We start from the raw sequence: 55,186 nt of genomic DNA on the forward strand, positions 1-55,186 counted from the left end.
GACTCAGCACCCCGCCATCCTGCCTCCCCTCCGGTGACGGCCGGCACTCCCCGGTCGGCGGGGTCGCCGGGCTCACCAGGCCTGGAGCGCCGCCGTGCGTCGGGAGGCCTCGGCGGCCTCCGCGGCCGAGAGGGCGGCCTCGTCCAGGTTGCCGTGCTCGGCCCACCAGCGCTGCCCCGCCTCGGGCAGGGTGTGGATCGGGTCGTGGTAGGTGTACGTGCGGCCCAGCGCCTCGGCGTCGTCGCCCTCGATCGAGGTGCGGTAGTTCTTGGTCCAGTAGGACACCCCGCGCTCCTCGTCGTAGTCCGCGAGCTGGTGGACCCAGCGCTTGCCGACGAAGGGCACGTCGCACACGATGCGCGGCGTCGCGAAGCCCGGCAGGTAGCCCATGATGTGGTGCTGGAGCCGCTGCGCGTCCTTGACCGAGACCCGCCAGTGCTCGCTGAACGGGATCATGTCGCACATGTAGAAGTAGTAGGGCATGATCTGGGCACCGTCGAGCAGCGCGAAGCACAGGTCGAGCAGCGCGTGCGGGTCGGCGTTGACGCCGTTGAGCAGGACGCCCTGGTTGCGCACGTCGCGCAGGCCGGCGTCCAGCATCGCGCGGGACGCCTCGGCGACCAGCGGCGTCACCGACTGGGCGTGGTTGGCGTGGGTGTGGATCGCGAGCGAGACGCCGTTGGCGCGGGCCAGGTCGGCGACCCGGCCGACACCGTCGACGACGTCCGGCTGGAGCCAGTGCTGCGGCATGCCGATCAACGCCTTGGTGGCGAGGCGGACGTCGCGGACGTTCTCGATCGCCAGCAGCTCGGTCAGGAACGCCTCCAGGCGCGGCCACGGCATGTTGGCCACGTCCCCGCCGGAGACGACGACGTCGCGCACGGTCGGGGTGGCGCGCAGGTAGTCGAGCATCGCGGTGAGCCGGTCGTTCGGCTTGCCGACGAGCTTGAGCTTCTCGACGGTCGGGGTGGAGTTGCCGACCAGGTCCATGCGGGTGCAGTGGCCGCAGTACTGCGGGCACGTCGGCAGGAGCTCGGCGAGCACCTTGGTGGGGTAGCGGTGCGTGAGGCCTTCGACGGCCCACATGTCGTGCTCGTGGAGGCTGTCGCGCGTGGCGTGGGGGTGGCTGGGCCAGTCGGTGCGGCGGTCGGAGAACACCGGCAGCATGTAGCGACGGATCGGGTCCACGTAGAAGGCGTCCGTGAGGCTGCCCGGCCCACGCGGGGTGGTGTGCGGCGCCATCGTGTTCATCATCTGCGGCGGCACGAGCATCGACATCGTCGCGCGCTCGGCCTGGTCGCGCTCGAGGTCGGCGTAGAACCGCTCGTCGACCAGGTCGCCGAGCAGCTCGCGCAGCTGCCGGAGGTTCTTGATGCAGTGCGAGCGCTGCCACTGGACGCTGCGCCACTCCGCGTCGGTGACGTCCTTCCACCCGGGGAAGCGCGTCCAGTCCGGCTCCACCAGCTCGGGCGCGCGGTACTGGTAGGGCTGGCCCGTCTCCTGCTCGACCAGGGAGGCGATGGACGTCTCGATGCTCATACCGGCGACGGTGACAGAAAAGATTGCTGTTGTCGATCCACCGGGCCGCAGATTCTCCGGGTTCTTTACCGTCTCGCGCCAGGGCGGCCGTTCACTCCTCCAGCGTCGCCAGGGGCGCCAGGACGGCGGGGTGGTCGACGCCCAGCTCGTAGCGCAGCGTCATCACGCCCACCAGGAGGTCGCGGACGGCGGGCAGGCCGGCGTCGGTGAGCGGGAGCGCCATCAGCCGCAGCGACGGCGCGTGCCCGTCGAGCTCGTCGCCGTGCGGGGGTGCGTACTCGCGCACCGGCAGCAGCACCCCGCCAGCGCGCTCGTAGAAGACGATGCGGCGCCGGTGCTCCTCCACGGCCTCCGGGCCGATCCCGGGCTCGTCGGGGTCCTCGACGTCCCACACGAGCACCCTGCGCCCCTCCGCGGCCAGCAGCGCGGCCAGGGCTGCCACCAGCCGGGACCCGTGGCCGCCGCCGCGGGGCCCGATCGCCAGGTAGCGCAGGAACGTCCAGTCGGTGCTCCCCAGGTCGCGCACGAGCGCGAGCCCCACGGGGTCCGCCCCGTGGTCGGCGCCCTCAGGCACGGGCACCGCGACGAGCAGGCGGTCCACCAGGAGGTCCTCGAACGGCGCCCGCAGCTCGGGCGGGAAGGCGTCCTCGTAGATCTGGCGGACGCGGTCACGGTGCGGGGCGTCCAGCCCGGCCCAGTCGCGCAGCACCAGGTCGCTCATGCCGTGTGCACCACCTCTCCACCGAGCAGCGTCGCCAGCACCGCGACGTCCCGGATCGCGCCGGGGTCGCAGGTGGCCGGGTCGTCCGAGAGCACGGCGAGGTCGGCCAGGTAGCCGGGCGCGACGAGGCCGCGGGAGCCCTCCTGGTGCGAGGCGTAGGCGGACCCGTGGGTGTAGGCCACGAGCGCCTCGAGCCCGGTGACCGCCTCCTCGGGGCCGAGCGGGGCACCCGCGTCCGTGCGCCGGTTGACCAGGTCGTGCATGCCCAGCAGCGGCGCGCCGGCCACGACGGGACGGTCGGAGGACCCGACCAGCGGCAGGCCGGCGTCCAGCAGCGAGCGCCCCCGGTAGGCCCAGCCGGCCCGCTCGGGCCCCAGCGCCCGCAGCATGCCGTCGCCGATCTCGCCGACGAACCGGCCCTGCGGCACGGGCACCACCCCCAGCGCGGCGGCACGCTGCACCTGGTCGGGGCGTGCCACGCCGAAGTGCTCGATCCGGTGCCGGGCGTCGGGCCGAGGCACGCTCGCCTGGGCCCGCTCCACCGCGTCCAGGACGAGGTCGATCGCGGCGTCCCCGATCGCGTGCGTGGCCACCCGCCACCCGGCTCGGTGGGCGGTGACGATCCGCTCGGTGATGGCCTCGGCGTCGGCCTGGAGGTAGCCGCGCACGCCCGGGGTGTCGGCGAAGTCCTCGGTCATGGCGCAGGTGTGGCCGATGAGCGAGCCGTCGCTGAAGACCTTCACCGGCCCCAGGCGCAAGCGGTCGTCGCCCAGGCCGGTGCGGATGCCGAGGTCGAGCCCGCGGCCCAGACCGGGGCCGAAGCCGTCGTCCGCGTGCGCGGCCACGTCGTGCAGCACGTCGGAGGTCACCATCAGCTCGGTGCGCACCGGCAGGCGCCCGGCGTCCAGGGCCGCCTGGTACGCGGCGACCTCGACGGGCGACTTGCCGATCCAGCCCCCGCCGACGCCCGCCTCGACCACCGAGGTCAGGCCCTCGGCCAGGTAGGCCCGCCCCGCTCGCTCGACCGCGTCGACGAGCGTGGCGGTGGGGTAGGGGAGCACCAGGTCCGAGAGCAGCGACTGCGCCGTCTCCTGCAGCAGCCCGGTCGGCCGACCGGAGGCGTCGGTGACGACCAGGCCGCCCGACACCTCGCGGGCGGCCGACGCCAGCCCCAGGTCCTCCAGCAGCGCCGAGGAGACCACGCACATGTGCCCACTGGTGTGCTTGAGCCACACCCGCCGACCGCCGGAGGCCCGGTCCAGGGCGTCGCGGTCGGGGTGGGCGCCGATCTTGTTCTCGTCGTAGCCCTCGCCGATGACCCACGCCCCGGGCGGCAGCGTGGCGGCGCGGGCGGCCACGGCGTCGTAGACCGCCTCGAGCGAGCCCAGCCGCAGGTCGACCTCGGCGAGCGCCAGCCCGTACCAGGCCATGTGGTTGTGGGCGTCGTGGAAGCCGGGCACCACGACGGCGCCGCCCACGTCCAGCACCTCGCGCGCCGGCACGTCCTCGTCGACGGCCAGCACGCGCCCGCCCCAGATCGCCACGGACGAGGCCGTGCCGGTGTGGCCGGGCCCGGTGAGGGTCCGCACCCGGGCGTTGGTGACCAGGAGGTCGGCCTGGAAGCTCACGCGCCCACCTCCACGCCCTCGGCCGCCAGGACGCCGGCGGACACCTCGGCCCGCAGCGTCCCCTTCTCCACGCGGTGCGAGGCGGTCAGCGGCAGGTCCTCGCGCAGCACCCAGTAGCGCGGCACCTTGAAGCCGGCCAGCCGCTCGGCGCACCAGGAGCGCAGGTCCTCGACCGACGCCCCGGGCGCCACGACGAACGCACCGACCTCCTCGCCGCGCACCTCGTCCGGCACCGCCACGACCCCGGCGAGCCGGACCGCGGGGTGGGCGAGCAGCGTCTCCTCGACCTCCACCGCCGCCACGTTCTCCCCGGAGCGACGGATCATGTCCTTGAGCCGCCCGGCCAGGTACAGCCGCCCGGCGTCGTCGGTGCGGGCCAGGTCCCCGGTGGGGAACCAGCCGTCGGCGTCGAAGGGGGAGGCCAGCCCGAGGTAGCCGAGCATCATGCCGGGCCCGCGCAGCCAGAGCTGGCCCGCCTCGTCCAGCCGTGCCTCGCGGTGCGCAGCCGGGCGTCCGAGGCATCCGGTGCCGACGAGTGCGTCGTGCTCGGACGCGCCGACGCGAATGTCGGCGCCCGTCTCGGTCATCCCGAACGCCTCGAACCAGCCGACGCCCCACCGCTCCTCGAGGTCGGCGTGCAGCGCCGGGGGGATCGCCGAGCACTGCACCGCCCGCACGCGGTGCGCACGGTCGAGCGGGTCGGCGGGCATCTTCAGGAGCAGCGTGGGCATCGAGGCCAGGCAGTAGAAGTAGGTGACCTCGTGCTCGCGCACCTTCGCCCAGAAGGACGAGGGGTGGAAGCCGTCGAGGGCCACGAGCGTCGCACGGGCCAGGAGGGCGGCCACCACGTTCCACTGCGGGTCGACGTAGTGGAAGGGCTGCGCGGTGAGCAGCACGTCGTCCTCGCCCAGGTGCGGGAACTCGGTGAGCATCGAGCCGCCCAGGGTCGTCCAGTACTCGTGGGTGAGGACGCAGCCCTTGGGGCGTCCGGTGGTGCCGGAGGTGTACTGCACGTTGACCACCGCCGTGGGCGCGGTCGCCCCCTGCTCCCAGGACGCCGGGTCCAGCGTCAGCCCCGCGGGGTCCAGGACGTCGGCGGCGCCGGCCTCGCGCAGCAGGCCGACGTGCTCGGGCGCGGCGAGCACGAGGTGCACCCCGGCGTCCGCGAGCACGTGGGCGGCGTCGCCCGGCCGGTAGCGGACGTTGAGGGGCACCGCCGCGGCCCCGACGCGCTGGAGCGCGAGCCAGGCGGCCGGCATCCAGGGGGAGTTGCCGAGCATCAGCCCGACGTGGTCGCCGGGCCGCACGCCGCGCGCGACGAGCGCGACCGCCAGGCCGGCGGAGACGTCCGCGACACGGGCGTAGGTCCACCGCTGCACCGGCTGCCCCGGCAGGTCGAAGACCCACGCGACCTTGTCGGGGTGGGTGCCCGCGGCGTCGAGGAGGTGGTCGACGAGGGTGGGCTGCTCAGGCACCGGTGAACTCCTCGCGCGGGGCCTCGTCCTCGCCCGAGAGGGAGGTGAGCAGCGCGTGCTCGACCTCCGTGGCCAGCGAGCGCTCGACCTGGGAGTCGACCGCGGCGTCCAGCACCCGCTTGGCCAGCGAGGTGGACAGTCGCGGACGGGCGGCCATCCGGTGGGCGAGGTCGAGGGCGACCTCCTCGTGCGTGCCGGTGGGCACCGCCCGGGCGACCAGGCCCATGGCGGCGGCCTCGGTGCCGGTGACGTGCTCGCCGAGCAGCAGCAGCTCCTTGGCGCGGGCCCAGCCGACGAGGGCCGGCAGCAGCGTGGAGATGCCGCCGGTGACCGACAGCCCGACGCCCACCTCGGGGAACCCGAACCGGGCGTCCTCGGCGGCGACGACGACGTCGCAGCACAGGGCGAACTCGGCACCCGCGCCCAGGGCGTAGCCGTGCACCGCGGCCACCACCGGGCCGGGGAAGCGGCGGACGAGGCGGGTGACCTCCTGGATCTCCTCCAGGCGGGCCCGGGTCTGCAGCGGGGTCTCGACCGCGGGCTCCTCCTTGAGGTCGTGGCCGGCGCAGAAGGCACGGCCGCGACCTGCGAGCACGACGGCGCCGACCTCCTCGGCGTGGGCCCGGCGCAGCGCCGCGACCAGCGCGGGCGTGAGGGTGCCGTCCACGGCGTTGAGCCGGTGCGGTCGGTTGAGGCGGACGACGGCCACCTCGCCGTCGCGCTCGTACTCGACGACGCCCGGCTCCGTGCCGCCTGCCGGCGCCGTGCCCTCTGCTGGGTGCTGCATCCCGCTGCTCCGCTCCTCTGCTCGCGGCGGGCTCGTCGCTCCGCCTCGTCCGAGCGTAGGCGATCGATCGATCGATTGGATACGCTCGGGTCGTGACCGCCACGAGCCCCACCACCAACGAGCGTGTGGAGCAGGCCGCGACCAGGCTCTTCGCCCAGCGCGGGTTCCACGGCACCGGCATCCGCCGGCTGGCGCAGGAGTCCGGGCTGACCTCGGCCTCCCTCTACCACTGGATGGGCACCAAGGAGGAGCTCCTCGCTCGCCTGATGCGCAGCGCGCTCGAGCGGCTGACCGCGGAGGCCCGGGCGGCGCTGGCCGGGGCGGGGGAGGACCCCCGTGACCGGCTCGACGCCCTGGTCCGCGTGCACGTGCGCGCGCACGCGGAGCGCCCGGAGCAGACCCGGGTGGTCGACGGCGAGCTGGGAGCGCTGACTCCCGACGCCCGGGCCGGCGTGGTGGCGCTGCGCGACGAGTACGAGGACCTCTGGCGCACGGTCATCGAGGACGGCGTGGACCAGGGCCTCCTCGTGGTCGCGCAGCCGGACCTGGCACGGCGGGCGGTGCTGGAGATGTGCAGCAGCGTGGCTCGGTGGTTCCGCAGCGACGGCGACCTCGGCGTCGCAGAGGTCGCCGAGGAGCACGTGTCCCTGGCCCGCGGGGCGCTCGGAGCGCGTTGATTACCCGAAACGGGTGATTGCTCACCCGGAGGGATGAGACAGGATCGACGGTGTCACTGGGGCGCGTGCGACGCACGATGCCGCGTGTGACGGACGGGGCGATCAGCCCTGGGGTCGTCGGTCGGTGGTCCAGACAGAACATCGGCACCAATCTCGTCCGAGCACACCCCCCGCCACCTGCGGTGACATGCATCGGTGCTGGTCACGGGGGCGTTGACACTCGCCGCGCCCACCCACCAAGGTGAAGCCTCCGCTCACCACAGATCGAGGTGGGTGGACCGACGTCCGAGTGGTCGTGTCGGAGGGTGTGCACCGCCAGCCACCTGTCCGACCCGCTCCGCGGTGGTCGGTCCACGCCCCGAGGAGCGGACTCGGACCGGGTCCTGACCCCCTAGACAACGTCCTGCCCCGGCAGCCCGCCTGGACATCAGGTCGGACCGAAGGCGCCATGACCCGCCCGTGACTCCTGTGGACCCCGGCTGTCCGGCCGGGGTGGCCTTGGACCGACGCCCTGGCGTCGGCCCCGGCGCCACCCCGGCTGGGGCCCGCCCGTTACCGTGGAGGGGTGCGACGACTCCTCGCCGCGGCCGCCGCCGGTCTCGCCCTCTCGCTGGCCTTCGACCCCGTGGGTCTCGCCCTCGTCGTGCCCCTGGCCGTGGCGGCCTTCGTGCTCACCTGTCGCGGCGTCCGACTGCGCCGCGGGTTCCTCACCGGCCTCGTCTTCGGCGCTTGCTTCTACTTCACCCACATCTTCTGGATGACCGCGGTGGCGGTGCCTGCGTGGCTCGGCCTGGCCGCCCTGGAGACCTTCTTCATCGGGCTCACGGGCGCGGCGGCCGCTGCGCTGACCCGGCACCGCTGGTGGCCCCTGACCGTGGCCCTGGCCTGGGTGGCGCTGGAGAACCTCCGCTCCACCTGGCCGTTCTCCGGCATGCCCTGGGGTCGGCTCGCCTTCGCCTCCGTCGACACCCCGCTCGAGCGGCTCCTGCCGTGGATCGGGATGGTGGGCGTCTCGCTGGTCTGGGCCCTGGCAGCCACGGCTCTGGCCGCCGCGGTGGTCTCCTGGCAGGCGCGCTCCCGGGCCGGCGTCCGCGGGGCCCGGCGGGTGCGGGAGGCCCTGGTGCGGCCCGCCGCCGGACTGGCCTCGCTGGCCGTCCTCACGACGCTCGCCGTCCTCGTGCCGTGGCAGGGCGACGTGGTGGACACCGCCGAGGTCGCCGTCGTCCAGGGTGACGTGCCGGGCGACGGCACCAACGTGCTCAACGACTTCCGCCAGGTGACCCGGAACCAGGCCGACGAGACGGTGGCCCTGGCCGCCCAGGTCGCCGCCGGCGAGGCCGAGCAGCCCGACCTGGTCGTGTGGCCGGAGAACTCCACCGCCGTCGACCCCTTCTACGACACGCAGACCCACGCCCAGATCGAGCGCGCGGTGGCCGCGATCGGCGCGCCCGTCCTGGTCGGTGCGATGGTCGACGACGGTGACGACTACGTGCTGAACCAGGGCATCGTGTGGGACCCCGAGACCGGCGCAGGCGACCGGTACACCAAGTGGCACCCGGTGCCCTACGGCGAGTACATCCCGCTGCGCCGCTACGCCGACTTCACCTTCGGCGAGCTGCGCACCATCACCCGCGACATGCGCCCCGGCACGCGCACCGACCCCCTGGACGCCGACGGCCTGCTGGTGGCGGACCTGATCTGCTTCGACGTCGCCTACGACGACACCCTCCAGGCCCAGGTGAGCAACGGGGCCCAGCTGATCACGGTGCAGACCTCGAACGCGATGTTCATCAACACCCACCAGCTCGAGCAGCAGTTCGCCATCACGCGCCTGCGCGCCATCGAGGCCGGTCGCTGGCTGGCCGTGGCGTCCGTGAACGGCATCTCGGGCATCGTCGCCCCTGACGGCTCGGTGGTGGCCACCACGCCCAAGCGCACCAAGGCGGTCATGACCGCCCAGGTGGGGCTGGTCGACGACGTCTCGCCCGGCATCCGCGTCGGCCCGTGGCTCACCCGCGGCGCCGCCGCCGCCACCGTGCTCGCGCTCCTGCTCGCCCTCGGCACCGACCTGCGCCGGCGGCGGGGCAGCTCGCCGGTGCCGCAGGAGACCACCGACGGCCCGGGCGACGGCCTGACCGACGCGGCCGAGCCTCGCAGCGGGGACGCGCGCACCAGGCTGACCAGGAGCCCGCGATGAGCAGCCCGACGCCGGCCCGCACCGTCATGGTCGTGCCGACCTACAACGAGGCCGAGAACCTGGCCTGGATCGTGGGCCGGCTCCGTGCCGCCGCGCCGCAGGTGGACGTCCTCGTCGTCGACGACGCCTCCCCGGACGGCACCGGCGCCCTGGCCGACGACCTCGCCGCCGCCGACCCGCAGGTACACGTGCTGCACCGCGCCGGCAAGGAGGGCCTGGGGGCGGCCTACCTGGCCGGCTTCGCCCACGCGCTGGACGCGGGCTTCGACCTCGTCGGGGAGATGGACGCGGACGGCTCCCACCAGCCCGAGCAGCTGCCGCGGCTGCTGGCGGCCGTCACCGACGGTGAGAATCCGGCCGACCTCGTCATCGGCTCGCGGTGGGTCCGCGGTGGCTCGGTGCAGAACTGGCCGTGGCACCGGCGCCTGCTCTCGGTGGGCGGCAACCTCTACGTGCGCCTGCTGCTGGGCATCTCGGTCCGCGACGCCACGGCCGGGTTCCGCTTGTACCGGCGCGCCACGCTGGAGGCGATCGACCTGCCGGGGGTCCGCTCCACCGGCTACGTCTTCCAGACCGACCTCGTCGTGCGGACGCTGCACGCCGGGCTCACGGTGCGCGAGGTGCCGATCGACTTCGTGGAGCGGGAACGGGGGGACTCGAAGATGACCGGATCGGTGGCGCTGGAGTCGCTGTGGCGGATCACCGGCTGGGGGCTCCAGGACCGCTGGGCCCGGGCCCGCGGCGCGCACCGCCCGCTGCCGGAGCAGGTGGGCCGATGAGCGCCCCCGGACCCGCCTCCGGCCCCACCCCCGGACCACGCCGTCGCCGCAGCGGCTGGGGCTGGGTGCTCGGCCTCGCGTTCATCGGCGTGCCCCTGATCGAGCTGTGGGCCGTCATCCAGGTCGGCCAGGTCATCGGTGCCGGCTGGACGATCCTGCTGCTCGTGGCCGACAGCGTCCTGGGCGCCTACCTGGTGCGGCGGGAGTTCGGGCACGCCTGGGCCGCCCTGCGCGAGGCGCTGGGCAGTGCGCGGATGCCGGCGCGCGAGCTCGCCGACGGCGCGCTGGTGCTGATCGGCGCCACCCTGCTGCTCACGCCGGGGTTCGTCACCGACGCCCTGGGGCTGGCGATGGTGCTGCCGGTGACCCGCCCGCTGTTCCGGGTGCTCCTGGCGCGCTTCGTCACGACCCGGGCGGTCGGTGGCGGGGCCACGTCCTTCGGCTTCACCGGCGGGTTCCCAGGGGGCTTCCCGGGTGCGCCGGGCAGCGGTCCGGACGCACGTCGCCCCGGACCCGGCCAGGGGCCGGTCGTCCGGGGCGACGTGGTGGAGCCTGACGAGGAGGACGGGCCTCCCCGAGGCTGAGGCGCAGGGAGAACCGCTCAGGCGGAGGTGCGCTTCTTGTTCTCGCGGTGCAGGTGCGCGGGGCCGATCTCGCCGCCGCGAAGCAGCTCCAGGCGCTCCTTGAGGATGTCCTCGAGTTCCTTCTCGGAGCGACGCTCGAGCAGCATGTCCCAGTGGGTACGAGCAGGCTTCTCGGCCTTGTCCTCGGGCTTGATGCCCGCCACGCTCAGCGCCTCGGAGCCGCAGCGCGGGCACTCCCAGACGGCCGGAACCTCGGCCTCGATCGACATGGTGATCTCGAACTCGTGGTTCTGCGGGCACTTGTAGCCGACCTGCTGCCGGGCCGCGAACTCGATGCCGCGCTCGTCCTCGAAGCTCTGGCCTCCGAGTCGTGCGCCACGCAGTGTGCGCTCTGCCATGTGTGGCCTCCCGTGTGATCCTCGACGTCGCCCACCACCAGCCTCAGGGGCCCGGCCGGAGTGCCGGGGGGCGCAGTGGGTCCTTCGTCGATATCTCACAACGGTACAGACCGGGCGCGTGTTCCCACAAACGGCCGCAGGGGTGTGGCCGACGCCGGCGAGCAGCGCCCGGAGCACCTCGCACACAGCCCGTCACCGGCCGCCTGACCTGCGGCTTCGCGCCTCAGGCGAGATGGGCCGGCAGGCGGTTGCCGGCGTCGGCGATCCCGCGGCGGGTGTCCACCCGGGTGAGGAGGAACCCACCGACGAGGAAGAACACGACGAGCGCGAACACGGCCGGCCGGTACGAGCCGGTGACCTGGTAGACGAGGCCGAAGACGAGGGTGCCGAACCAGGAGGTGCCACGGTCCATCGCGTGGTAGAGGCTGAAGAACTCCGCCTCCTTGCCGGCCGGGATGAGCAGCGAGAAGTAGGAACGCGCCAGCGCCTGCGTGCCGCCGAGGACGACACCGATCGCGACGGCCAGCAGCAGGAACAAAGGGAACTGGCCGGCGGGCAGCACGAGGGCGACGGTGACGATGACCATCCAGATCACCAGGCCGAACAGGATGACCGGCTTGGCGCCGAACCGCACCGCCGCCCGGCCGAAGGCGAGGGCACCGCCGACGGCGACCAGCTGCACCACCAGGTAGGCGACCAGGACCGTGCCGAGCTCGAAGCCCAGGGTCTCGGTGCCGTAGATGGAGGCCTGGCCGATGACGGTCTGGATGCCGTCGTTGAAGAACAGGTAGGCGGCCAGGAACGTCAGGGCGACCGGGTAGCGCCGCAGCTCCTTGAGCGTCGTCCAGAGCTGGCCGAAGCTGCGCTGCACGACCCCGCCGGCGACCGGCTCGACGTCGCGCGGGGGCCGGTTGCGGATGCCGAGCCACGGGATGACGGTGAACGCCGCCCACCAGATCGCCGCCGACAGCAGGCTGATGCGGGTCGCGCCTGCCACGTCGGTGCCGATCAGCTCCGGGAACGAGACCAGCACGAAGTTGATCGCCAGCAGCAGGCCGCCGCCGGCGTAGCCGAGCGCCCACCCGCGGCTGGAGACGCCGTCGCGCTCGGACTCGGTCGAGATCAGCGGCAGCATCGAGTCGTAGAAGACCGCAGCCGCCGCGAAGCACAGGTTGGCCACCAGGAAGGAGACGACGCCCAGCTGCCAGTTGTCGTCGGTCATGAGGAACAGGCCCGCCGCGGCCGCCGCGCCCACCCACGCGAACCCCGCCATGAGGTCCTTCTTGCGGGCCGTGCGGTCGGCGACCGCGCCCAGCATGGGCAGCAGGACGGCCGAGAGCAGGGTCGAGGCCGTGATGACGAACGCGGGCAGCGCGCCCGGCGCCACGGCCACCCCGAGGACCGAGACCCGGTCGTCGACCGCCGCCTGCTCGGCCACCGCGATCAGGTACGGGCCGAACAGCACGCCCGCCACCGTGGTGGAGAAGGCGGAGTTGGCGAAGTCGTAGAAGTACCAGGAGCGCTGCTCCCGGCGACGCTCGGCGGGGCTCAGCACGGGCTGGTCGGACGAGGCGGTGCTCATGAGTCGCTCCGGTGCTGGGTCTCGGGCTGGGTCTCGGGCTGGGTCTGGGGGACGGGCTGGGTCTCGGGCCCGCTGGCGGCGCCGAGCCAGACGCCGCGCTCGGTGAGCGTGTCACGCAGCACGTCGGTGCGGTCGGTGATCAGCCCGTCGACCCCGAGGCCGAGCAGCCACGCCATCTCGGCCGGCTCGTCGACGGTCCACACGTGCACGTGCACGCCGACCTCGTGGGCCCGGTGCACCAGCCGCTCGGTCACCACCGGCAGGTGCTCCGTGCGGCCCGGCACCGGCACCCGCTGGGCGACGGGCACCTGGAGGGCGGCGACGTGGCGGGCCACCCGACGGCGCAGGGCCCGGGGGCTGGTGGGGGAGACGAAGGCCGCCACCTCGGCGGGGGCGGCCGAGGTGGGCACGCGGCCCTGGGCCAGCGCTCGGAAGCGGCGCAGCCGGCCGAGGCCGAAGGAGCCGACCAGCACCCGGTCCCACGCGCGGTGGGCGGCGATGGTCTCCACGAGCGGCTGCACCGCCGCGTCCGCCTTGATGTCGATGTTGAAGGCGACGCCGGGGAAGGACTCGAGCAGCTCGTCGAGGGTGGGCACCGGCTCACGCCCGGCGACGCGCGCGGCCCGCACGGCCGAGGCGGGCAGGTCGGCGACGAGGCCGGTGCTGTCGGTGACCCGGTCCAGGCGGTCGTCGTGGAACGCCAGCAGCACCCCGTCCCGCGTGGCGTGCACGTCGGTCTCCAGGTAGGAGTAGCCGAGGTCGACGGCGTGCGCGAACGCGGTGCGGGTGTTCTCCAGGCCGGCGAGGTCGAGGTGCCGGGCACCGCCGCGGTGCGCCATGGCCAGGACCGAGCCCGGCAGGTCATGGACCCGGTCGAGGTAGGCGTGACCGGTGACCGGTGAGGCGCTGCTGCTGGTGCTCACCGGCGCAGTATGGCCGTTCGCGGCCCGGGATGGGGTGGACCCCCGCCGTCCGTCCGGTGAAGGAGGGTCGACGGGGGTCCGGGTCGTGCTCGCCGGGGGTGCCGGCTCAGATGTCGCGGAAGGACTCGATGCTCGCGCCCAGCTCGTTGAGACGCTCGGCGAGGTCCTCGTAGCCGCGGGCGATCACGTAGGTCGAGCGCAGCACCGACGTCCCCTTGGCCGCGAGCATCGCCAGCAGCAGGACGACGGAGGGGCGCAGTGCCGGCGGGCACACGATCTCGGTGCCGCTGAAGTGCGTCGGGCCCTCGATCATCACGCGGTGCGGGTCGAGCAGCTTCACGTTGCCGCCGAGCTTGGAGAGCTCGGTCAGGTAGATCGCCCGGTTCTCGTAGACCCAGTCGTGCAGCAGCGTCTGGCCGGTGGCCACGGCGGCGATGACCGCGAAGAACGGCAGGTTGTCGATGTTGAGGCCCGGGAACGGCAGCGGGTGGATCTTGTCCCGTGGGGCCGTGAGCTCGCTGGGGTACGTGGTGAGGTCGACCAGGCGCGTGTGGCCGTTGCGGGCCGCGTACTCCTCGCTGCGCTCGTACTCGAAGCCCATCGTCTCCAGGGTGGCCAGCTCGATCTCGAGGAACTCGATCGGCACCCGCTTGATGGTGATCTCAGACTTGGTGACGATCGCCGCGGCGAGGAGGCTCATCGCCTCGATCGGGTCCTCGGAGGGGGCGTAGTCGACGTCGACGTCGATGTTCTCCACGCCCGTCACGGTCAGCGTCGTGGTGCCGATGCCCTCCACCTCGACGCCCAGCTTCTGCAGGTAGAAGCACAGGTCCTGGACCATGTAGTTGGACGAGGCGTTGCGGATGATCGTCGTGCCCGGGTGGAGCGCGGCGGCCATCAGCGCGTTCTCGGTGACGGTGTCGCCGCGCTCGCTGAGCACGATCGGGCGGCCCGGGACGACGCTGGCGTCGACCTTGGCGTGGTACTGGCGCTCGGTGGCGACCACGTCGAGACCGAAGGGACGCAGCGCGGCCATGTGCGGCTCGACCGTGCGCGTGCCGAGGTTGCAGCCGCCCGCGTAGGGCAGGGCGAACGAGTCGGCGCGGTGCAGCAGCGGCCCGAGGAACATGATCACCGAGCGGGTGCGCCGGGCCGCCTCCTCGTCGATGTCGTCCAGCTTGAGCTGCTTGGGCGGGATGATCTCGAGGTCGTTCTCGTCGTTGAGCCAGCGGGTCTGCACGCCGAGGCTGCCGAGCACCTCCAGGAGACGGTTGACCTCCTCGATGCGCGCCACGCGGCGCAGGACGGTGCGGCCCTTGTTCAGCAGGGAGCCGCACAGCAGCGCGACACCGGCGTTCTTGGAGGTCTTGACCTCGATCTCGCCCGACAGCGTGGTCGGGCCGGTGATCCGCAGGTGCACCGGGCCGGCGCCCAGCGCGACGATCTCGGAGTCCAGCGCGGTGCCGATCCGGGCGATCATCTCCAGGCTCAGGTTCTGCTGGCCCCGCTCGATGCGGTTCACCGCGCTCTGGCTCGTGCCCAGGCGCTCGGCGAGCTGCTGCTGGGTCAGGCCGCGGTGCTTGCGGGCGTCCCGGATCAGGAGACCGATCCGGTCCTTGTAGCCCTCGCTCATCGCTTCCCCTTCTCTCGTCCTCCGGCCGGCGCGGGTGGGTCACCCGCCCTCGGCCGACGTCGTCGACGACGGTAACTCACATGTGAGATAAGACTGCAAACCCACCGGGGTGGTGCGTGTCGGCGCCGGTGGCACGTGTGGTCCCCAACCGCGTCCCGCACCGACTCTGACACCGGGTTGGTGACCACACGTGGGTCACGCAGTGGCCCGCACCGAACCGGACCGACGCGATCCCCACCCGGGCCGTGACGTCGCGTCCGTCACGCCCGACGGCGTCCCACCGGGGAAGATGCCAGGGGCAACCACCTGTGCGAGTGCGCGGAGCACCGGGCGGCTGCCATGCTCGGGCTCATGCGCGCCACCATGATCCACGCTCCCCGCGACATCCGCTTCGAGACCGACGTCCCCGACCCGGTCGTCTCCCGCCCCACCGACGCGATCGTCCGCGTCACCACCGCCTGCGTCTGCGGCTCCGACCTCTGGCCCTACCGCGGCGAGAACCCGACCACCGAGCCGCACACCATCGGCCACGAGTGCATCGGCTTCGTCGAGGCGGTCGGCTCCGAGGTCAGCACCGTGAAGCCGGGCGACTTCGTCATCGTCCCGTTCGACCACTGCGACAACACCTGCGCCCACTGCCGCGCCGGCATGCAGTCGGCCTGCGTGAACGTGGGCATGACGGTCTCCGGCCAGGGCGAGCTGGCCAAGGTCAACCAGGCCGACGGCTCCCTGGTGAAGGTCCCGGGCGTCGGCGCCGCGGGCCCCGACGCCGCCCTGGTGCCCAGCCTGATGGCCCTCTCCGACGTGATGCCGACCGGCTGGCACGCCGCGGTCGCCGCCGGCGTCCGCGAGGGCGGCACGGCCGTGGTGGTCGGGGACGGCGCCGTGGGCCTGTGCGGCGTCATCGCCGCCAGCCAGATGGGCGCCGAGAAGGTCGTCCTGATGTCGCGCCACGAGTCGCGCCAGAAGCTGGGCACCGCCTTCGGCGCCACCCACCTGGTCGCCGCTCGCGGCGAGGAGGGCGAGGCCGCCGTCATGGAGATCACCGGCGGCGTCGGCGCCGACGCGGTCCTCGAGTGCGTCGGCACCGGCCAGGCCATGACCACCGCGTTCAACGTCGCCCGCCCCGGCTCCCGCGTCGGCTTCGTCGGCGTGCCCCACGGCGCCGAGCCCCCGATGCGCACCATGTTCAGCAAGAACGTCGGCCTCGCCGGCGGCATGGCTCCGGTGCGCGAGTACCTCCCGCACCTGCTCGACCTGGTGCTCGCCGGCACGATCGACCCCGGCCAGGTCTTCGACCTGCGCCTGCCGGTGGAGCAGGTCGCCGAGGCGTACGCGGCCATGGACGAGCGTCGCGCGATCAAGACGCTGCTCGACGTCTCCTGACCTGCGAGGACGCGGCGCGACGCCGCGTCCTGCCCGTCACGAGGCCCCGCTCCCGGTCCGTCCGGGGGCGGGGCCTCGTCGCGTCCGCGACGCCCACCACGACACCCACGACGACACCACCCGCGACGTGCCGCCGCCGCGCTGCGTGGTTGACGCTCGATGTGACGCCGGTTACGTTCCGTTCTGAGACCTGACTCACCTGTCATGTTTGCCAACGGACGAGAGGGACCACGTCGATGAGGACGATCCTGCAGAAGGTGGCGGCGCCGACGCGCCGGGCCACCGCCCTGGCCGCCGCGGCCACGCTGGGCCTGGCGCTGAGCGCCTGCGCCCCCTCCAGCGACGGTGACGACTCGGCCGAGGGCTCCTCCGCCGTCGACGTCGCGGTCATCTACTCCGAGACCGGCCCGCTGGCCGCCTACGGCGCCGCCTACCGGGCGGGGCTCGAGGCCGGCCTCGACTACGCCACCGACGGCACCGGTGAGGTCGACGGCCAGGCCATCGAGCTCAGCTTCTCCGACGACGCCGGCGACTCCGCCAAGGCCGTCAGCCTGGCCAAGGACGCGATCGGCTCCGGCACCCAGATCGTCGTGGGCACCGTCTCCTCCGGCGTCGCGCTGCCCCTCGCCGAGCAGGCCGAGCAGAACAAGATCCTCTACATCTCGGGCCCGGCGGCCGCCGACGCGATCACCGGCATCAACGACTACACCTTCCGCTCCGGCCGCCAGACCTACCAGGACGTGGCCACGGCCGGCGCCCTGCTCGGGGACCCGAGCGGACAGAAGGTCGTCGTGTTCGGCCAGGACAACGCCTTCGGCCAGGGCAACGCCGCCGCGGTCGACGCGGTGCTCGGTGCCGCCGGTGCCGACGTGCAGAGCGTGCTCGTGCCCGAGGACGCCACCGAGTTCACGCCGTTCGCCCGCCGCATCCTCGACGCGAAGCCCGACCTGGTCTTCGTGGCCTGGGCCGGCGACACCACCGCCGCCATGTGGCAGAGCCTCTCCCAGCAGCAAGTCTTCGACGCCGCCCCGGTGACCACGGGCCTCGCCGACGTCGCCAGCTACAACGCCTACGGCGCGGCCAGCGACCAGATCACCTTCCTCAGCCACTACTTCGCCGACGGCCCCGACAACGAGGTCAACGACGCGATGGTCGCGAGCCTCGAGGAGGCCGGGGAGACCCCGGACCTGTTCTCGCCCGACGGCTTCGTGGCCGGCCAGATGATCGCCCACGCGGTCGCCGAGGGCGGGGGAGACGTGGACGCCATGGTCGCCGCGCTCGAGGGCTGGACCTTCGACGGGCCGAAGGGCGAGACCACGGTCCGCGCCGAGGACCACGCGCTGATCCAGCCGATGTACGCCGCCTCGCTCGTCGCCGACGGCGACGGCTGGACGCCCGAGCTGGTCGAGGAGATCGACGCCGACACCGTCGCCCCTCCGGTCGCGGGGGAGTGACGCAGGAGTGAGCACGACCGAGCCCGGCGCGACGCACGCGCACGCCCGGCCCACCGGCGGGGAGGACGTGGTCCTCTCCGCCACCGGCCTGGGCCTGCGCATCGGCGGCGCCACCATCATCGACGACGTCTCGCTGGCCGTGCCGCGCGGGGAGCTGCTGGGGGTGATCGGCCCCAACGGCGCCGGCAAGACCACCCTGTTCAACCTGCTCTCCGGCGTGGCCCGACCGACGGCCGGCCGGGTCCACCTGGCCGGACGCGACGTGACCTCGTCCTCGGTGGACGCCCGCGCCCGCGCCGGGCTCGGTCGCACCTTCCAGACCTCCAACCTCTTCGTGGGCCTCACGGTCCGGGAGAACGTCCGGCTGGCGGCCCAGGCCGCCCGGGGCGGAGCCGTCTCGCTGCTCCGCTTCCCCCGCCGCCAGGACGCGGCCACGGTCGACGCCCTGGCCAGGTTGGAGCAGGTGGGACTGGCCCACCACGCCGAGACGCTCGCCGGGGGACTGAGCCACGGCGACAAGCGCAAGCTGGAGATCGCCATGCTGCTGGCCGCCGGCCCGGAGGTCATCCTCCTGGACGAGCCGATGGCCGGTGTCGGGTCCGCCGACGTGCCCGGGCTCGTCGAGGTCATCCGCAGCCTGCAGCGCGAGCACGGCGCCACCGTCCTGCTCGTCGAGCACCACATGGACGTCGTGCTCGACCTCTCCGACCGGCTCGCCGTCATGCACCACGGCAGCCTGCTGGCCTGTGCGGACCCGGAGACCGTCATGGCCGACCCGACCGTCCAGAGCGCCTACCTGGGAGAGAGCGCATGAGCACCCGTCCCGTCCTCGTCGTCCGCGGCCTCACCGCGCGGATCGCCGGCCAGCAGGTGCTGGAGGACGTCTCGCTGGAGGTGCCCGCCCGCGGCGTCACCGCGCTGCTCGGGCGCAACGGCGTGGGCAAGACCTCCACCCTCAAGGCCCTCATGGGGCTGATCGAGCGCAGCGGCACCATCGAGCTCGACGGCGAGCCCGTCGACCGCCTGGCCACCCACAAGGTCGTCCAGCGCGGCGTCGGCTACGTCCCCGAGGACCGCGAGGTCTTCGGGTCCCTGACGGTCGCGGAGAACCTCAGGCTCGCGGAGCGCTCCGGCGGCCGCGGCGGACGGCACGGGGTGAGCCCCGAGCGGCGTGAGCTCGTGGGGGACCTGTTCCCCGACATCATCGACCGCTCCTCCCAGCGCGCCGGCACCCTCTCGGGCGGCCAGCAGCAGATGGTCGCCCTCGCCCGTGCGCTGCTGAACGAGAACCGTCTCCTGCTCGTCGACGAGCCGACCAAGGGGCTCTCGCCGCGCCTGGTCGGCGAGGTCACCGACGCGCTGGAGAAGGCCGCCCAGGTCGTCCCCGTGCTCCTGGTCGAGCAGAACCTCACCGTCGCCCGGCGCCTGGCCGGCGACGCCGTCGTCCTGGACGGCGGCAGGGTGGTGCACGCCGGCCCCGCCGCCGACCTGCTCGACGACGAGTCGCGCGTGGTCGCCCTCCTGGGCGTGGGCGGGGAGCCGGGCCAGAGCCAGTCCCAGCACCAGTCCCAGCACCAGTCCCAGGACCAGTCCCAGGACCAGAGCCAGCACCAGTCCCAGCAGCACGACACCGCGGAGGCCACCTCGTGAGCACCCTCGTCCTGCTCCTCGTCACCGGTGTCGGTCTCGGGGCGCTCTACTTCCTCGTCGCCTCCGGGCTCTCCCTCATCTACGGCCTCATGGGCGTGCTCAACTTCGCGCACGGCTCGTTCCTGACCCTCGGCGCGTACGCCGGGTGGGAGGTCTCGCGCCGGATGTCGGACGGCTCCTGGCTCTCGCTGGTGCTGTCGCTGGTCGTCGGCGCCGCGGTCGGCGCCCTGGTGGCGATCGCCACCGAGCTGCTGCTGATCCGCCGCCTCTACGAGCGGCACGTCGAGCAGGTGCTCGTGACGGTCGGCCTCGCGCTGGCCACCGTGGCCCTGTTCGACGGGATCTGGGGCACCGACGCGGTCTACGTCTCCGGGCCCGCCTGGCTCGACGAGACCTCCGGTGTCCTGGGGGCGCAGATCCCGCACGACCGCTTCCTGCTCATCGGCGTCGCGGTCGCCGTGCTCCTCGGCATCGTCGCCTTCCTCCGGTTCACCCGCTTCGGCCTGGTGATCCGCGCCGGCGTGGAGAACCGCTCCATGGTGACCGCGCTGGGCATCGACGTCCGCATGGCCTTCACGGTGGTCTTCGCCATCGGCGGCGCGGCCGCCGGCATCGGGGGAGTGCTCGCCTCGCAGTACTTCGGCTACGTCTCCCCGCAGCTGGGCGCGTCGCTGCTGATCTTCGCCTTCATCGTCACCGTCATCGGCGGCCTCGGCTCGCTGCTCGGTGCCGCGATCGCGTCGCTGGCCGTCGCGGTCCTCCAGCAGCTGGCCAACTTCTACGCCTCGGGCACCGGCGACCTCGTCGTCGTCCTGCTGCTCGCCGCCGTCCTGCTGGTCCGTCCCTCCGGCCTGATGGGAGCCCGCGCATGAGCACCAGCACCACTCCTCCCACGTCCCGCGAGGACGACCGCCCCGCGACCACCCGCGGGCAGCACGGCGACTCCCACCGCGCCGCCACCCCCGGCGGCGACGGCGCCTCGCGCACCCGTCGACGCCTCGTCGAGCCGGTGGCGGGCCTCGTCCTGCTGGTGGTGCTGGCGGTGCTGCCGCTGCTGAACCTCAGCATCCCGGGCGTGCTGCCGGGCGCGACCTACACGCCCGGCACCCTCCAGCTGCTGGCGCTGTGCCTGCTGTTCGCCTCGCTCGCGCTGACCTACCACGTGCTGTTCGGCATCACCGGCCTGCTCTCGTTCGGCCACGCCCTCTACCTCGCGGTGGGCGCCTACGGCCTGGGCATCGTGCTCGAGCGCACCGGGCTGGGCCTCCTGCCCGCCATGGTCGTGACCCTCGTGCTCGGCATCGCCGTGGCGACGCTCCTGGGCGCGGTCAGCCTGCGCGTCTCCGGCATCTCCTTCGCGATGGTCACCCTGGCCTTCGCCCAGGCCGGGTCGGTGCTGATCCGCCGCAACCCGTCGATCACCGGCGGCGAGGAGAGCCTCCCGCTCACCACCGACCACGTGCCGGCGGCGCTGGTCGGCGTGATCCACACCCGCAACCTGTACTGGGTCGCCCTGGCCCTGCTGGTGCTGGTGCTCGTGCTGGTCACCTGGTTCGAGCGCAGCCGCGCGGGCCACGTGGCGGCCGCCACCCGCGAGAACGAGCTGCGGGTCCGGGTGCTCGGGATGCGCCCGTACCCGGTGCAGCTGCTGGCCTTCGTCGTCGGCGCCGGCCTGGCCGTCGTGGTCGGCATGGTCTACCTGCTGCTCAACAGCGGCGTCACCCCGCGCGTGGCGTCGGCGGACTTCACCCTCACCATCCTGGTGGTCGTCGTGCTCGGCGGCCTGGGCTCGCGGTGGGGCGCGGTGGTGGGCGGCATCGTCTACACCCTGCTCGACCACCGGCTGACCGCCCTGGCCTCCTCCGACACCGTCGAGCAGCTGCCCGCGCTGCTGCGGGTGCCGCTCTCGGAGCCGCTGTTCCTGCTCGGCACGCTGTTCGTCCTGGTCGTCCTCTTCGTCCCCGGCGGCCTCGTCGGCCTCGGCACCCGCCTCGCCGACGGCGTGCGCGGACGACGGGGAAGCACCGCGGACGGGGCGGCGTGATCACCCCCGTGCGCGACCGGGACGGTCTGCACACCCTCGGCCGGTGGACCACCGACCGGGCCAAGGCGACCCCGGCCCGGCCCGCGATCGACGACCGTGGCGTGGTGCTGACCTACGCCGAGCTGGACGCGCGCGCCGGCCACCTCGCGGAGGCCCTGGTCGCCGCCGGGTACGCACCCGGTCAGCGGATCGCCACGCTCAGCGGCAACTCCGCCGACCAGGTGGTGCTCTTCTTCGCCTGCGCCAAGGCCGGGCTGGTGCTCGTGCCGCTGTCGTGGCGGCTGGCCCCGCCGGAGATCGCCGCACAGGTCGCCGACTGCGACCCGGCGGTGCTGGTGGTCGAGGACGAGTTCTCCTCGCTGGCTGCCGCCGCGCTCGAGGACCCGGCGGTGGCGGGCGCGATCGGCCTCGAGCCGACCGGGCTGCCCGTGGTGCGCTTCGGGCGGCAGGGGATCGAGCACGGGGTGCCCGCCCCGCGTCCCACGCTGGACGCACCGGACCCGGGCTCGCCCACCGCCGGGGGGCCGAGCGCCACGCCTCGTCCGCCCGTGGCCGACGACGACCCGCTGCTGATCATCTTCACCAGCGGCACGCAGAGCCGCGCCCGCGGCGCCGTGCTCACCCACGCCAACTGCTTCTGGACCAACCTCTCCCTCTCCCGCACCGCCGAGGTCACCAGCCGCGACGTGGTGCTGGCCGTGATGCCGCAGTTCCACGTGGGCGGCTGGAACATCCAGCCGCTGCTGGCCTGGTGGATGGGCGCGACGGTGGTGCTCGAGCGCACCTTCGACGCCGGCCGGGTGCTGCACCTGATCGAGGAGCGGCGGATCACCACCACGATGGGTGTGCCCGCCACCTACCTGATGCTCTCCCAGCACCCCGGCTTCGAGGCCGCGGACCTCTCCAGCCTGCGGCACGCGATCGTCGGGGGCGCCCCGATGCCGGAGCCGCTGCTGCGCACCTGGCACCGCCGTGGGGTGGCGCTGACCCAGGGCTACGGGCTCACGGAGGCGGCACCCAACGTGCTGTGCCTGCCGCCCGAGGAGGCCACCGCGCGGGTCGGCATGGCGGGCACGCCCTACCCGCACGTCGAGGTCGACCTGGTCGACCCGGTCACCGACGAGGTGCTCGTCGGGCCGGGGCGTGGCGAGCTGGTGGTGCGCGGCCCCAACGTGTTCGCCGGCTACTTCCGCCAGCCCGCGACCCGACCCGGCTGCCGGCACGGACTGCACACCGGCGACCTGGCCGAGCGGGACGCCGACGGCTACTACCGGATCGTCGACCGTCTCACCGACCTGTTCATCTCCGGCGGCGAGCAGGTCTCGCCCGCCGAGGTCGAGGCCGTGCTCCTGGCTCATGCCGGCGTCGCGGACGCCGCCGTCATCGGCGTCCCGTCGGCGCGGTGGGGCGAGGTCGGCGTGGCCTTCGTGGTGCTGCGCGACGGCGTGCCCACCGACGCCGAGGACCTCCTCGAGCACTGCCGCGGCCGGCTGGCCCGGTTCAAGGTCCCGTCCCAGGTGGAGGTCGTCACCCAGGTGCCGCGGACCTCCAGTGACAAGATCCTGCGGCGCGCGCTCGCCCAGGAGTGGCGGGAGCGGACCCCGACGCAGGAAGGCCCCCGATGAGCACGTCCTCCACCGGCAGCACCACCGGCACCACCACCGGGCGGCCCGCCACCACGCGCCGGGCGCCGAGCACCGAGCGCGGCACCGCGAAGCGCAAGGCGATCATCGACGCGGCCGAGCAGGTCTTCGCCGAGCTCGGCTACACCGACGCCTCGGTCTCCCGGATCACCGACCGCGCAGGCTGCGCCCAGGGCACCTTCTACCTCTACTTCGACTCCAAGCTCGCGGTGTTCGAGGAGCTCGTCGAGGACCTCAACCGCCGGGTGCGTCACGCCATGACCGAGGCGGCCGCCGGCGCCACGACGCGGATGGAGGGGGAGCGGGCCGGATTCCGGGCGTTCTTCGCCTTCACCGCCGAGCACCCCGCCCTCTACCGGGTGGTGCGGGAGGCCGAGTTCGTCTCCCCGCGCGCCCTGCGCCAGCACTACACCCGCATCGTCGAGGGCTACGTCGCCAACCTGACGAAGGCACGCGCCGACGGGGACGTCGGGGACATCGACCCGACCGTCGCCGCGTGGTGCCTCATGGGCATCGGCGAGATGATCGGCATGCGCTGGGTCCTCTGGGGCTCCGACGAGCCCGACCCCGACCTGCCCGACCAGCCCGTCACGCCCGCCGCCGTCCCGGACCACGTCCTCGACGAGGTGATGGCCCTGGTCGAGCGCGCCCTCGACGCGCGCCCCCGCGCCACGGACGCGGCACCCACCGACCACGCCTCCATCCACCAGGCCCCCACCCACCAGGCCCCCACCCACCAGGCCCCCACCCACCAGGCCCCCACCCACCAGGCACCCACCCCAGAGAAGGAGCCACCAGCATGAGCACCGACCTGACCGGCCGTACCGCGGTCGTCACCGGAGCGGCCTCCGGCATCGGCCGCGCCGTCGCCGAGACGTTCGCCCGGGCCGGCGCGGACGTGATCTGTGCCGACGTCGACGGCGACCGGGCCCAGGCCGTCGCCGAGGACGTCGGCGGCAAGGCCTGGACCGTCGACCTCTCCGACCTCGACGCCCTGGCCGAGCTGAGCCTCGACGCCGACGTGCTGGTCAACAACGCCGGCATCCAGACCGTCGCCCCGATCCACGAGTTCGACCCCGCCCGGTTCCGGCTCATCGTCGACCTCATGCTCAACGCGCCGTTCCTGCTGACCCGCGCGGTGCTGCCCGGCATGTACGAGCGCGGCTTCGGCCGGATCGTGAACATCTCCAGCGTGCACGGCCTGCGCGCCTCGGCCTACAAGTCCGCCTACGTCTCGGCCAAGCACGGCCTCGAGGGCCTGAGCAAGGTCACCGCCCTCGAGGGCGGCCCGCACGGCGTCACCAGCAACTGCCTCAACCCCGCCTACGTGCGCACGCCGCTGGTGGAGAAGCAGATCGCCGACCAGGCGCGTCAGCACGGGATCGAGGAGTCCGAGGTGGTCGAGAAGATCATGCTCACCGAGTCGGCCGTGAAGCGACTGATCGAGCCGAGCGAGGTCGCCGACCTCGCCCTGTGGCTCTGCTCGCCCGCGGCCGCGATGGTCACCGGCGCCTCGTACACGATGGACGGCGGGTGGACCGCGTCATGAGCCAGCTGCTCGACGGCCAGGCCGACAGCGGCCTCGCCGCCCCCCGTCCGTTCCGCGTCCCCGTCGCCGGCGGCGAGCTCGCCGGTGGCGAGTGGGGGCCCAGCGCGCAGGAGGCGCCGGAGGCTCCCGTGGTGCTGGCCGTGCATGGCATCACCGCCAGCCACCGCTGCTGGCCGCTGCTGCCGCCGCTGCTGCCGGGCGTCCGCGTCATCGCCCCCGACCTGCGGGGGCGTGGGCGCTCCGGCGGCCTGCCCGACCCCTACGGCCTCGCCTCGCACGCCGCCGACATGGTCGCGCTGCTGGACGCCCTGGGCGTGGCGCAGGCGCACGTCGTGGGGCACTCCATGGGCGGGTTCGTCTCCGTCGCGCTCGCCGGCACCGCCGCGTCCCGCGTCTCCTCGCTGACGCTGGTGGACGGCGGCCTGCCGCTCGCCCTGCCCGACGGCGTCGCCGCCCCCGGTGCCGACGCGACGCCGGAGGACGTGCTCGGCCCCGCCGCGGCACGCCTGTCGATGACGTTCCCCGACCGCGAGGCCTACCGCGACTTCTGGCGCGCGCACCCGGCGTTCGGCGACTGGACCCCGGTGGTCGAGGGCTACGTGGACTACGACCTGGAGGGCACCGAGCCGCACCTGCGCACCTCCACCAACGGCACCGCCGTCGCCACCGACGGCGCCCAGCTGTTCGGCGGGGAGACCTACGACGCCTGGCTGGCGTCGATCGCGGTGCCCACCACCTTCCTGCGCGCCCCGCGCGGGCTGCTCGACGAGCCCCGGTCCCTCTACGCCCCCGGCTACGCCGAGACGTTCTCCGACCGCGTCGCCGCCGCTCACGGCGGCTTGCGCGTGGTCGAGGTCGAGGACGTCAACCACTACACGATCGTGATGGCCGAGGACGGCGCCCGCCGCGTCGCGGAGGAGGTGCTCCCGGCCGTCCGGTCGCGCTGAGACACAGCGCGACCACCTTGGAGGAACCATGCACATCTCGGGACAGTCATCTCCACCACGCACCACCGGGCCCACCACCGGGCCCACCCGCAGCCGGGCACGACGGGCCGTCGTGCCCGCCGGGCTCCTGGCCGCGGTCCTCACCGCCGTCCTGGCCGCGACGCTGGCCGCCGGCGTCGTCGGACTCGTCGGCCCCGCCCGGCAGCCCGCCGCGGCCGCGGGCAGCTGGACGCAGGAGACCGTCGCCGGCCTCGGCGTCCGGCTCTACACCCCCACCACGGCGCCGGCCCTCGACGGGCACCGCGCACTGATGGTCACCCTGCACGGCTGCGTGCAGACCAACGCCGACCTCGCCACGGGCGGGAACTGGCAGGCCACGGCCGACGCCTACGGGATGGTCGTGGCCGCCCCGGCCGCGCCGGACGGCGGCGTGCTCCTCGGCTGCTGGGACTACTACGACACCCAGCACTCGCGCAGCGCGCCGGGCCGCCACGACGACGACCTCCTCGCGCTGGTCGACGCCCTGCTGGCACGGCCCGACCTCGACATCGACCCCGACCAAGTCTACCTCTCCGGGCTCTCCTCCGGGGGCGGGGAGACGATGGTGATGGGCTGCCTCGCCCCCGACGTCTTCGCCGGCATCGGCATCGACGCCGGCCCCACGGTCGGCACCACCTCGGGCCAGATCTCCTACGTCGCGACCACGCAGGCCCAGGCCACCTCGACCTGCACCGGGTTCGCCGGCAGCCACACCGACGCGTTCGACACCCAGCTCACCTCGGTCGTGCACGGCTCGGACGACACCACCGTCGCGCCCGGCTACAACCGGCTCAACGCCGAGGTGATGGCCGGCATCTACGGCGCCACCGACGCCAGCGCGCTCGACACCTCGACGCTGACGGGTGCCAACCCGGCCGGCAGCGGCACCGTCTGGTCGGACGAGGCGGGCCCCCGCGTCTCGCTGTTCACCAACACCGGGGTCGCTCACGCGTGGCCCGCCGGCGCCGGCCCGGGCGCGAGCTACGTGGACCCCGACAGCGTCGACTACCCGGCGTACGTGACCGGGTTCTTCTTCGGCAACAACCGACGCACGGACACCACGCTGGGTCAGACTCCCGACCCGACGCCGACGGCCTCGCCGACGCCGACCACCGAGCCGACCAGCACGCCGACCAGCACTGCGACGGCCACGCCGACCACGCCGGCGTCCTGCTGGACGACGACGAACGCCGAGCACGAGGCGGCGGGCCGCGCGGTGTCCTACGGCAACGACCCCTACAACCCGTTCTACGCGCTCGGGTCGCAGGACTACCTGGGGCAGGGCGACGCGACGGTCACGTCGCTGGAGCTGACCTCGGCCGGCCGGTACGACCTCGTGACCGCCTGCTGAGCACGGCGGCGCCGGCCCGACTCAGAGGGAGGGGGCCGGCGCCGCCGCGGGGCAGGGGCCTGGTGGCCCCGGTGGCGACTCCAGGAGGGTGGTCGTCGCCGGGGCGGCTCGGGGGAGCGGCCTCAGGCCGCGCGCGCCGGGACGAGGACGGCCGGGCAGCCGCACGCGTCGTCGCACGGCAGGTAGACGTGCATCTCGTGCCCGCACTTGGTGCAGGGGCGGTCGTGCGACAGGTGCTGCTCGTTGGTCTGAACGGTGTCCCACATGACGGTGTCCTCGGTGGCGCTGGTGGCGGTGCGTCGGGTCTGGCGCTTGAGGAGCCGATCGGTCCCGGCTCCGAGCGGTGAAGCCATTCGGCCGACCTTGACCGAGAGTTGTCCGGACTGCAGCGGTTCCCTGGCGGCCGCTGCCGGTCGGCTCGACCCGGCCACCTAGGCTGGCGCCCGTGTCCGCCGAGCAGCCCGCCCTGAACGTCCTCCGCGTCGGCGAGACCGGCGAGGACGTCGTCCTCCTGCACGGCCTCTTCGGGCAGGGCCGCAACTTCACCCAGGTCGCCAAGGCGCTTGCCCCCGAGCTGCGCTCGACGATGGTCGACCTGCCCAACCACGGCCGCTCGCCCTGGACGCAGACCCTCGACTACGTCGACCTGGCCGACACGGTGGCCTCCTGGCTGCGCGCCGACCTCGCCGAGCGCGGCGTCACGCGCACCCACCTCGTCGGGCACTCCATGGGCGGCAAGGTGGCCATGGTGCTGGCGACGAGGCACCCCGACCTGGTGGACCGTCTCGTGGTCGTCGACATCTCGCCGGCCGACTCCGACGGCAGCTCCGAGTTCGCCCACCTGCTCGACAGCCTCTCCGGTCTCGACCTGGACGCCCTCGGGAGCCGGGGCGAGGCGGACGAGGCGCTGAGCGGGGCGATCCGGGACCCGCGGGTGCGCGGCTTCCTGCTGCAGAACCTGCGCAGCCGCGACGGTGGTTTCGTCTGGCAGGCCAACCTGCGGCTGCTGCGGGAGAACCTGGACGTCATCGGCGGCTTCCCCGACCTCGAGCCCGCGTTCGAGGGGCCAGTGCTGTGGATGGCCGGCGAGCACTCGGACTACGTGCGCCCCGAGCACGCCGAGGAGATGCGGCGGCTGTTCCCGCGCACCACCACGGTGACGGTCAAGGGCGCCGGCCACTGGGTGCACTCGGAGCAGCCGGAGACGTTCGTGTCGGTCCTGCGGCACTTCCTGCTGACCGACTGAGGACTCCGGTCCCGCCGGGCGATCCGGCTCAGGCGGCCTCGGCGTCCGCGTAGACCTGGAGGCGGTGGATGACCGCGTCGATCCAGGCGCCGACGTTGCGGCGCGCCTCGGGGGTGTCGGGGTAGCGGACCCGCAGGTGGACCCCGCCGTCCTCGACGATGAACCACAGCATGACGCCGTCGGTGCGGATCGCGGCGGAGACGTACTGCCCCTCCGGGCCCGGGTCGACACCGACGGGCAGCCGGCGCAGGTCCAGCCAGGACAGCGCGAACATGCCCGGGGTGTTCGGCATGCCGCCCCAGGGGGAGAGCACGTCGGCCAGCGCCACGGAGCCCAGGTTCACGGTCTCGCGGACGGCGGCGGCCGCGGTGTCGAGGTCGGGCGAGGGGCAGTCGAGGACCGCGTTGGTGATGAACCAGCCGACGCTGGAGTGCCAGCGGTCGTCGTAGCGGCTGTGGACGGGGAAGACGGCTCGCAGCGGCTGCCCGGCCAGCTCCTGGGTGACGACGGCCATCTCGGAGACGACCAGCGGCAGCATCCGGGTGCCCCGGTCGGCGGCGCGCTGGGTCAGGCGGCCCAGCTGGGCGGCGTCGAGCACGTCCCAGACCTCGACCCGCTCCGACGGAACGGGCTGCAGCGGGCCCAGCGGCAGCGGGAAGACGGGCATCTCGCCGCCCCCGGCCTCCATGATCTCGTGCCAGCGGGCCCGGACCTCGTCCGGCGCCGGGCCGCGCTCGGCCAGCTCGGTGGTGTGCTCGGCGAAGTCCTGCGGCTTGGGCAGGCCGGCGCCGGGGGAGTCCACGCCCGCGCGCAGGTCGTCGAGGCAGGCGAGCAGGTCGCGGACGAGCACCAGCAGCGACCACATGTCCAGGTGGCTGTGGTCGGCGGCGATGACGACCGCGGGCTCGCTGCCGTCGTCCGGCTCGACGTGGACGAGGCGGTAGGAGGGCCGGTTGAAGGGGCGGCACTCGGAGTCGAGGACGCCGCGGAGCACGTCGCGCAGCTGGAGCCCGGCCGGGACCTCGTGCTCGGTCCAGGTGCCGGCGGAGACCGGGACGCGGTGCAGGGACAGGCCGCCCGCCTCGTCCGCGGTGAAGACGGTGCGCAGGGTGCCGTGCCGCTCCACGACGTGGAGCCAGGCGGCCGCGAGGGCCTCCCGGGTCTCGTGGCGCGGCAGGCGGAAGGAGATGCCCATCCACGACCCCGGCCGGTCGCCGGCACCCACGTGCCGACCCTGGTCGAAGGAGATGGGGAGCGAGGAGGCAGGGGGGCCTGCGAGGACGCCGTAGCTGCTCAGTCGCCCGTCGGGGAGGAGCATCTGGGCGACATTGGTCAGCCGCATGGACGTACTCTAGGGGTCACACGTGAACAACCCCGGTCAGGAGGCTCCACCCCGTGCCGTCGCTCCCCGTTCCAGGCGCAGTGATCGACTACGACGTGTCGGTGGTCACCCCCGAGGGAGGCGCCCCGGGGTCCTCGCCGGCCCCGGAGCCGGTCGGGGAGTCACATGCTGGACGTGATGCTGACCACGTCCGACCCGTCGTGCAGCTGCACGGGCTGACCTCGAGCCGGGCCCGCGACGTCGTCCTCGGGATGAACGTCTCGCGCGGCCTCGCCGCCCGCCCGGACGGGGCGGCCACCCGCGTCCTGCGCTACGACGCCCGGGCCCACGGCCGGTCCACCGGCGGGCACGACCTGACCCGCTACCGGTGGTCGAGCCTCGCCGACGACCTGCTGAACCTGCTCGACCACGTCTACCCGGGCTGGCAGGTGCACGGCGTCGGCCCGTCGATGGGCACCGGGACGCTGCTGCACGCCGCCTCGCGACTGCCCGACCGGTTCGGCACGCTGACGCTGATGGTGCCGCCGACGGCCTGGGAGACCCGTCGCGCCAAGGCCGAGGCCTACGAGAAGCAGGCCAGGATCGTGGAGGAGCGCGGCATCGAGGGTCTCGTGGAGGCCGGACGCGTCGCGCCGGTGCCGCCTGCCGCGGCCCACCACCCCGACACGCTGCCGGACGTCTCCGTCGAGCTGCTGCCGACGCTGCTGCGCGGTGCCGCCCGTGCGGACTTCCCCTCGCCCGAGCAGGTCGCCTCCATCCAGCACCCGACCCTGATCCTCGCCTGGACCGGGGACCCCACGCACCCGCTCTCGACCGCGGAGAAGCTGCACGACCTCATCCCGGACTCGCGGCTCGTCGTCGCCGAGACGCCCGAGGACATCGAGCAGTGGCCGGCCCTGTTCGCCGAGCACGTCGCCGCCCACCCCATCCCGGACGCCTGGCGCGCCCCCGGCACCGGCGCCCACATGCTCGCCGGCGCCCAGCCCGGGCCCCTCGCGGACCGCGGTGCCCCCGCCGCCCCTGCCGGTGGCCCCTCGGCCGACGCCGCCGACGCCGCCGACCTGGCCGGCTGAGGTTCCCGCCTCGCTCCGTCACGTCACGTCTGGTCACCAACCCGGTGCTCCGAGGCCGTGAGGACGGCGTTGGTGACCGAACGAGAAGCGCCCCGGACGACGTGAGTCGTGCGGGGCGCTGGTGCGTGCGTGCCGGGGTCAGCGACCGGGGCGCGTCCAGGTGTCGACGTGCCACGGCACGAAGTTGGCGAGGAAGCGGTCGATCTGCCGGGCGGTGCCGATGAAGTGAAGCATGAGGGGTCCTCCTGGTGACGTCGTTGTCATTGGCTAACAACTCAATGGTGCATGACCCGACCGGGCGCACCCAACTCCTCGTGGACGTGAGGTCACGCACATCCTGACGATGCCGTTTCGCCTGGTGAGGCAGGCATTCGTGGGGTGTCCCGCGCCACCCCTGTGCCGCGCGGCAGGGCGGGCTCGCGACGCCGGGGGAGACGACCTGGGGACCCCGGCGCCCGAGGACTGGTCCGCGCCTCGCGCGGCCTACCGCATCGAGGGGAAATGGCCGGGCGTGGCACCACCGGCCCGCGGCCTCTCGCCACGATCGCGTCATGTCGATCTTCACCGCCGTGGTCATCGCCGCGCCGGCCGTCAGCCCGGTCTCGGGGCTGCTCGCCGCCGTCGCGACGACGCCGGCGCGCCTGGTCGACCCGGCCGGCGACGGGACCGGCTGGGGGAGGGGCGCCGGGGCGGTCGCCGCCGTCCTCGGCCTGGCGCTCCTGGCCTACTGCGTGCTGGCGTGCCGGTCCCGGGTGGTGCGCACCGAGGCGTTGCGCGCCGGGCTGCACCACGACGAGGCGCAGGCGCTCGCGGCCATGACGCTGACAGGGATGGCGTCCGTCGAGGTCGCCGGAGCGCTGCACGAGCAGGTCCGCAGCACCCAGGCACGGCGACGGGCTCGGCTGGACGCCCTGCGCACCCGCGGCCGCATCACCACCGACCACCGCAGCGCCTGCTCGGACCTGCTCGCCGCCGTCCCTGCCTGAGCCCGAGCGCGGCCCGTCGGGCTCGGGTTTGGTCACCAACCCGAGGTCCGGGGCCGCCGGAGACCGGGTTGGTGACCAAACGTGAGCCAGTCGGACGCCGCGAACCTCCGCCGCACACCGCCCTGCGGAGGTCTGCAGACTCCTGATCTAGCCTGCGGGCGTGGACGAGCAGCGCAGCCGCAGACGGCCGGACGTGACCGAGGTCGAGCGGGTCGGGGGCACCGAGCAGCGCGAGCTGTTCCTGGTCGAGCACGACCCGGCCTGGGCCGGGGAGTTCGCCCGGCACCACGCCCGCATCGCCGCGGCGCTGGGGCAGACGGCGGTGCGCATCGAGCACATCGGCTCCACCTCGGTGCCGGGGCTGGCAGCGAAGCCGATCATCGACGTCCTCGTGACGGTCCACGACATCACGGCCGAGGAGGACTACCTCCAGCCCCTCGTGGACGCCGGCTACCCGCTGCGCATCCGCGAGCCCGGCCACCGGCTGGTGCGCACCCCGGAGCGCGACGTCCACGTCCACGTCTACGAGGACGACGCCCAGGCCTGCGTCGACTACCTGCTGCTGCGCGACCGCCTGCGCACCGATCGCGCCGACCGGGAGCTGTACGAGACCACCAAGCGCGGCCTCGTCACCCGCACCTGGTCGAGCATGGACGCCTACGCCGACGCCAAGACCGAGGTCATCGAGGCGATCAAGGCCCGCGCGCGGGAAACTCGCTAGCCCTCCGCCCACCGCGCTGGCACCGTGCCGTGCGTGAGCAGCAGCGAGGTGTGGGACGAGGCGACGGCCGCCCGTTACGACGGGGACGCCGCGGAGATGTTCGCACCGCACGTGCTCGGCCCGACGCTGGACCGGCTGGAGGAGCTGGCCGACGGCGGCCCCGTGCTCGAGCTGGCCATCGGCACGGGGCGGATCGGTCTCGCCCTGGCCCAGCGCGGGCTCGAGGTGGCAGGCATCGAGCTGTCCGAGCCCATGGTGGCGCGACTGCGCGCCAAGCCCGGCGGTGCCGCGCTGCCGGTGACGGTCGGTGACATGGCGAGCACGCGGGTCGCGGGCGAGTTCTCCCTCGTCGTCCTGGTGTGGAACACCCTCTCGAACCTGCGGACGCAGGAGGAGCAGGTGGCCTGCTTCGCCAACGCCGCCCGGCACCTGCGGCCGGGAGGTCGGTTCGTGGTCGAGCAGTGGGTGCCGCCGATCCAGCGCCTGCTGCCGGGGGAGCGGGTCGTGCCGATGAGCCTGGACGAGAGCCACCTCGTCTTCGACGCCTACGACGTCGTCTCCCAGCAGTGCACGTCCCACCACTACCACCACGACACCGACGGCACCGTGCGGCACGCCACCGGGACCTTCCGCTACGCGTGGCCCAGCGAGTGCGACCTCATGGCCCGGCTCGCCGGGCTGTCGCTGGAGCACCGCTGGGCCGACTGGTCCCGCACGCCGTTCACCGCGGAGAGCACCGACCACGTCTCCGTGTGGCGCACCGCGCTCTGATTCCCGCCCTGGCTCTCACCCTGCGATCGCCGCCGGAGGCGGGGGTGTCCCGCCGACTAGCGTTGCTGCGTGGACCTGGCACGACGCATCGCAGACCGGGGGAGCGAGCTGCTCCTCTTCGCCCTCACCCCACCCCGGACCACGACGAGCACGGAGCGGGCGCAGGAGATCGCGGACGTCACCCGCGAGCGGTTGGGCCCGCTCGGCCTGGACGGTCTCGTGCTCTACGACATCGACGACGAGAGCGACCGGAACCCGCAGGAGCGGCCGTTCCCGTTCCTGCCGACCATGGACCCGGGCAGCTTCCGCAGCGAGCACCTCGATGCGTGGGACCTGCCGGTGGTCGTCTACCGCGCGGTCGGCAAGTACGAGCGCGACGACCTGCGGTCCTGGCTGGAGACGCAGGACGCGGCCGGCGTCCTCACCGTGTTCGTGGGTGCGTCCTCACGCGAGAAGCAGACCCCCGTCTCGCTGCCGGAGGCGCAGGCGCTGCGGGCGGAGGTCCGGCCGGACCTCGGGCTCGGCGGGGTGGCGATCCCGGAGCGTCACACGCGTCGCGGGGACGAGCACGACCGGCTGATCGCCAAGCAGCGGGCCGGGTGCTCGTTCTTCGTCAGCCAGGTGGTCTACGACGTCAACGCCGCGAAGAACCTGGTCTCGGACTACCACTACGCGTGTGCGGAGCAGGGCCTGGAGCCGGTGCCGATCATCTTCACCTTCTCGGTCTGCGGGTCGCTCAAGACGCTGGAGTTCCTCGGCTGGCTCGGGGTCGACGTGCCGCGCTGGATGCAGAACGACCTGCGCAACGCCCTGGACACCCTCGAGGCCTCCTACCAGCACGCCCTCGGCGCCGCCCGCGAGCTCATCGGCTTCTGCCGTCACCTGGGCATGCCGTTCGGGGTCAACGTGGAGAGCGTGTCGATCCGCAAGGCCGAGATCGAGGCGTCCGTCGAGCTGGCCCGGGAGATCGCCGGCGAGCTGCGTCGCTGACGCTCAGGCGCCGGTGAGGGCTCTGGCGGCCGACTCCCACGACGGCGCGGCGCCGGACCCGACGACCCGCAGCGGCTCCGTGGGCGTCGCCCCCGCGATCACGTTCCCCGAGACGACCTGACCCGGCCGATGGCGACCGCCAGAAGTGCGGTGAGCGCCAGCAGGACCACGAAGAGCAGTGCCACGTCCGCGAGGAAGTATCCGACCGAGGCGCTTGTCGGGTTCTCCCATGGCGACATCAGCCCGCGGCTGCTGAGAACACTGGGGTCGTAGCCGGTCTGATCCTGGTGAAGCCAGGGCATCGGCAGGCCGAGGTCGATGCTGGCCATGTCGGACTCGCGGACGACGTCGTCGTCGTCGAGGAGCGGGCTCGTCAGCGTGAGGAGCACCGCTGCGCCGACCACCAGCAGCACCAGGCGGATCCACCGGGTGCCTGTCGAGCGGGCGTCGGGCTTCGTCACGGGCGGCATCGTGCCAGCCGCGGCACGAGAGGCAGCGCTCCGGGGTCCCCGGGTCAGACCCTGGGAGGGCCCCACAGGCAGGTCAGCCGGGTTCTCGCACACATCCGTCACGCCTCGCTGCCGAGCTCAGGCGCCGGTGAGGGCTCTGGCGGCCGACTCCCACGACGGCGCGGCGCCGGGGCGCACCATCGCCCACGTCACCCAGGGCACGAGGACGTCCCACCAGGCCGCCTCGAGGTCCGAGAGCGGCCGCACCTGCTCGTAGCCGGCGCGGAAGGTCGCCTGGACGCCGGGGGAGACCGGTGCCCAGTCGCGGTACCGGGTGCCTAGCAGCACCGCAGCGCGCGCCAGCTCGGCCACCGGCTGGTCGAGCCGGGTCTCCTCCAGGTCCAGGAACGCTGCCACCTCACCGTCGCGCACCAGCACGTTGGCAGCCCGGACGTCGCCGTGCACCTGCTGCGCGGCGAGCCCGCCCGCGGGCAACCGGTCGATCCGCGTCGTCAGGTGGTCCGCCGCCGCTGCGGGCAGCCAGGCCCGGGCCGGCTCGAGCCAGCCGCGGACCCGGTCGGGCAGCGGCGTGGGCGCCTCGTCGGCGGGAGTGCGGAGGTCGGCGGGGGAGTCGGCCAGCGCGAGGTGCAGTCGCGCGAGGGTAGCTCCGACAGCGCTGACCTGGGCAGGGTCGTCGACGTCGAGGAGGTCGCCGGCGACGACCTTCTGGAGGCCGACCGAGCAGGGTCGGCCATCAGGCAGGTGGGACTCGACCTGACGGTCGCCGCTGTCGGTGGACCGTGCCGACGAGACCGGGACGCCGCGCTCCGCGAGCCACGCGGTGAGTCGGGAGGCGCGCTGCAGCCGAGCGAACAGCGCCGGGTCGACGGACCACTTGAGCAGGCGCTGCCCCTGAGCGGTCCCGAGCCAGGCCAGGCCGTTGGACCAGCTGAGCACAAGCCGCTCGCACCGCACGTCCTCCAGCGGCCAGCGAGCGGCGGCCATGCACGCGGCCCAGTCGGCTGCCTCGTCCGCGCCGTCGAGGCCGTGCCGCTTGCGCAGCACGGCCTGCGGGTCGGCGTCCTCCCAGAGCATCTCCAGCGTCGGCGTCACGGGACCGAACCCTGCCAGGGACTCGTGCGGCGTCAGTACGAGTGTCAGTACGAGTAGTCGGCGGCCGGGAGCGCGCGGGGACGGCCGCGCAGCGCACTGGCGGCGATCACGCCGCCGATCGCCCCGAACAGGTGGCCCTGCCAGGAGATCCCGGGCTGGCCGGGCAGGACGCCGAGCAGCGTGCCGCCGAGGAGGACCGCCAGCACGACGCCGAGCACCACCTGCGCGATGCTGCGGGCGTAGAACCCTCGGGCGATCAGGTACGTGAGCCAGCCGAAGACCAGCGAGGAGGCGCCGAGGTGGACGGTGCCCGGCGCGGCGATCAGCCACGTGCCGACGCCGGCGACGACCCAGATGATCCCGGTCGCGGCGAGTCCTCGGGCGACGCCACCGACGAGGGTCAGCAGCATGAGGGGGGCCAGCAGCATCGTGTTGCCCATGAGGTGGGCGAACCCGGCGTGCAGCATCGGCGCCCACAGGATGCCGTCGAGGCCACTGACGGTGCGGGGGACGACGCCGTCGTCGTCGAGGTAGAGCGGGGTGGCCTGGTCGATGGTCTCGAGCACCCACAGCAGCGCGGTGAACCCCAGCGTGAGCACACCCGCGGTGCGCCACTGCGGCCCCCACGTGCTCCGACCGTCCCAGCGCCAGCCGTTGCTCATCGAGGCGTCTCCTCCCGGTGGACCGCTGCCGCGCGGTCGCTGGGCTCCCATGCTGCCCGGCCGTGCCGACGCTCACATACACAGTCGTGGCGTTGCGAGGACGCCGGGTCGGTAGCCGTCTAGCCTGCGCACGTGGATTCGGACCTGATGTTCTCGGTGTCGTGATGTTGTTGATGACGTGGGACGTGCTCGCCTTCGGAGCGCTCGAGGCGGTGGTGGCCCTGCTGGTGACCGTGGGATCAGCCCTGCTGCTGCGACGCAGCCGGTTGGCGATCGTCGCGGTCCTCGGCGGAGTCGTGTGGACGCTGTCGGCGTCCGCGCTGACGCTGTTCTGGGTCGCCGGTACCGGGAGCGAACGCCTCACGACGCTGTTCTGGGACCACGGGTACCAGCTCGACCGCGTCCGCCTGGTCGCTCTGCTCGTGACGGTCGTGAGCCTGCTGGCGATCGCCCTGAGGTCGCCGCGCCGCTGAGCGGGCCGGCCAGGGTCAGACGGTTCGGGTCAGACGGTTCGGGTCAGACGGTTCGGGTCCGCCTGAGGGCGTCGAGGACCATCCAGGCCACGCCCAGCGCGACCAGCGCCAGGCCCAGCATCCGCACTCCGAGCTCGGGCCCCGAGACCAGGAGGACGGCGCCGGCTCCTGTGTAGCTCCAGACGAGCAGCAGTCCGAGAAGTCGTAGCACCCGCTATGTATAGCGGGCGGCACCGTGCTGCGGGGCCGGACGCCTGCAGTCGCCGTGCGTGATGCCGACGACAGCCTGGGTCAGATCGGTCCGACCTCATGTCAATGTGCCGATAAGTGACATTATGTCAGTTACTAGTCTGCGTATTGCATCGGATGAATCAATCGCGGGCGACTGACCCACTGCCCCGCTGGCCGAACCGAACCCAGCTCTGACCAGCGGAAACGCAGCGCCGAACGTCGTCGCAACAGCGTCAAACCGTGCGTGGCGGCGGAACGATCAGGCGTCGCGCGGCCACCGCGACACGCCGTTGACCTGCGCAAACACAGATGGCGACTCATCGGATGCATCATGGAATCACTGGATGAAACCAGATTCTGGGGAGGATTCGATGCAGGTTGATGGGTCCGGACGCGTCCGGATGGTCGAGTCGGTGCCGGTCCTCCGGCCCGACGAGCAGGTGCTCCAGAAGATGCTCGAGGGCTGGCGGAATCAGCAGTTGTCACGCAACCTGCAGTTCGCGACCATCGACCAGCGGCTCCGGATGGTGGAGCGCTTCATCAGCCACGTCAACGAAGACCCGTGGAACTGGACGCCCGCGCTCGTCGAGGAGTTCTCGGCGGACCTACGCACCCAGAAGCACGTTGCCCACTCGACGCTGCGCGGCTACCACTCCGCGTTGCGTGCCTTCACCAGCTACATCAGCAATCCGGACTACGGGTTCGACGTCGTGTGCGAGCGGTTCTTCGGCACCCACCCGGCGCAGGTGTTCTACGACTGGAATACCGCTCCTCACGTCCAGGAGTACGACGGACGCCCAAAGAAACGTCCGTACACCCGTGAGGAGATCAGTCAACTCTTCGACCACGCCGACGACGAGGTTGAACGGATCGGCAAGTCGGGCCGCAAGGGCTGGCAGGCCGCATACCGGGACGCGGTTATGATGAAGATCGCGTACGGCTACGGGCTGCGGTTCAACGAGTTGAGGCACCTACAAACGGTCGACTTCGCCCGCAACCCACACGCCCGAGAGTTCGGCGCGTTCGGCGTCTGCAAGGTCCGCTACGGCAAGGCGAAGCGGTCCTCGCCGCACAAGCCGCGGAGCGTTCTCACTGTCTGGCGGTGGACGCCCGGCATCATCGAGGATTGGCTCGCCAACGGCCGCGGTGATCCGGGCACCCTGGACCTCTTCCCCAGCGAACGCGGCGGACTGGTCGTCGAGTCGACTCTGATCCGACGGGTCCGGCGCTACTGCGAGGAGCTGGGATTCTCCAATGGGCTCGATCTCCACTCGTTCCGTCGTTCGTACGCCACTCACCTGCTCGAAGCTGGATGGGACCCGCGGTTCGTGCAGGACCAGATGGGCCATGAGCACGGGGCGACAACCGGCATCTATCACTTCGTGTCCGACGAGTTCAGGCGCTCCACGCTCAGGGCCGCGCTGGACCGTACGGTGAAGGAAGCCATGGCCCGCAAGACCGAGGACGGAACATCATGAAGCGCAAGGTCGACTACACGTGGCGCCTGGCCGAGCTAATGGCCGCCCGGGGCCTGCACAACACCACGGATCTCATTCCCCTGCTGGCCGAGCGCGACATCAATCTGTCTCGACCGCAGGTGTACCGGCTGGTGAACCAGCGGCCGGAGCGCGTCTCCCTGATGTTGATCGCGGCGCTGTGCGACATCTTCGAGTGTAAGTCGACGGACCTGTTCACGACGACGGCGACGGATGTACGCGTACGCAAGACGGGCACCGCTTCCCCGCCGAACGTCGTCTCGCTCGACCGCAGCGTGCGGCCGCGGCGCGCAAACATCCTCGACGAGTAGCGCCAGGAGCATCGATGGATCCGAAGCCGACGGGCCTCTCCCCTCGCTCGACCGTCCAAGGCCGTCCGCGAGCGACGAGCACTCGCGACGATCCGTGTGCTCGCTGCGGCCGGAACATCCCCAGACTCGCAGCCAACTGGCCAGAAGGCCGACTCTGCAACATCTGCTACTACGACGCCGTGCACACCCGCGGAACCTGCGCAGAGTGCCTCCAGGATCGGCTCCTACCGGGCCTGCGCGCCACCGATCGCCAGCCGATCTGCTCGACATGCGCTGAGATCCCCGTCGACTTCCACTGCGAGCGCTGCGACGTCGAAGCAGCGAGACATCGCGGACGGCTCTGCGTCCGCTGCGCACTACGCGACGACCTCCACGGGCTGCTCGGCGGCGTGCCAAGCGATCCCGCACTGCTCGGCCTGGTCGATGCTCTCTGCGCGTCGGACAGGCCCGAGTCGATCCTCGTTTGGAAGCGGTCGGCCAAGGTCCAGGAGCTGCTTCGCGGGCTCGGTAACGGCGCCATCGCCGCGTCGCACGAGGGTCTCGACTCCGTGCCCGGCAAGCCCGCCGAGCATCTCCGGGCGCTGATGCAGCACCACGGTCTACTCCCCCCTCGCGACCCCTACCTGCCGCGCTTCGAGAACTGGATCGAAGCCAAGCTCGACGGACTCCCCGATGAGGTACGGCAGCCGGTTCAGCACTTCGCCTCGTGGCACCACCTGCGGCGCATCCGCGCCAAGGCCGGGGCTGGCGCACCCACTCGGGGGCCAATCCACTCCGCGAAGCAGGAGATCACCGAAACGGTGAAGTTCCTCGTGTGGCTCCACGAGACGTATCAGCGCACCGCGGCCACCTGCACTCAGCAGGACGTCGACGAGTGGCTCGCCGCCGGCCCGACGACGCGCAGTGCGATCAGGACGTTCTTCGTAGTCGCGAAGCAGGCGCGTCTCAATACGGCGGTGACTGTTCAGCACCGATCCGCGAAGAGCAGCCCATCTCTCAGTCAGGACCAACGGCTCGCCTGGATCCACGAGCTCTTCACGGGCACTAGCGAGTCACTCCCCTACCGCGTCGCCGGGATGCTCCTGTTGCTCTACGCCCAGCCGCTGGTCAAGGTCGTCACCTTTCCGACCAGCATCGTCGACGACGCCGACTCTGGGATGAGCATCGTTCTCGGCACGCATCCGACCGATGTTCCCGAGCCGTTCGCCTCGCTCATCAGGGAGCACCTTGCCGCACGACCGAACCTACGCACGGGCGCCGGATCCGACAGCCCGGGGCTTTTTCCAAGCACGCTGGCGGGGCGGCACCTGCATCCCAACACCGTCATGGACCGGCTCCGCGACCTCGGCATCAACCTCCTCGGCGCCCGCAACCGGGCCATCGGCGAGCTCGTCCTCGAGTGCCCGCCCTCCCTCGTCGCCGAGGCCCTCGGCTACAGCGCCCAGGTCGCGTTCCTCCACGCTGACAAGGCCGCCGAGCCCTGGGCACGCTACGCCGGGCGATCTACGTTGTGAGCCGGGGCCTGGGGACGAGGTCGACCGATCCCGGCGCACCTCCAGAGCGGGGGCGCGCAACTCGTGCTGAACCGTAAAGAATCGGGCGCTGACGTTACGGATCCGGTCAACCGTAAAGAGACGCAAGGCAGTCCCACCCGGGCACTCTCTCGCCCCGCAAGCCGATGGGCTCGCGGAGCGTCGCCAGTACGGGATCCCGTATCGGGAGTCTCTCCAGAGGAGTGCTGGATCTACTTTGCGAGGGCTCAAGCGTGCTGTTTGCACGTTCTCCAGGAATCCCCGTCAATGTGGTGGTGTAGCAGCGGATTGCTCGCGGCCGGCCCGCCCCTCATTGGTCACTGCGGCAGATACTTGCGTCCAGACAAGCCCTTCTGGCCTGATCTCGTCTCGTTCACCGCCCTCGCGGTAGCCGTGCGGCCAGCCAGACGGCGGCGGTCATGCCGAGGAGCACGGCGGCGTAGGCGGCGCCGGCGCCGTTGGCGAGCGAGCCCTGCAGGGCCTCACGCCGTTTGGGCTCGAGCGCCAGCATTGCCTCTAGCCCTCCGTCGAGCCCCGGCGTCGATGCGGCGACCAGCAGCGTGAGGGCGACCGCGACGACGGCGGTGCCGAGCGCGCTCGCGAGCTGCTGCCCCAGGGCCAGCAGGGTGGTGCCGGCGGGCGTCCGATGACCGTCGAGGTCTCGCACGGCCATCGTCATGGCCGGCATCAGTGTGCAGCCCGATCCGACTCCAACCAGTGCCCCGGCCGCGCCGAGCACGGCGTACGAAGCCTCACCCCGCACGGCGAGCAGCAGCGCGAGCGAGCCGATCGCACCGAGCGCGACGCCGAGCCGCACGACACGTCGCGGGTCGCAGCGGTCGACGGCGCGAGTGGCGACCTGAAGGGTCAGGCCGGTCGCGACGGCCTGCGGCAGCGTGAGCAGCCCGGCCACCAGCGCGCTGTCACCGCGCACCCCCTGCACCACCACCGGCAGCACGGACATGCCACCGAAGTAGGCCGCGCCGAAGCAGGCGAGGACGGCGAGCCCGTGCGCCAGCGGCCCGTGCGCCAGCAGCCGCAGGTCGACGAGCGGCCGCCGGCTGCAGAGGGCGTGCCGCACGAAGACGGCGAGCAACGCCAACGCCACCATGAGCGCCAGCACCGCGCGAGCACCGACCTGTCCGTCACGCCCGACCTCGGCTGCGGCGACCACGAGGAGTGTCGCGCCGGGCGGGAGCAGCAACAGGCCGACGAGGTCGAGCGGCGGCCGGTCGGGCTCGGGTGCCTGGCGCGGCACGAGCCGCAGGCACAGCGCCACGACCGCGGCGCCCAGGGGCGCGTTGATCGCGAAGATCCAGCGCCACGAGGCCTGGTCGACCAGCAGGCCCGACAGCGGCGGGCCGAGGACGGGCCCGACGAGGACCGGCAGCCCGAGCAGGGCCATGACGCGACCACGCTGGTCGCGGCCCACGCTGCGCAGCGCGATGGCCTGGCCCACCGGGTTGAGCAGGCCGCCGCCGAGGCCCTGGACGACCCGGGCCGCGACGAGCCAGCCGATCTCCGGCGCGAGGGCGGCTGCCAGCGACGCGAGGCCGAAGACGACGACGGCCGCGACGTACGTGTGCCGCGCGCCCCACCGCGCCGCCGCCCAGCCTGCGACGGGGATGACGGCCACGATCCCGAGCAGGTAGCCCGTGGTGATCCACTGCCCCACCGGCAGGGTGGTCCCGAGGTCTGCCACCACACGGGGCAGCGCGACCACGGTGACCGTCGTGTCCAGCACCGCGAGCAGCCCGCCGAGGGCGAGCACGAGGGCGGCCCGCCGGGCGGCCACCGCGGGGCCGTCGTCGCGCTCGCGCCCGCGTCGCCGCAGGCCGGTGTCGTTCACGCGGAGGACCGGGCGTGGTCGGCGCGTAGCCCCTGCAGCGCCCCGCCCCACGCTTCGACCTGGTCGAGCACCCCGTCGAGCTGGCGCTCGGGGTGCTCGGTCGGGGCCACCGCGCCGTCGGCGTCCACGTCGTCCCGCAGGGAGATGCCGACCTGGTTGCGCACCGTCGCCAGCTGCAGCTCCGCGGCCACGAGGCGCAACTGCTCGACGGCACGGTGGCCGCCGTCCATCCCGTAGGACACGAAGCCGACCGCCTTGTCGTTCCACTCTGCGTAGAGGTGGTCCAGGGCGTTCTTCAGCGCACCGCTCGGGCCGTGGTTGTACTCCGGCGTCACGACGACGAAGCCGTCGAGGGCCGCCACCGCCCGCGCCCACGCCAGCGTCGCCGGCCGCTCGTAGCGACCGGCCATGGGCGCCACCGGATCGGCGAGGTTCGGCAGGTCGTGGTCGGCGAGGTCGACCACCTCGTAGGCCGCTCCGGCGCGGCCCTGCGCCCGTGCGTGCACCCAGTCCGCGACCTCGCGACCGCGTCGTCCAGCGCGGGTGCTCCCGACAATGATCCCGATCCTCAGCACGTCGTGCCCTCCTCGTCCAGGCGCCCGGGTGGCGCCACCGGACGGCGACGCTAGGACCTCGACATTTGTAGAGGTCAAGGCGCACAGTGGTGGGCATGAGCAGCGACACGACCCCCCGCAGGGACGGCAGCAACAGCGCGGCGCCCCCGGCTCGCAGCATCGGCGAGGTCGCCGAAGAGGCGGGCGTGCCGGTCACCGCGGTTCGGTTCTACGCCGACCACGGCGTCCTCGCCGCGACCCGCGACGGCGGCAACCGCCGCCGCTTCGACGACTCGGCCTCGTGCCGGATCCGCGTCGCCAAGCTCGCCCAGCGGGTCGGCCTGACGGTCCGCGAGATCGGCGACCTCTTCGGCACCCTGCCCCCCGACCCCGACCCCGAGGACTGGCGCGCGGTCGCCGAGACCCTGGTCAGCGACGCCGAGCAACGCGTCGCCGACCTGCGCCGCTGCCTGGATCAGCTCGAGTCGGGCGGCAAACTCTGCGAGGCCGTCGACCGGCTCTGACGGGCCGCCAAGACCGAAGCGCTCCGGGGTGGCCGATCAAAGCGCTGTGCCCAGCATTTTTTCGCGGTCGGGATCGCAGCCCGGGACGGACGCGACCCATCGAGCGCCGTTGGCGTCCCGATTGGGGATCCCGCACCGGCGACGTGCTTGCGCACTCTAGGCTCGTGTGATGGCGCGTGGCGGAGGCGCAGGTCGTACCGAGGATCCGGTATCGCTGGCTCGCGGAGCGGCTGACTGGCTCGTGGTCTCGCGCCGCGCCGGTGCGGGAGATGTCTCGCTGTACCACGGGCAGGCAGGGATCGGGCTGGCGCTGCTGGAGGCGTTTGAGTACTTCGGCGATGAGCGTCATGCCCGCGCTGCTGCCGAGACAGCTGAGGAGCTCGCCGCGAGCATCGAGGACCTGCAGGACTGTTCGCTGTACTTCGGCCTGGCCGGTGTCGCTGTCGCGCTGGGCTCGTTGGGTCGCGGCGACGCCGCCGAGCACGCTCTGGACCGGGTTGCTGCCCGTGTCGACGGTCGACGCTGGAGCCCCATGTTCGAGCTGTTCGCGGGCAACGCCGGGATCGGGCTCGGCGCCCTCGCCGCCGGTGACGTCGATTTGGCGGTGACGGCGGTGACGCCCTACCTGAGCACGGCTGATCGCACTGAACATGGTGTGAACTGGGCGGTCCGTCCATCGCCGGCGCGATCGCACCACATGGCGCACGGGACCCTGGGCATCGTCTACGCGCTGGCTGCAGTCGGGCGAGCGGCCGGGCGCGCCGACCTGGTCGACCTCGCCCTGGCCGGTGCGGCGGACGTCGTCGCGCGCAACGAGGCCGGACCCGACGCCTTCCTGGTACCGCACTCCGACCCGCCCCACCGACCAGAACTCATCGAGCGGTACAGCCTGGGCTGGTGCAACGGCCCGGCAGGAGACGCGCAGGCCTTCCGCCTGCTCGCCGCCGTCACGGGGGACCCAGCCTGGGACGATCTGGTCGACCGCTGCTGGACCACGATCACCAGGTCCGGGCTGCCGAGCCGGATCCGGCCGGGATTCTGGGACAACAACGGACGCTGCTGCGGCACCGCCGGCGTGCTCGCGCTGGCCGGCGACCGGATCGTCGAACGCGGTGAGGGCTCCGACTTCGCCGAGGTCCTCCTCGCAGACCTCACCGCGCGCGCCACCATCGACGAGGACGGTGTGCGCTGGTCCAACCACGAGCACCGGGCCACCGACCCGGAGCTGGCACCCCACCCCGGGTGGGCGATGGGCAACGCGGGCATCCTCCGAGAGCTGCTCCGCTATGCGCGCCTCGTGGGCGGAGACTTCAGCGGGTACGCGACCCAGTGGCCCGACCACCCGGTCGCACACCACCAGGTCGCGGCGACGACGCCGGTGGGTCGAGTCCGTGGCGATCGGACGGGACGCGTCCCGTGACGTCGCGTGCTGGCCCTCGACGAGAGCCGATCGGCGGTGGGGCCCGGTGACGAAGCAGGTTCCCGGCCCCGACGAGCTCCCGGTCGGGGTCCTCAACGACGTGGCCGCGGTGCTCGGCGCGGGGGTCACCGTTCGGGGTCGTCTGCGTGGCGGGGTCAACGCGGGCGGCTTGCGTGTGGAGGTCGTCGGCGGCGGAGACGCCGTACTCAAGGTGGAACGGCTCACGCATCCGGGGCAATTCGAGGGGCTGGTGCGGGCACGAAGAATCGTCGAGCGCATGCGTGGGCGGGGCTATCCGACCCCGGCATGGCTCTGTGTGGGGTCGACGGACACCCACGTCTGGCACCTGGCGGACTTCATTGACGCGGCCCATGCGGCCACGCTGACCCCGTCGATCGTGGAGCAGCTGATGGCGATCGTCGAGCTCCAAGCCGGCCAGGCCTTTGAGCCTTACGACCACTGGTCGTTCGCGTGGCGCATCGTCCACGGTGACGAGCTGACTCCCGACGGACCACCGTGGGAGGAGGCGCCGGAGCAGGTGACGCTGCGCCGGTCCGTCGCCCGGCTGGCGAGCCACTCTCGCGAGGTGTCGGCGCTGATCCAGCGGGGACGGCTGATGTGTGCGGGCGCCGCACCGCCAGGCGCGGCACCGGACATGGTCCATGCCGATCTCAATCCGAGCAACGTCCTGGTCCGGGACGGCGTGGTCGTGGCGATCGTCGACGTCGCAAACGCGGGAAGCGGCACCCGGGCCACCGACCTCACCACGTTGCAGTGGCACACGTTCACCGAGCCGCTGGACAGGGTCCGTCATCGTCTGCGCGAGAGGATCGTCGGCCTGGTCGGTTGGCAGCGAGCCGCAGAGCTGACCGCGGCACACACTCTCCTGCAGCTCGAGTGGGCACGGCGACTCGGCAGCAACGACCTCCTCGCGACAGTCGTCGGTCGCGGCCATCTCGCTCTCGACGAGCTGGACGCGCACACTCGATGACCGACCGGGACGTCCCTCCCCAGCTGCTGATCAGCGATGCCGAGCCAGGAGCAGCCACCGGTGACGGCTGCTGCTGATCGATCGTCCTCGCAGGATGATCGCGGGGGAAAGCGCCGGCGCGGGTTGCGTCGAGGAGGATGCGGTGATGAGGATGCGGTGATGCGGATCGAGCCGTTCAGCCCACGTCACGCTGCGGGCATCGCGGACCTCTGTCGAGACCTCGGATGGCCCTCGTACTCCGACGTCGACACGGTGTTGAAAGGCTGCTGTGCTGCCGGGGTGATCGTGCTAGTGGCTGTCGTCGATGACGGGAGCGTGGTGGGGTTCGCGCAGGTCATGGGTGACGGCGTCGTGCAGTCCTTCTTGGCCCAGCTGGCGGTCGCAGCCACGCACCGACGCACCGGGATCGCTCGAGCCCTCGTCGATCAGGCCTTCGCAGCAAGCGGGACCGAGCGGATGGATGTGCTCACCGACGACGCCGAGCCGTTCTACAAGTCGTTCCCACACAAGACGAAACTGGGCTACCGCATCTACCCCGCGTAGCAATGAGCTCGTCGAGCGAACCGGTGAGGGATCGGCTCGCGGAGCGTCGCCAGTACGGGATCCCGTACCGTGTCGCTCCGCGAGCCAGTGACAACCGGGCTCGCGGACTCCCGTGTCTCCTAACGACGTCGCCGCTTCTTCGCGTCATAGGAAAAAGCCCATGCGCTGAATCCAGCGATAGCGATCGGTACTAAGCCGACAAGCTTTTCTGCGCCCGCTCCTAATACGAAAAATAGAATCCCTACAAAAATTGCTCCGCCAACCAGTGTTATTCGCACGCCGTTCTCCACAGTGCCTCTTTTCGTCAACTTTAATTCGCTTGAGGCGTCAAACAAGACGTCGAAGCGCCGGTCTCGCTCCCACCCGGGGCTGGTGCAATGGTAAACCGCGAGGGTGTCGTCGTCCTGAACACGATCGTGTCCGCTTGAACTTGCCCTAGGTTGGCTCCATTTTCGAGGTGCTGCTGGGAGCCGGATCAATCATCTACGGCGTCTACATGATTGCGACTGCCCGGCGGACGAGCGAGAAGCGGGGCGATCATAAGTTCTTCGGCTACTCGTCATACGGGGTGGCGAATCTACGCGCGGTTGGAGCGGGCTTCGGCCTTATCGGGGCATTCGCGCTGACGACCGAGCTCGGAGTCTGGAACTAGAACCGCGCCCGCTCATGCCGAGAGCGGATCGGCTTTTGGAAGCGCCTGGACCGGGCGTCGAAGGGGAGTGCCCCCGTACGGCATCACGCACCTCGACGACCGCGCGGATTGCAAGCATGTGAGTGCGCTTCGCTCGACGCTACTGGACGAGCAGACAGAAGGGATGTCCGGCCGGATCCGCGAGAACGTACAGAGGTTCTCCATCGTCCTCCGAGCGGTCGTACAACAACCGAGCGCCCAAAGTCTCAGCGTGCTCGCGATGCCTCTCCAGTTCCTCGACTGTGGGCACCTTAAAGTCCATGTGCATCTGTATCGGGACTTGCTCGGAGGGCCACGTAGGGGCGGTGGTTTCCTTCTTCTCCTGCACGGTCACCACTCGATTGCCACCGTCATCGAGCAAGACCAGCCAGTCCGTGTCATCGATGCTGCCGTCGGTCGGTGGCTCTTCACCATCCCGGTAGTGCAGCCCGAGCAACTGCCGGTAGAACTCGGCCAAGCCACGACAGTCTTGCGCGTCGATTGCGGTGTGAAGCAAGACGGGGTGGCCGGACATGGCATCTCCTTCGCGTCGTCGATCATCACCGTACCGCCGCCACCGACGACCTCACATCGGCTGACCGGGCGTGTGGGCGATGTCAAGATGGCTGGACTCGAGCTGGCCTCCGATCGCCGGCATCGAGGTGTCCCGCTCGACCAACCTGTCGCGGCGAGCGGCCGGCTCAATCGGCCCCACCAGGCTCGACGACCGGGCAGTGACCGATTGAGGATGGCTCGTGTAGCGGCCCGGTGCGGGATCGGCTCGCGGAGCTCACCAGTGCAGGATCGGCCCGCAGAGCTCACCAGTGCAGGATCCCGCGCCGTTACCGCCGAGCGTGGCCAACCCTGCGGAATCCTCCGGCGCCGTGAACACAAGCGGCATGATGGGCATGATGGGCATGTGGTTCATGTGGCTCGCTTGGTGACCTTCGTCGAGGCTGATGACCCTGTCGCTGACCCGCGGCAGATGTCGGTATCGGCGCGCCACGAGGCCGTCCTTACGAACGGCGGCCGTGTGCTGCTCCTGGCTGACCGGGGCTGGAGCGCGTCGGGCCCGCCCAGCATCTGGGCGATGGCCTCGGTCGAGGAGATCGTGGACACGGCGCGCATGGTTGTCGGCCCGGACGAGCCATTCGGTGGACGCTCGCAGAAGAACATGGAGGAAGACCACTGGTCCTCACTTGCTGCGGTCCTCCAACGCCGAGGCGTTGAGGTGGACGCCGCGGAGTTGGGACGGCTACCGCACGATGTCGTGCTAGGCGAGCAGTTGCTCGCGCGCGTCGGCCACCAGCCGGACGACGGCGTCCAGTCCTCCTAACGCCGCTGCGCGGGTGTGCTTGCGTCGCCATACGCGGATGGTCAACCGGAGCGTGACCGCGCAGGGATGGGCTCGCGAATTCGAACTCCGCTCGGCGAATCAGAGTTCGAAAGCTGTCGCGCGCGCTGGCACCTCGAGCTCGCGCTGGAGTACGAGCTCGGGCACAGCAGCGGGATGTCCGCCAGGGTAGAGACGACGCTCGAGCTCGTTGAAGCCTCGCGCTAGGTAGAACGGCAGGCCATGCTCGTTGTCGGCGAGGACAGCGACCTTCTGCGTGGTGGCCCCTAGCGCTCGCTGCTGTTCTGTCACGTACTCCAGCAGTCGCGAACCGATGCCGAGGCCCCGCCGGTCTAGTTCCAGATAGATGACGTACAGCTGACCGACGCCTTCGGCGACGAGACCACCTCCTGCAGCCCCGACCACCTCACCATCGACCTCGGCGACGACATAGCCCTGCCAAGAAGGCGTGAAACCTGCCGGATCGACCTCGCCGCTGATCCGCTCCTCGGAGTAGAACTCGCCGGCGAGCTCATCGACGACCTTGCTCGGCAGGAGGGCCGACGAGACGAATCTGAAGCCGCGATCACAGATGTGGCCGATCTTCGGAACGTCTGAACCCTCTGCAAGGCGGACCGAAACAGCGGAAACAGTTTGAGACATGCCCGAATCGTGACACGCAAGGGGCGCCCAAGACGTCGCCGTGGGCCTGCCAGCAGCAGTCCCACAAGGCGAACCCTGGGCGGGACGCACCCTGGTCACGGCCTCGGCGCCGTCGCGACCGTCCCGGAAGACCCGTCCGGATGTGTGTTCCGGTGAGCGGTCGCTCTGTGGCAACCCGAGTCCCGTCGCGGGCCAATACGCCGGGTCTTGATACGCAGGCTGTCCACTACCGCTGGCGTGCGACCGCTCAGCGTCGCGTCGTCATCCGCGCGTGCACCAGGTTCAGGTTCACGAACCCCTGCCCCACGACGGCGACCGCGAGCGCGCCAAGGGCGCCCTCGACAACTACGTCCACGTCAGCGGCAACGCCGGCTGACGGAAGCGCCTCAACGCAGACTATCGAGCTGGGATCGGTCGCAGCTTGAACATCAAGATGCCGAGGTACTTGTTCATCACCGCCTGCTTGTGCGGGTAGCGCCCAGCGGCTTCGTCAGGCATCTGCGGCTCGACTGCGATCTCGATCCACAGCCCGGCCGCGCTGAAGGTGTTCAACAGGTCAGACATCGTGTACGGCCGCTTGGTCAGGGTTACCTGATCGTCCCAGTTGCGGTGCCGGTAAGCGAACGACTCGGTGGCGAAGTACTCCTCCCCCAGCGACGTCCCGTTCTGCTCCGATCGCTCGATCGCGTACCGGATCGGCTGGGTCCTGGTGAGCAAGATGAAACCGTCCTCGGTCAACATCTCGCGCGCGGTCTGTAGTGCCTTGACCCCATCCGCGGCATAGCCGAAGGACTGAAGGAACAGAATCCGGTCGAACCGACGACCGTTGAGCCCGGGCACCGCCCCAAGATCCGACAGGTCTCCCTCGATGAGCTCGACGCCTGGAGGAGCCTCGATGAAGTTCCCGCTGATGTCGACGCCGACGGAAGGGCCGGCACCTTCGACGGCCAGTTGCGCAATCTTCGTTCCATTGCCACAGCCGGCGTCCAAGACGGCGAGTCCGGCGACGTCGCCGAGAAGGGTGCGCTGCGCCGGCCACTCGACGAGACGATCGAGCGAATCCTCGCGGGCGCGGGCCTGCTCGAAGCCGGAGGACAGCGTCTGCCATGGACGGCTCGCGTTGCCGCCGGCCGGGTCAGCAGGGTGAGTTCCCGAGTGTTCCTCAGCCATGAGCGAATGATGCCGGAAGAGCAAACCGGGCGCAGACACTGCTCCGCCTATCGTGAGGGCGTGCTTCCAGACCCGACCCCGAGACTTCGGTTTCGCCAGATGACTGCGGGAGACCTCTCGGAGATCGCGACCCTCCAGATAGGAGGATCGCGCGGGCCGTCCGGCTGGATCGAGTGGACGCAACGCAACTACGATGAGCACGGGTTCGGGCTCTGGGTGATCGAGACTCACACCGGCGACTTCGTTGGCGACTGCGGTCTGACCATGCAGGAGGTCGAGGGCGAGTGGTTCGTCGAAGCCGGCTGGCACGTGCGATCGGACCTGCAGCGTCAGGGATATGCCAGTGAGGCAGCCGCTGCGGTTCGGGCAGCTGCCGCAGCCGCCCACATCGAGCATCTCGTCGCAATCATTCGCCCGGCCAACATCGCCTCCCAACAAGTCGCGATGAACATCGGCCTTGCACTCGAGCGCGAAGTGCACAAGAACGGCGGTCCCGCGCTCGTCTTCGGCGCCGACCTTGCGATCTGACGAGTTGCGTCAGATCCAGTCAGACGGATCTGGCAGCTTGGTCCCAGTCATTGCGACTCACCACCGGCCAGCCGGCCCGTCATGCGTCAGTTTCAATGAGACGGGAAACTCGCTGGCCAGACTGAACCCAGCGCTGACCAGGGGAAGCGCAGCACGGGACGTCGTCGTGACGTTGGTGCAACTTCAGAGCATCGCGTATGGCTGGTCACGCGAGCGCTCCCCAGCGCTCCGGGGCACCCAGATCGCCTCCGAGTCGGTAGCTGCGAGCCTGGTTCGGAGCAACCTCTCTGGGAGGGGCCATCGGATGCCCCGCATTGGGATCGACGATGACGACTGTCTCCAGGCCACATCCGGCGCGACGCGCTGCGATCGCCCGGGCGGCATGCACGATTGCCTCGCCCGCTATCTCGCGGCTGCGCTCATAGGCGTCGCTTCGCGAGTCCCGGACTGCCGGAGGAGCGCAGCCTCGGCGCCACACGAGTGACAAAGTACGCCCGATCGCGTGTCAAGCGGACTGGTCGTTGAGGCGCAAGATCTGGAGGCGCTCCCCTGCCGTCATGTCCGACACCGCGAGAACCTTCTGGAGCACCGCAGACTTCCGGGCGATGTAGGTCTCGATGTCCATGCTGGGGTCTACTGCGAGCGCCAGCTTCACAGCCGCGTATTCGTCTCGCAGATCCGCCCGAGCGCGGAGTACCTCGCGCACGGCGAGGTGATTGCGAACGTGGAGCGTTTCGGCGCGACAGACATAGACGTTCCGCCGTGGACTCTCGTCTGGAGCGTAGAAGGCCTCCCGATCGGCAACGCCCAGGTCGCCACGGTGAACGTACCCAGCGGAGCCCATGGCGGCCACCGCCTTCGCCATCTCCTTGCCGTCGACGATGACGTCAATGTCCAAGATGGGCTTGGCCGCGAGCCCGGGAACGGAGGTGGAGCCCACGTGCTCGACTCGCGCGGAAGCCAACCCGGTGAGAGCCTGCCGCAGATCCCTTGCGACCACCTCAAACTGCGCTGGCCACGCCGACGAGTACGGGACGACTAAGACAGGCACCGGGTGATCCCTCAGCCCCGCGTGGTCATCCGCGCGTGCACCAGGTTCAGGTTCACGAGCCCCTGCCCCACGACGGCGACCGCCAGGCCGACGTCGCCGATCGCCGGGAGCACGCCGTCACTGGCGACCGCCCCGCGCACCAGGATCATCAGCGCGACGCCGCACGAGAGCGCCAGCCAGGTCCACGCCAGCGCCAGGAGCACCGACCACGCGCGCGACGGCGTCACGACGGTCACCGCCGGCCGGTGCTGGCGCGCCGGCAGCCACGCGACGTCGCGCGGGATCGGCGTCGGCGCCACCGGCGGCGGCTCGACGGCCCTCATGGCGGCGATCTCGGCGGCAGCGCGACCGTGACGTGACGGACCCGAGGAGTTCACGCGGGCAAGACTGCTCTCCGATGTGACCGCTGTCATGCATTCGTCGACACTCGTCGACGCGGTCAAGACCACCGGAACGAAGCGGACGCGATCTCGCCCGCGCCGCGTCTCGGTGTGGCATGCACCAGCGGAACGGACAGTGCCACCAGTACGCGTCAGCCGGCAGCCAGCCGCTCCAGCGCCTCCCCGGTGACGCGCTGCACGGTCCACTCGTCCATCCCGACGGCGCCGACGGACCGGTAGAACCCGATGGCGGGCTCGTTCCAGTCCAGCACCGTCCACTCGAAGCGTCGGTACCCCTGGGCGACGCACTCCGCGGCCAGTGCCACCAGCAGCGCCTTCCCGTAGCCGTGCTTGCGGTGCTCCTCCTCGACGAAGAGGTCCTCGAGGTAGAGGCCGTGTCGGCCGGTCCAGGTGGAGAAGGTCAGGAACCACACCGCGATCGCGACGACCCGGCCGTCCCGCTCCACCACGTGGGCGCTCACCTGCGGCGCGTCGCCGAACAGCGCCGTGGTCAGGTCGGCCTCGGTGGTCTCCACCGCGTCCGGCTCCCGCTCGTAGACCGCCAGCGCGTGGATGCAGGCCAGGATGCCCGCCTCGTCACCCGGCCGCGCCCGTCGCAGCACCGCACCGTCGTCCAGGACCCTGCTCTGCTCGCTCACGCCCCGAACCTAGCCGCGGGATGGCCTAGATTGCGCTCGTGTCCACGCCCGCCCGCGCGCTCCACGACCTGCTGGAGCCGGTGCACCTGGTGACCTACTTCTCCGAGGAGCCCACCGCCCAGCTGGAGCGGCTCGGGCTGCGCGGCTACTGGGACGGCTACATGGCCGGCCGCGCGGCACCCCTGGGCACCGCCTCGGCCGCGGTCGTGCACGCCGCGTTCTACAACTTCTTCCCCGGCGAGGTCGCCCGCCACGTCCCCCGGGTCTGGCGGGTGACCACGCCCGAGGAGGCCCTTCGCGCACGGCAGGACGGGGCGGTGCTGGCGCTGCGCCGCATCCTGGGCCCGCTGGCCGACTCCCCCGGCCTCGCCGAGGCCGCCGACCTGGCCACCGCGGCGGCGGCCGGTGCCCCGGTCGAGGGACGGGTGCTGAGCGCGGCGCTGCAGGCGCTGCCGGCACCGCAGGAACCGGTGGCCCGGCTCTGGCACGCCGCCACCGTGCTGCGCGAGCACCGCGGCGACGGGCACCACGCCGCACTGGTGGCCCACGACGTGCGCGGCCCGGAGGCCCACCTGCTGCTCTGGGCGTCGCTGGGCCACTCCCCCCGCACCTTCGGCCGCGTGCACCACCGACCGGCGCGGGACCTGGACCCGCTCATCGCGCGACTGCAGGGTGCGGGGCTGCTCGACGAGCTCGAGCGCATCACCGACCGTGGCCTCGCGCTGCGCGCGTCCGTCGAGGAGGCCACGGACGCCGCGGCTCGCCCGGCCTACGACGCGCTGGGCGAGGCAGGCGTCGCGCGCCTGGTCGAGACGATGGCCCCGATCACGACCCGGCTGCTGGAGACGGGCTCCCGGTGAGCGCCGGCACGACGTGGTCGCGCAGCAGCGGGGCCAGGTCCTCCTCGGGCGTGGCCAGCGAGGACCACCGCAGCTCGGCGATCTCGCCGGACCGGACGGGCTCGCCCGGGAGGTCCGCCGCGTAGACGGTCGAGACGACCGAACGGCCCGGCTCGTTGGCCGCAGGGGCCGCGAACTCCCCCAGCAGCCGCAGGTCGGCGGCGGCCACGTCCAGCGCGACCTCCTCGGACACCTCGCGGCGGGCCGCCTCGAGCGGGGTCTCCCCCGGCTCGAGCTTGCCGCCGGGCAGCAGGAACATGGTCGTGCCGGCCTTGCGTACGGTCAGCAGCCGTCCGTCACGGACGAACGCGACCGCAGCGAGGATGAAGGGCTCCACGGGACGCCAGCCTGGCACGGCGTCGCCGCCGGCACCTACCCGGCCGATCGAGGCCCACGAACGTCAGGTCAGACCTGGCGGTCGTGGTGCCACAGCGAGCACGCGCCGCCCTCGTGGCCGCGCACGACCCCGCGGCATCCGCGGTCGTCGGCCGGCACGTCGACCCCGAGCAGGCGGCAGTCGCAGGCCTCGGACTCCCCGCGGCGCGGGTCCAGCGAGGCCTGCGCGGGCGCGTGCAGGTCGCGGAAGCGCCGGGACCAGCGCAGCGTGCCGTCGCAGCCGAGCTCGTCGGTGGTACGGGCGACGTAGCAGCGCAGGCACTCCCCCGGCCGCGGGTCGACCAGGTCGGCCGCCACGGCGCGCAGCTCGTCCTCCAGCGCCCGGACGAGACGGGTCTCCTTGCGCGTGAGGCGCCGGAACCGGTCGCTGGGGGCCTGCCAGGTGCTGGGGCCGGCGGTGGTCGGCTCGTCCACGGGCTCGGACATGAGGGTCCACACGGCCGCGTCGGCGCCCAGGTAGGCCATGGGGCTCGCGCCGAGCAGCCAGCTCCAGCGGCTGCCGCGCGCACGCCGGAGCTCGGTGCACGCGCAGCGCGAGCAGTCGGTGCCGGGGCGGTAGTGCTCGTGGTGAGCGGCGGCGTGGCCGCACTGGCACTGCGGGGAGCGGGTCATCGTGGTCTCCGGGGGACGGTGGTGGCGGTCGGCGCCGGGGGGAGGCGTGCTGCTGCCCCCGACACCACCACCACGCGCGCCCGGGCAGAAGGGTCCTTCACACCTTCCTCATCCCCCCGGCCGGAACCAGTCCATCCCCTTCACACGGATCCCCCGAGGCAGGACCTTCGTCCTGCTGACCTGGGAAAACGGACCCGCCCGGCCATCATCACCCCTCCATCACCCCTCCGCCTCGGCACGCAGCGTCAGCGAGAGCCCTCCCACGACGAGGACGACGGCGGACAAGCCGAGGCCCCACAGCGTCGAGGACTCGGGCGCACCCACCAGGGCCAGTGCCGCTCCCCAGGTCCCCACGACCACGCCGACCAGCGCCGACGCTCGCCCCGCCCAGCGGCCGAGGACCGTGCCCGGTGGGCCGACCCGCGCGGGGCCGGACGAGGCCAGCGCCGCACACAGGTGGGCGAGCAGCAGGCTGGTCGCGCCGACGACGGGCCCGGCGTCGTCGAGGCGTGGGTCGGCGATCAGCCACCAGACGAGGACCACCAGCGAGACCACGATCCCG

General features: G+C 72.2%; 59 protein-coding genes (2 of these 59 running past the window's edge). 32 read left to right on the top strand and 27 right to left on the bottom strand.

Going from position 1 to position 55,186, the window contains the following annotated elements; genetic code table 11:
• The 6 genes from M8330_RS01655 to M8330_RS01680 all read right to left on the bottom strand — a co-directional run.
• Positions 1 to 10, bottom strand: the start of a protein-coding gene (locus tag M8330_RS01655; RefSeq protein ID WP_250825907.1) for a GNAT family N-acetyltransferase. The gene continues 941 nt to the left of window position 1, outside the view; 10 of the gene's 951 nt are visible here — the first part of the coding sequence; its start codon is at positions 8 to 10; the stop codon falls past the left edge of the window.
• A gap of 62 nt (positions 11 to 72) precedes the next feature.
• Entirely contained in the window at positions 73 to 1,539 is a 1,467-nt protein-coding gene (locus M8330_RS01660; protein WP_250825908.1) for a KamA family radical SAM protein, read from the bottom strand.
• Positions 1,540 to 1,630: 91 nt separating this feature from the next.
• Positions 1,631 to 2,260, bottom strand: coding sequence for a hypothetical protein (locus M8330_RS01665; protein ID WP_250825909.1), 630 nt, complete (start codon positions 2,258 to 2,260; stop codon positions 1,631 to 1,633).
• Complete coding sequence (locus M8330_RS01670; RefSeq protein ID WP_250825910.1) at positions 2,257 to 3,888, bottom strand: amidohydrolase; 1,632 nt, start codon at positions 3,886 to 3,888, stop codon at positions 2,257 to 2,259. Before M8330_RS01670 ends, M8330_RS01665 begins: the two co-directional genes overlap by 4 nt.
• On the bottom strand, positions 3,885 to 5,363 hold the full coding sequence (locus M8330_RS01675; protein WP_250825911.1) for an AMP-binding protein: 1,479 nt from the start codon (positions 5,361 to 5,363) through the stop codon (positions 3,885 to 3,887). Before M8330_RS01675 ends, M8330_RS01670 begins: the two co-directional genes overlap by 4 nt.
• Complete coding sequence (locus M8330_RS01680) at positions 5,356 to 6,150, bottom strand: enoyl-CoA hydratase/isomerase family protein (RefSeq protein ID WP_250825912.1); 795 nt, start codon at positions 6,148 to 6,150, stop codon at positions 5,356 to 5,358. Before M8330_RS01680 ends, M8330_RS01675 begins: the two co-directional genes overlap by 8 nt.
• Before the next feature lie 92 nt (positions 6,151 to 6,242).
• Between M8330_RS01680 and M8330_RS01685 the strand changes: the two genes are divergently transcribed.
• From M8330_RS01685 to M8330_RS01700, 4 genes are all read left to right on the top strand, one after another.
• Complete coding sequence (locus M8330_RS01685) at positions 6,243 to 6,827, top strand: TetR/AcrR family transcriptional regulator (protein WP_250825913.1); 585 nt, start codon at positions 6,243 to 6,245, stop codon at positions 6,825 to 6,827.
• Positions 6,828 to 7,392: 565 nt separating this feature from the next.
• Entirely contained in the window at positions 7,393 to 9,024 is a 1,632-nt protein-coding gene (gene lnt / locus M8330_RS01690) for an apolipoprotein N-acyltransferase (RefSeq protein WP_250825914.1), read from the top strand.
• On the top strand, positions 9,021 to 9,803 hold the full coding sequence (locus tag M8330_RS01695) for a polyprenol monophosphomannose synthase (RefSeq protein WP_250054488.1): 783 nt from the start codon (positions 9,021 to 9,023) through the stop codon (positions 9,801 to 9,803). Before lnt ends, M8330_RS01695 begins: the two co-directional genes overlap by 4 nt.
• On the top strand, positions 9,800 to 10,387 hold the full coding sequence (locus M8330_RS01700; RefSeq protein WP_250825915.1) for an FxsA family protein: 588 nt from the start codon (positions 9,800 to 9,802) through the stop codon (positions 10,385 to 10,387). Before M8330_RS01695 ends, M8330_RS01700 begins: the two co-directional genes overlap by 4 nt.
• Positions 10,388 to 10,404: 17 nt before the next feature.
• Here the strand turns inward: M8330_RS01700 and M8330_RS01705 are convergent, their stop codons facing one another.
• From M8330_RS01705 to M8330_RS01720, 4 genes are all read right to left on the bottom strand, one after another.
• Positions 10,405 to 10,785 (bottom strand): RNA polymerase-binding protein RbpA, encoded by a 381-nt coding sequence (locus M8330_RS01705; protein ID WP_250825916.1) that lies wholly within the window; start codon positions 10,783 to 10,785, stop codon positions 10,405 to 10,407.
• Between the two features lie 223 nt (positions 10,786 to 11,008).
• On the bottom strand, positions 11,009 to 12,367 hold the full coding sequence (locus M8330_RS01710) for an MFS transporter (protein ID WP_250825917.1): 1,359 nt from the start codon (positions 12,365 to 12,367) through the stop codon (positions 11,009 to 11,011).
• On the bottom strand, positions 12,364 to 13,290 hold the full coding sequence (locus M8330_RS01715) for a glycerophosphodiester phosphodiesterase family protein (RefSeq protein ID WP_250825918.1): 927 nt from the start codon (positions 13,288 to 13,290) through the stop codon (positions 12,364 to 12,366). The genes M8330_RS01710 and M8330_RS01715 overlap by 4 nt, the downstream gene beginning before the upstream one ends.
• A 106-nt stretch (positions 13,291 to 13,396) precedes the next feature.
• Entirely contained in the window at positions 13,397 to 14,923 is a 1,527-nt protein-coding gene (locus tag M8330_RS01720; RefSeq protein ID WP_250825919.1) for a helix-turn-helix domain-containing protein, read from the bottom strand.
• Positions 14,924 to 15,274: 351 nt separating this feature from the next.
• Here M8330_RS01720 and M8330_RS01725 point away from each other — a divergent pair, with 351 nt between their 5' ends.
• The 11 genes from M8330_RS01725 to M8330_RS01775 all read left to right on the top strand — a co-directional run bounded on the left by M8330_RS01725 (position 15,275) and on the right by M8330_RS01775 (position 26,986).
• Positions 15,275 to 16,309: a zinc-dependent alcohol dehydrogenase family protein gene (locus M8330_RS01725; protein ID WP_250825920.1), complete on the top strand. Its 1,035-nt coding sequence runs from the start codon at positions 15,275 to 15,277 to the stop codon at positions 16,307 to 16,309.
• A 236-nt stretch (positions 16,310 to 16,545) separates the two neighbouring features.
• On the top strand, positions 16,546 to 17,763 hold the full coding sequence (locus M8330_RS01730; protein WP_250825921.1) for a substrate-binding domain-containing protein: 1,218 nt from the start codon (positions 16,546 to 16,548) through the stop codon (positions 17,761 to 17,763).
• A 7-nt stretch (positions 17,764 to 17,770) separates the two neighbouring features.
• Entirely contained in the window at positions 17,771 to 18,577 is an 807-nt protein-coding gene (locus M8330_RS01735; protein ID WP_250825922.1) for an ABC transporter ATP-binding protein, read from the top strand.
• Complete coding sequence (locus M8330_RS01740) at positions 18,574 to 19,413, top strand: ABC transporter ATP-binding protein (protein WP_250825923.1); 840 nt, start codon at positions 18,574 to 18,576, stop codon at positions 19,411 to 19,413. The genes M8330_RS01735 and M8330_RS01740 overlap by 4 nt, the downstream gene beginning before the upstream one ends.
• Positions 19,410 to 20,285, top strand: a complete 876-nt coding sequence (locus M8330_RS01745) for a branched-chain amino acid ABC transporter permease (RefSeq protein ID WP_250054502.1) — start codon at positions 19,410 to 19,412, stop codon at positions 20,283 to 20,285. The genes M8330_RS01740 and M8330_RS01745 overlap by 4 nt, the downstream gene beginning before the upstream one ends.
• Entirely contained in the window at positions 20,282 to 21,457 is a 1,176-nt protein-coding gene (locus M8330_RS01750; protein ID WP_250825924.1) for a branched-chain amino acid ABC transporter permease, read from the top strand. The genes M8330_RS01745 and M8330_RS01750 overlap by 4 nt, the downstream gene beginning before the upstream one ends.
• Positions 21,454 to 23,082 carry an AMP-binding protein gene (locus tag M8330_RS01755; protein ID WP_250825925.1) on the top strand — a complete coding sequence of 543 codons (1,629 nt, stop codon included), beginning with the start codon at positions 21,454 to 21,456 and terminating at the stop codon, positions 23,080 to 23,082. Before M8330_RS01750 ends, M8330_RS01755 begins: the two co-directional genes overlap by 4 nt.
• The gene (locus M8330_RS01760; RefSeq protein WP_250825926.1) at positions 23,079 to 23,903 is read left to right on the top strand and encodes a TetR family transcriptional regulator; all 825 of its coding nucleotides are present in this window, start codon (positions 23,079 to 23,081) and stop codon (positions 23,901 to 23,903) included. Before M8330_RS01755 ends, M8330_RS01760 begins: the two co-directional genes overlap by 4 nt.
• A complete protein-coding gene (locus tag M8330_RS01765) occupies positions 23,900 to 24,649 on the top strand; it encodes a 3-hydroxybutyrate dehydrogenase (RefSeq protein ID WP_250054509.1) in 750 nt (249 codons plus the stop codon). The genes M8330_RS01760 and M8330_RS01765 overlap by 4 nt, the downstream gene beginning before the upstream one ends.
• Positions 24,646 to 25,596, top strand: coding sequence for an alpha/beta fold hydrolase (locus M8330_RS01770; protein WP_250825927.1), 951 nt, complete (start codon positions 24,646 to 24,648; stop codon positions 25,594 to 25,596). Before M8330_RS01765 ends, M8330_RS01770 begins: the two co-directional genes overlap by 4 nt.
• A gap of 28 nt (positions 25,597 to 25,624) precedes the next feature.
• Entirely contained in the window at positions 25,625 to 26,986 is a 1,362-nt protein-coding gene (locus M8330_RS01775; protein ID WP_250825928.1) for an extracellular catalytic domain type 1 short-chain-length polyhydroxyalkanoate depolymerase, read from the top strand.
• A gap of 122 nt (positions 26,987 to 27,108) precedes the next feature.
• On the opposite strand, the gene M8330_RS01780 is transcribed toward M8330_RS01775, so the two are convergent.
• A complete protein-coding gene (locus tag M8330_RS01780) occupies positions 27,109 to 27,339 on the bottom strand; it encodes a hypothetical protein (RefSeq protein ID WP_250825929.1) in 231 nt (76 codons plus the stop codon).
• 92 nt (positions 27,340 to 27,431) lie between these two features.
• Here M8330_RS01780 and M8330_RS01785 point away from each other — a divergent pair, with 92 nt between their 5' ends.
• Entirely contained in the window at positions 27,432 to 28,232 is an 801-nt protein-coding gene (locus M8330_RS01785) for an alpha/beta fold hydrolase (protein ID WP_250825930.1), read from the top strand.
• A gap of 28 nt (positions 28,233 to 28,260) precedes the next feature.
• Here M8330_RS01785 and M8330_RS01790 read toward each other — a convergent pair whose 3' ends face one another.
• Positions 28,261 to 29,574, bottom strand: coding sequence for a condensation domain-containing protein (locus M8330_RS01790; RefSeq protein WP_250825931.1), 1,314 nt, complete (start codon positions 29,572 to 29,574; stop codon positions 28,261 to 28,263).
• Between the two features lie 200 nt (positions 29,575 to 29,774).
• On the opposite strand from M8330_RS01790, the gene M8330_RS21745 reads away from it, so the two are divergent.
• From M8330_RS21745 to M8330_RS01815, 5 genes are all read left to right on the top strand, one after another.
• The gene (locus M8330_RS21745; RefSeq protein ID WP_308196218.1) at positions 29,775 to 30,647 is read left to right on the top strand and encodes an alpha/beta fold hydrolase; all 873 of its coding nucleotides are present in this window, start codon (positions 29,775 to 29,777) and stop codon (positions 30,645 to 30,647) included.
• Positions 30,648 to 31,198: 551 nt separating this feature from the next.
• Positions 31,199 to 31,633 (top strand): hypothetical protein, encoded by a 435-nt coding sequence (locus M8330_RS01800; protein WP_250054517.1) that lies wholly within the window; start codon positions 31,199 to 31,201, stop codon positions 31,631 to 31,633.
• Between the two features lie 160 nt (positions 31,634 to 31,793).
• The gene (locus M8330_RS01805) at positions 31,794 to 32,354 is read left to right on the top strand and encodes a GrpB family protein (protein WP_250054519.1); all 561 of its coding nucleotides are present in this window, start codon (positions 31,794 to 31,796) and stop codon (positions 32,352 to 32,354) included.
• Positions 32,355 to 32,387: 33 nt separating this feature from the next.
• Positions 32,388 to 33,125 (top strand): class I SAM-dependent DNA methyltransferase, encoded by a 738-nt coding sequence (locus tag M8330_RS01810; protein WP_250054520.1) that lies wholly within the window; start codon positions 32,388 to 32,390, stop codon positions 33,123 to 33,125.
• A 69-nt stretch (positions 33,126 to 33,194) separates the two neighbouring features.
• Positions 33,195 to 34,115, top strand: a complete 921-nt coding sequence (locus tag M8330_RS01815) for a methylenetetrahydrofolate reductase (RefSeq protein WP_250825932.1) — start codon at positions 33,195 to 33,197, stop codon at positions 34,113 to 34,115.
• 98 nt (positions 34,116 to 34,213) lie between these two features.
• Here the strand turns inward: M8330_RS01815 and M8330_RS01820 are convergent, their stop codons facing one another.
• The 3 genes from M8330_RS01820 to M8330_RS01830 all read right to left on the bottom strand — a co-directional run bounded on the left by M8330_RS01820 (position 34,214) and on the right by M8330_RS01830 (position 36,339).
• Complete coding sequence (locus M8330_RS01820) at positions 34,214 to 34,576, bottom strand: hypothetical protein (RefSeq protein WP_250825933.1); 363 nt, start codon at positions 34,574 to 34,576, stop codon at positions 34,214 to 34,216.
• 126 nt (positions 34,577 to 34,702) lie between these two features.
• Positions 34,703 to 35,677 carry a phosphotransferase enzyme family protein gene (locus tag M8330_RS01825; RefSeq protein WP_250825934.1) on the bottom strand — a complete coding sequence of 325 codons (975 nt, stop codon included), beginning with the start codon at positions 35,675 to 35,677 and terminating at the stop codon, positions 34,703 to 34,705.
• A gap of 44 nt (positions 35,678 to 35,721) precedes the next feature.
• Positions 35,722 to 36,339, bottom strand: coding sequence for a rhomboid family intramembrane serine protease (locus M8330_RS01830; protein WP_250825935.1), 618 nt, complete (start codon positions 36,337 to 36,339; stop codon positions 35,722 to 35,724).
• A 164-nt stretch (positions 36,340 to 36,503) separates the two neighbouring features.
• Between M8330_RS01830 and M8330_RS01835 the strand changes: the two genes are divergently transcribed.
• Complete coding sequence (locus tag M8330_RS01835; protein WP_250825936.1) at positions 36,504 to 36,812, top strand: hypothetical protein; 309 nt, start codon at positions 36,504 to 36,506, stop codon at positions 36,810 to 36,812.
• Between the two features lie 43 nt (positions 36,813 to 36,855).
• Here M8330_RS01835 and M8330_RS01840 read toward each other — a convergent pair whose 3' ends face one another.
• Positions 36,856 to 37,023, bottom strand: coding sequence for a hypothetical protein (locus M8330_RS01840; protein WP_250825937.1), 168 nt, complete (start codon positions 37,021 to 37,023; stop codon positions 36,856 to 36,858).
• A 421-nt stretch (positions 37,024 to 37,444) separates the two neighbouring features.
• On the opposite strand from M8330_RS01840, the gene M8330_RS01845 reads away from it, so the two are divergent.
• The 3 genes from M8330_RS01845 (at position 37,445) to M8330_RS01855 (ending at position 40,364) form a co-directional block, all read left to right on the top strand.
• Positions 37,445 to 38,521 carry a tyrosine-type recombinase/integrase gene (locus M8330_RS01845; RefSeq protein ID WP_250825938.1) on the top strand — a complete coding sequence of 359 codons (1,077 nt, stop codon included), beginning with the start codon at positions 37,445 to 37,447 and terminating at the stop codon, positions 38,519 to 38,521.
• A complete protein-coding gene (locus M8330_RS01850) occupies positions 38,518 to 38,850 on the top strand; it encodes a helix-turn-helix domain-containing protein (RefSeq protein ID WP_250825939.1) in 333 nt (110 codons plus the stop codon). The genes M8330_RS01845 and M8330_RS01850 overlap by 4 nt, the downstream gene beginning before the upstream one ends.
• Positions 38,851 to 39,029: 179 nt before the next feature.
• Positions 39,030 to 40,364 carry a hypothetical protein gene (locus M8330_RS01855; protein WP_250825940.1) on the top strand — a complete coding sequence of 445 codons (1,335 nt, stop codon included), beginning with the start codon at positions 39,030 to 39,032 and terminating at the stop codon, positions 40,362 to 40,364.
• A 391-nt stretch (positions 40,365 to 40,755) separates the two neighbouring features.
• On the opposite strand, the gene M8330_RS01860 is transcribed toward M8330_RS01855, so the two are convergent.
• Positions 40,756 to 42,231 (bottom strand): DHA2 family efflux MFS transporter permease subunit, encoded by a 1,476-nt coding sequence (locus M8330_RS01860; protein WP_250825941.1) that lies wholly within the window; start codon positions 42,229 to 42,231, stop codon positions 40,756 to 40,758.
• Positions 42,228 to 42,806, bottom strand: a complete 579-nt coding sequence (locus M8330_RS01865; RefSeq protein WP_250825942.1) for an NADPH-dependent FMN reductase — start codon at positions 42,804 to 42,806, stop codon at positions 42,228 to 42,230. The genes M8330_RS01860 and M8330_RS01865 overlap by 4 nt, the downstream gene beginning before the upstream one ends.
• Positions 42,807 to 42,901: 95 nt before the next feature.
• Here M8330_RS01865 and M8330_RS01870 point away from each other — a divergent pair, with 95 nt between their 5' ends.
• The 4 genes from M8330_RS01870 (at position 42,902) to M8330_RS01885 (ending at position 46,263) form a co-directional block, all read left to right on the top strand.
• Entirely contained in the window at positions 42,902 to 43,309 is a 408-nt protein-coding gene (locus M8330_RS01870; RefSeq protein ID WP_250825943.1) for a MerR family transcriptional regulator, read from the top strand.
• A gap of 169 nt (positions 43,310 to 43,478) precedes the next feature.
• Complete coding sequence (locus M8330_RS01875) at positions 43,479 to 44,729, top strand: lanthionine synthetase LanC family protein (protein WP_250825944.1); 1,251 nt, start codon at positions 43,479 to 43,481, stop codon at positions 44,727 to 44,729.
• Positions 44,730 to 44,775: 46 nt separating this feature from the next.
• On the top strand, positions 44,776 to 45,720 hold the full coding sequence (locus tag M8330_RS01880; RefSeq protein WP_250825945.1) for a phosphotransferase: 945 nt from the start codon (positions 44,776 to 44,778) through the stop codon (positions 45,718 to 45,720).
• A 159-nt stretch (positions 45,721 to 45,879) separates the two neighbouring features.
• A complete protein-coding gene (locus tag M8330_RS01885) occupies positions 45,880 to 46,263 on the top strand; it encodes a GNAT family N-acetyltransferase (RefSeq protein ID WP_250825946.1) in 384 nt (127 codons plus the stop codon).
• A 791-nt stretch (positions 46,264 to 47,054) separates the two neighbouring features.
• Here M8330_RS01885 and M8330_RS01890 read toward each other — a convergent pair.
• Positions 47,055 to 47,468: a VOC family protein gene (locus tag M8330_RS01890; RefSeq protein ID WP_284704051.1), complete on the bottom strand. Its 414-nt coding sequence runs from the start codon at positions 47,466 to 47,468 to the stop codon at positions 47,055 to 47,057.
• A gap of 405 nt (positions 47,469 to 47,873) precedes the next feature.
• Between M8330_RS01890 and M8330_RS01895 the strand changes: the two genes are divergently transcribed.
• Complete coding sequence (locus tag M8330_RS01895; protein WP_250825948.1) at positions 47,874 to 48,269, top strand: hypothetical protein; 396 nt, start codon at positions 47,874 to 47,876, stop codon at positions 48,267 to 48,269.
• A 99-nt stretch (positions 48,270 to 48,368) separates the two neighbouring features.
• On the opposite strand, the gene M8330_RS01900 is transcribed toward M8330_RS01895, so the two are convergent.
• Positions 48,369 to 48,929, bottom strand: a complete 561-nt coding sequence (locus M8330_RS01900; RefSeq protein ID WP_250825949.1) for a GNAT family N-acetyltransferase — start codon at positions 48,927 to 48,929, stop codon at positions 48,369 to 48,371.
• A 396-nt stretch (positions 48,930 to 49,325) separates the two neighbouring features.
• Positions 49,326 to 50,099 (bottom strand): class I SAM-dependent methyltransferase, encoded by a 774-nt coding sequence (locus tag M8330_RS01905; RefSeq protein ID WP_250825950.1) that lies wholly within the window; start codon positions 50,097 to 50,099, stop codon positions 49,326 to 49,328.
• Between the two features lie 60 nt (positions 50,100 to 50,159).
• Here M8330_RS01905 and M8330_RS01910 point away from each other — a divergent pair, with 60 nt between their 5' ends.
• The gene (locus M8330_RS01910) at positions 50,160 to 50,627 is read left to right on the top strand and encodes a GNAT family N-acetyltransferase (RefSeq protein WP_250054529.1); all 468 of its coding nucleotides are present in this window, start codon (positions 50,160 to 50,162) and stop codon (positions 50,625 to 50,627) included.
• A 505-nt stretch (positions 50,628 to 51,132) separates the two neighbouring features.
• On the opposite strand, the gene M8330_RS01915 is transcribed toward M8330_RS01910, so the two are convergent.
• From M8330_RS01915 to M8330_RS01925, 3 genes are all read right to left on the bottom strand, one after another.
• The gene (locus M8330_RS01915) at positions 51,133 to 51,678 is read right to left on the bottom strand and encodes a GrpB family protein (protein WP_250825951.1); all 546 of its coding nucleotides are present in this window, start codon (positions 51,676 to 51,678) and stop codon (positions 51,133 to 51,135) included.
• 11 nt (positions 51,679 to 51,689) lie between these two features.
• Positions 51,690 to 52,001 carry a hypothetical protein gene (locus M8330_RS01920; RefSeq protein WP_250825952.1) on the bottom strand — a complete coding sequence of 104 codons (312 nt, stop codon included), beginning with the start codon at positions 51,999 to 52,001 and terminating at the stop codon, positions 51,690 to 51,692.
• A gap of 209 nt (positions 52,002 to 52,210) precedes the next feature.
• On the bottom strand, positions 52,211 to 52,717 hold the full coding sequence (locus M8330_RS01925) for a GNAT family N-acetyltransferase (RefSeq protein WP_250825953.1): 507 nt from the start codon (positions 52,715 to 52,717) through the stop codon (positions 52,211 to 52,213).
• A 38-nt stretch (positions 52,718 to 52,755) separates the two neighbouring features.
• Between M8330_RS01925 and M8330_RS01930 the strand changes: the two genes are divergently transcribed.
• The gene (locus tag M8330_RS01930; protein WP_250825954.1) at positions 52,756 to 53,577 is read left to right on the top strand and encodes an SCO6745 family protein; all 822 of its coding nucleotides are present in this window, start codon (positions 52,756 to 52,758) and stop codon (positions 53,575 to 53,577) included.
• Here the strand turns inward: M8330_RS01930 and M8330_RS01935 are convergent.
• The 3 genes from M8330_RS01935 to M8330_RS01945 form a co-directional block, all read right to left on the bottom strand.
• Positions 53,543 to 53,953, bottom strand: coding sequence for an NUDIX hydrolase (locus tag M8330_RS01935; protein WP_308196220.1), 411 nt, complete (start codon positions 53,951 to 53,953; stop codon positions 53,543 to 53,545). The two genes, M8330_RS01930 and M8330_RS01935, sit on opposite strands and share 35 nt — an antisense overlap.
• 68 nt (positions 53,954 to 54,021) lie before the next feature.
• Entirely contained in the window at positions 54,022 to 54,624 is a 603-nt protein-coding gene (locus M8330_RS01940) for a DUF2695 domain-containing protein (RefSeq protein WP_250825955.1), read from the bottom strand.
• A 219-nt stretch (positions 54,625 to 54,843) separates the two neighbouring features.
• Positions 54,844 to 55,186, bottom strand: partial view of a hypothetical protein gene (locus tag M8330_RS01945; RefSeq protein WP_250825956.1) — the 3' portion only. The gene runs 254 nt beyond the window's last position; only the last 343 of its 597 coding nucleotides appear in the window; the start codon falls outside the window, past its right edge; it ends in the stop codon at positions 54,844 to 54,846.

Origin of the sequence: Nocardioides bruguierae, assembly GCF_023656415.1 — a bacterium.
Classification (GTDB): domain Bacteria; phylum Actinomycetota; class Actinomycetes; order Propionibacteriales; family Nocardioidaceae; genus Nocardioides; species Nocardioides bruguierae.

What these genes read in the sequence shown, in the direction of transcription:
- M8330_RS01835 (WP_250825936.1), top strand. Translation starts at nt 36,504, where the DNA reads ATGTTGTTGATGACGTGGGACGTGCTCGCCTTCGGAGCGCTCGAGGCG.
- M8330_RS01780 (WP_250825929.1), bottom strand. Translation starts at nt 27,339, where the DNA reads ATGGCTTCACCGCTCGGAGCCGGGACCGATCGGCTCCTCAAGCGCCAG.
- M8330_RS01705 (WP_250825916.1), bottom strand. Translation starts at nt 10,785, where the DNA reads ATGGCAGAGCGCACACTGCGTGGCGCACGACTCGGAGGCCAGAGCTTC.
- M8330_RS01770 (WP_250825927.1), top strand. Translation starts at nt 24,646, where the DNA reads ATGAGCCAGCTGCTCGACGGCCAGGCCGACAGCGGCCTCGCCGCCCCC.
- M8330_RS01750 (WP_250825924.1), top strand. Translation starts at nt 20,282, where the DNA reads ATGAGCACCAGCACCACTCCTCCCACGTCCCGCGAGGACGACCGCCCC.
- M8330_RS01900 (WP_250825949.1), bottom strand. Translation starts at nt 48,929, where the DNA reads ATGTCTCAAACTGTTTCCGCTGTTTCGGTCCGCCTTGCAGAGGGTTCA.
- M8330_RS01875 (WP_250825944.1), top strand. Translation starts at nt 43,479, where the DNA reads ATGGCGCGTGGCGGAGGCGCAGGTCGTACCGAGGATCCGGTATCGCTG.
- M8330_RS01850 (WP_250825939.1), top strand. Translation starts at nt 38,518, where the DNA reads ATGAAGCGCAAGGTCGACTACACGTGGCGCCTGGCCGAGCTAATGGCC.
- M8330_RS01680 (WP_250825912.1), bottom strand. Translation starts at nt 6,150, where the DNA reads ATGCAGCACCCAGCAGAGGGCACGGCGCCGGCAGGCGGCACGGAGCCG.
- M8330_RS01665 (WP_250825909.1), bottom strand. Translation starts at nt 2,260, where the DNA reads ATGAGCGACCTGGTGCTGCGCGACTGGGCCGGGCTGGACGCCCCGCAC.
- M8330_RS01740 (WP_250825923.1), top strand. Translation starts at nt 18,574, where the DNA reads ATGAGCACCCGTCCCGTCCTCGTCGTCCGCGGCCTCACCGCGCGGATC.
- M8330_RS01730 (WP_250825921.1), top strand. Translation starts at nt 16,546, where the DNA reads ATGAGGACGATCCTGCAGAAGGTGGCGGCGCCGACGCGCCGGGCCACC.
- M8330_RS01720 (WP_250825919.1), bottom strand. Translation starts at nt 14,923, where the DNA reads ATGAGCGAGGGCTACAAGGACCGGATCGGTCTCCTGATCCGGGACGCC.
- M8330_RS01870 (WP_250825943.1), top strand. Translation starts at nt 42,902, where the DNA reads ATGAGCAGCGACACGACCCCCCGCAGGGACGGCAGCAACAGCGCGGCG.
- M8330_RS01920 (WP_250825952.1), bottom strand. Translation starts at nt 52,001, where the DNA reads ATGAGGGCCGTCGAGCCGCCGCCGGTGGCGCCGACGCCGATCCCGCGC.
- M8330_RS01710 (WP_250825917.1), bottom strand. Translation starts at nt 12,367, where the DNA reads ATGAGCACCGCCTCGTCCGACCAGCCCGTGCTGAGCCCCGCCGAGCGT.
- M8330_RS01660 (WP_250825908.1), bottom strand. Translation starts at nt 1,539, where the DNA reads ATGAGCATCGAGACGTCCATCGCCTCCCTGGTCGAGCAGGAGACGGGC.
- M8330_RS01830 (WP_250825935.1), bottom strand. Translation starts at nt 36,339, where the DNA reads ATGAGCAACGGCTGGCGCTGGGACGGTCGGAGCACGTGGGGGCCGCAG.
- M8330_RS01775 (WP_250825928.1), top strand. Translation starts at nt 25,625, where the DNA reads ATGCACATCTCGGGACAGTCATCTCCACCACGCACCACCGGGCCCACC.
- M8330_RS01800 (WP_250054517.1), top strand. Translation starts at nt 31,199, where the DNA reads ATGTCGATCTTCACCGCCGTGGTCATCGCCGCGCCGGCCGTCAGCCCG.
- M8330_RS01845 (WP_250825938.1), top strand. Translation starts at nt 37,445, where the DNA reads ATGGTCGAGTCGGTGCCGGTCCTCCGGCCCGACGAGCAGGTGCTCCAG.
- M8330_RS01790 (WP_250825931.1), bottom strand. Translation starts at nt 29,574, where the DNA reads ATGCGGCTGACCAATGTCGCCCAGATGCTCCTCCCCGACGGGCGACTG.
- M8330_RS01760 (WP_250825926.1), top strand. Translation starts at nt 23,079, where the DNA reads ATGAGCACGTCCTCCACCGGCAGCACCACCGGCACCACCACCGGGCGG.
- M8330_RS01765 (WP_250054509.1), top strand. Translation starts at nt 23,900, where the DNA reads ATGAGCACCGACCTGACCGGCCGTACCGCGGTCGTCACCGGAGCGGCC.
- M8330_RS01695 (WP_250054488.1), top strand. Translation starts at nt 9,021, where the DNA reads ATGAGCAGCCCGACGCCGGCCCGCACCGTCATGGTCGTGCCGACCTAC.
- M8330_RS01725 (WP_250825920.1), top strand. Translation starts at nt 15,275, where the DNA reads ATGCGCGCCACCATGATCCACGCTCCCCGCGACATCCGCTTCGAGACC.
- M8330_RS01905 (WP_250825950.1), bottom strand. Translation starts at nt 50,099, where the DNA reads ATGGCTGAGGAACACTCGGGAACTCACCCTGCTGACCCGGCCGGCGGC.
- M8330_RS01885 (WP_250825946.1), top strand. Translation starts at nt 45,880, where the DNA reads ATGCGGATCGAGCCGTTCAGCCCACGTCACGCTGCGGGCATCGCGGAC.
- M8330_RS01890 (WP_284704051.1), bottom strand. Translation starts at nt 47,468, where the DNA reads ATGTCCGGCCACCCCGTCTTGCTTCACACCGCAATCGACGCGCAAGAC.
- M8330_RS01700 (WP_250825915.1), top strand. Translation starts at nt 9,800, where the DNA reads ATGAGCGCCCCCGGACCCGCCTCCGGCCCCACCCCCGGACCACGCCGT.
- M8330_RS01940 (WP_250825955.1), bottom strand. Translation starts at nt 54,624, where the DNA reads ATGACCCGCTCCCCGCAGTGCCAGTGCGGCCACGCCGCCGCTCACCAC.